Source organism: Maribacter corallii (assembly GCF_047345415.1).
GTDB lineage: Bacteria > Bacteroidota > Bacteroidia > Flavobacteriales > Flavobacteriaceae > Maribacter_C.
The window spans coordinates 57,672-115,342 of sequence record NZ_JBLFEP010000006.1 but is presented as its reverse complement, the minus strand read 5'-3'; the positions used below and the strand labels follow the sequence as shown (position 1 = coordinate 115,342).

Below are 57,671 nucleotides of genomic sequence, written 5' to 3'. Positions count from 1 at the left end.
AGCATCTTTAAACTTCTCGAGATCGTTATTTGAGTCTGGCTTGGAAATTCTATTTAAAAGACTCATTACATCCTTTAATTCATCCACCATATCATAGGACAATCGGCAATTCAGCATACTTAACTCCATATCGGTCTGAAAAAGATATTTTAATTGAAAGTCTGTATTTTCAGTTTCAATATGATTGCTAATAGATAAATAATCGGAAGGTTGATTTCCCAAATTATTATCTAAATCATTTAAATAAGATTTTAAACTCTTTAAAAAAACAACTTCTTTTTCGCAGTCTTTTTTATATTCAATAGTTTTCAAAATTTGATCAAGTGGCGGAGGACCTGAGACGGAGGGTTCCAACTCGCTTGTTAAAACTTGGCTATCTATGAGTTGTTCTATAAAACTTATAATCTCTTCGATAATGTGGTATTCATCTAAAATTTCATTAGCCAACTCATTTATTTTAGCTCCACTTTTTGCCCTATTCAATATTTTGCGTAGGTAATTTGAATTATCAATTTCTACAATTCGATGTCGTCTTTTATTTTCTTCATAGAAATACTCTACATATCTTACTTTGTCCCCAGAAATATAAAGACTAGAGTTGGGGAAAAACTTAAGTTGAGCTTTAATATGACTTCTTCGGGCGAAAGATTGAGAAAGGGAAACAAGATAATTCATATCCGGTCTGGTAAATCGGGTATGGTTGATATACTTATCCACCGCTACAGTAGTTTCATTTGCAAAAGTTCCAATTCCACATCCGGCAAAGAGTCCAAAAGGCGTACATCTTGACGACATACGGCTAAGGTATTTTAATAGAGAAAGTTTAACCTTCTCTTCTTTCTTATGATCCAAATCATTTTTAATCCATTTTTCAACTTCAAAATAAAGTGTAGGAGAAGCTAAAAAAATTGCCTCTTTAACCACTGGGTCTTTGTATTTTTCAATGATACATTCTTTGGTAATTAAGCATCCTTCTGTTAATGTTTTAAAAAAATTCAACTCTAAGAGAGGAGTTCTGATTACAAAATCTGAAAGCGGTTCATATGGGTTTATATTCATTGATTTTGGTATTAGCAGAGCAACAAGCATTCACTCCAATTATTTTTTTCATCTGACAAATAATCTATAATACATAGACCAATACCGCTAACACCTTCTAAAACATTTAATTCGAATCGCCATTCCAAATCCTTGCCTTGCCATTGAAGGTAGGGTTCTTTAGGGTTATCTGTACATTTCGACAATCCGTCGTTAATCCAAAAATCCATGGCCTCTCGAAATTTAGATGATGGATGTTGATTATTAATTTCATTAAAAAACAGAAAATTCCCAAAGGAGCCATGACATATTCCGGCATCGATTACCCTTGTATTAGATGCATCTACTCTTTTTGCACTTTCTTCAAGAATTTCCAGTGCTTGTTTTTCCAATTCGTTATTTTCAATTTCCATCGCTGCTAATTCCAATGATTTACCAATTCCCAAATCACCATAACACCAAGCTAATCGGCTATCATATTCGGGAATAGAGTCTTCTTCTATCCAGCTTGGAAATAATGAAACACATTCTTTGTTTGATTTGTTATAAAAGTCAACAATGAAATTACTGGCTCCTCGTAGCAAAATGTTGCAATCATTTTTTAATGAGGGAATAGTAGCCATGCGAACTAAAAAATTGATGATTCCAGCCATACCATGAGCTAGGCTCAAATTGCAACCTTTATTACCAACTCTTGCATCTAAAGTTGACTTCCAAAAAATTGTGTTGTTTTCAAAAAGGGCATTCTCCTTAATACCATTAATTAATTCTGTGAGACAACTAACATATTGATTTTTTAATCTGTCGTTCTTAGTTCCTTTATATCTTTTTAAAAAATAAAAACCGTATCCGATTGCCCCATGTAAAAAATCTAAGTACTTATTTGACAACTCCTTTCTCATCTGCTGTAGTAAAAGGGTATCCATTGAAGAGAGGATTTCATCAGCCGGCAAATCAAGGAACTCTTGATCATGCAAATGTTGTATTACCCATCCAAAACCTGCCAAACCTCCGCAGTATGGTGAGTTTATGTAACCCTTGTTTATGTTTTCAATACAATCTTCAAGTATTTTCAATCCGTTGTCTGCATAAATGTCTTGATTAAAATACTTTGAGCAATAAAATTGGAAGAGAGCAATTCCAGATTTCCCACCCAACACCCCTATATGGGGTACTTCTTTATATCTATTTGCTGTAATAGTGGCAATTTCATGCAATTGCACTTCTAATCGAATATTCATGCTGTAGAACTAATTATATAATCTAGTTTTTTTCTTATTAAATTCTTTCTCGAAAACGAAATCAAGAAGCCGCTGAATTAATTCAAATTTTAATGGAGAAAAGCTCATACTTTCTAAAATCAGATTTTTCGAAATGGAATATTTTAATCTGAGGAGAGGACTTTATGAAAGTATTCCAGTTGTCATATATCGTTACCCTCAAGTAAGTATGACTATCAAAATCGTCTTTAATGGTTAAATTAAACTGCCAATTACCTTTAATTGCGTCATCTAAAAAGAATTCACTAATATGAGATGGTCTTACAGTTTCATCGCCAAGGTTTGATTGAAAAACTAGATTTTTTGGGTTGACAACTTCTAAATTCAATTGTTTATTGGGATTTACCCATTCAAATACAATGCGAACTGTTCCCTTACCAGTTTTTATAAATTCATTTTCTGGAACGAAAGAATCACTTAACTCGTTTCGTATATCATTCTTATAGTAAAGACTCTCCATTTCATGAAACATTATTTTGCCAATTCCATCATCAAAATCACCTTCACTTTCACTCAAATAAGCACGATACATATTCCATGCTTTGGTTGGTTTTCCAAATTTCAAGAATGCATTTGCCAAATCCCTGTACGAATGAGGATCAGTTGGTGAAAGAACTAGTACTTGGCGATAAAGCTGAATTGCCAGTTCAATATCACTTAACTCTTCATATTCGTAAGCGAGTCGTCTAAGAGCAACAATATCTTTCCCAACACTTTTGACTAATGATCCAACATCTTCCTTTGAACCTAACATGCCATATTTTTTAAGGGTTTTTGGTGTCTCATATGGTATGGCATCTTCTGAAAAAACTTGATTATTCAAATAAACATTTTTTAAAATTTTAGAAGAATTTGATCTGCCGGAAGTCAAATTCGTTTTAACAACAATAACTCCGCCAACACCCCGAGAACCATAAGAATTAGTTCCTGCCAATCCCCTTACTATAAAAACTTCTTTAACATTTTTAATATCTATAGGTGGCGGAAAACCGTCGTAAGTAATTCCATCAACCTCCCATAAAGCATATGTTGCATTACCAATACTACCCGACCCCCTTAATACAACTCCCTCACTAGTTGGTCTAAATCCCGGAGTTTTTCCAGTAAGTGCAGCGACTAAATCTAGGGATGCGGAATTCCTTATTTCAGCACCATCAATATAACTGACCGCAGAACCCATTCCTTCTAGTTTTTTATTACCAAATAAAGAATTAATCTCCTTTGGCTTGGATCTCTTTTTGGATGCATCATTACGTTTTGCCTTAACAACAACCTCCTTTAACTCATTGGGCGACGCTACCAAATTAACCTGAATAGTCTTGTAATTATTGATTTGAATTCTCTTTGTTTTCATCCCCAAATAAGACAAAAGAATTACATCGCCTAGTTTTGCTTCTATATCAAACTTTCCTTTAGAATCACTCTGCGTTCCTCGTTCAGTACCATCAATCAAAACATTAACCTCTGCGAGCGGATAGCCTTGATGCATTACCCTCCCTCTTATGACCTGACATGTGACAACAAAAGGCATCAGTATAAGGAAGTTTATCAATAGAATATTCGTTTTCATTATTCTTTATATAATTGAAATAAGAATTAGATTACAAAAAAATACTAATTCATTTAGTATTACACAATTATTCTCTTAAAGTAAAGTTTTCTTTTTTCATAAATTGAAAGCAACTTTAATCAGAAGTTCTCAATGAGGCCCGGAGTTTAAACTCCGGGCCAAAATAAACCGGTCCCTATTTACACTTACATTGAGATCCTTCATCTTGAGTAGATGTTCCGTTACACTGTCTTTGCAACGAGGCACCTGAACAATCCCACGAGTAACAACCACCTGTTCCTCCGTAAACTTCACCCATGTTTAGGTTTGAAACGCTTTTTTTATTAAGCGTCAACTTACCTGTTAAACTCCTTTTTTTCATAAAACAAATATTTAAATACCAGAAATATTAAATACTTTTATCATCATTCTAAAATTATCATTTAAGACTCAAGCGAATTTTATTAAGTAGCTTAAATGGTGTTTTTTAGTTTAAACTTGACAAAGGGAATTAATAGCCTGCTATAAATGATCCTACTCTATTGAAAGGCTTTTCGGATTCCACCTGTCATTTCGCGATATAGACATTGTGAATTTCATATTGTTTAGTTGCAAATGCAATTAAATGATATCTGTATTCATGAATCAATATTCTTTATTCATGAATTCCGTGCTACGGTTTTTTCATGTTTTTTCCTTTGTTCTTGGGTATTTGATAGGGTTTTACCGATTTTTTTTGCTTTTTTTGACATTCCTCCTCATCTTGAAGACTCACGAAAAAAATCCATGAATATTGGCCTTAGATTTTTGTTGGGAGTTATGCTCCTGTACTGTTTTCCTACTTCAGGACAACAAAGCAAGTCGCAAACCGATTTGGAGTACGCAAAAAGCCTCACTTTTAGAGAAATCACAACTATTATTGGACAAGTATCAGAAGACACCACAATGGTCAAAGCTTATATTGGAGTTTATGTCGATAAGGCCATTAGAGAGAAAGAAGTATTTGAGGAAGCTCATGGGTATACTTTGCTATCCTCTTATGAAAAGGATGAACAATCCAAATTAAATCTTCTAGATAAGGCCATTTCCCTTACGCTCAAACAAGACTCTAAATTTTTTCCGATGCTTCCCTACTTTTATAAGGGAAATTATTATTTAGAAAAAGAGCAATACACCAAGTCGTTAGAAAATTTTATTGAAGCACTTAAACATTCTAGAACAAAGAACAATCTTTCCTATCAATATGCAGCAAAACACAATATTGCAATCATTAAAGGTGAAATTGGTTATTACCAAGAAGCTTTAGAAATTTTCAAGGAATGCTTGGATTTTGAAAAGAATAGGGAAAACTTCAATCCGTATGCATATTCAGAGATACTTTATTTTCTATCAAAGAATTCTATACGTTTAGGATTAATCGATTCTGCGAAAGCACATATTACCGAGGGCCTTTCAAGAACCAAATCTATTTATCCGATGTTGTACAATAAAATTAGTTTAGAGGAAGCTAATTTTTATTTGCACAAGAAAGATTTTGAAAGAGCGAGAAATTCTGTCAAAAGAGTGCTGAAAAACTTAGAGACTTCATCTGCCTCCAAAGATGATAGAACCAAGATACTGGCTCTATATTATCTCGGAAGAATAGAGGAGAAATCGGGTAATCTAAGCCAAGCCGCTAAAGAGTATTTGGCTATGGACTCAATATCTAACGATACAGGATTAAAACCGGCAGAAATAAGAAATGGATATGTATTTCTGATAAATTCTCTTACTGATGAAAATAAAAAATATCAAATTGTCAACAAGACACTTTTGTTTGATAGTATTATATCACAAAACGGAATGGATGTTTCTGCTCGAATATTTAAGGTATTCGACACCCCTGAATTGTTAAATAAAAAGGAGGAATTAATTAATAGTTTGAACGCAGACAAAAAAAGAAATAAAAAGACAATTATCGCGATTTTAAGCCTTCTACTGGTCCTAGGTATAGTTTTGTATTTCCAAATAAGCAATAAATTAAAACTCAAGCAGAAATTTGAAGCATTAATTGTTGAAGATGAAATTAACTCTATTTCTTCATCGAAAAGTGATGAGAAAAAAAGTAACGTTAGAGCGGAGAAAATCCCCGAAACAATTGTGAATCATATTATGGAGGGTTTAAAAAAATTTGAAATCGAAAAAGGTTTTCTCAATAATAATATCACTTCTAAAAGCCTTGCAATTCTTTTGGATACGAATGTTAAGTACCTATCAATTGTAATTAATGATTACAAATCAAAAAGCTTCTCTAATTATTTGAAAGACCTCAGAATTAATTATGCCATTAAGGAATTAAGAGTTAACAAGAAATTGAGAAACCAGTACTCAGTTGAAGGGATTGCTAAAGAAATGGGATTTAATACTTCGGAATCCTTCTCAAAGGCATTTAAAAATAAAACAGGATTAAATCCCTCCTATTATATTAAACAACTGACAAAAAAGGAGGAATGAAGTCCGAATTCATGAATATCGACATTCTTTTTTTCAAGGAAATCAGGAGAAGCCCTATTTTGATAAGAAATTTATAAACCTATAAATGAACAAAATGAAAAAAGATTCAGAACTCGTATTCCAAAAATTTAAGATTGCTAAGCTTCAAAAACCAGGTTTCATATTCGGCGGTTCTAATAGAACCAATGTTGAAGACCCCGAATGTGGAGAACAGGCAACCAAGGATAATTCCTGCGATCCCTGATTAAAATTCCAAGTCTGTGTTGAAAAGCTGTCTATTAAATAGGCAGCTTTACTCTTGAAAATATAAATTATCTTAGTAATATGACTTTCAAATTGAAAACAGTAATTTTTCTCTTTATTCTAATTAATTCCTGCACCAATTTGACGAGTTTCAAAATCAAATATCCGTCTATAGAAAAAAAAGAAAAGACCGAGAACTTTCATGGTCTGACGGTAAGAGACCCCTATAGCAATATTGAGCAGCTAAATGATACGCTGATTCAAACTTGGTTCAAAAATCAAGGGATACTCACTGATTCCATCCTTTCACGAATTAAATCTAAAGATACTTTACTAGAAAAAATGCTATTTCTGGATCGTAGAAGCGAAGAGAAGTTACAGCTTTATCGCCTCAATGGAAATGGATCCTATTTCTATATCAAGCCTAATAAAGAAACTAATTCAAATTCTTTTTATTACCGAGAGCATAAAGACGGTAAAGAAATACTCATTCTTGACCCAGAAAAGTATAAGTCGGATTGGATTATTCAATATTTCAAGGTTAGCTGGGACTTTTCAAAAATAGCATTTTCTTTATCTCCTAAAGGAGAAAAAAAATCTGACCTAATTATTTATGACTTTGAGACCGAAACATTCCTTCCTGAGGTATTAACTGGTCTTAACGCCTCCTTTCTGGGAGGAATTGAATGGTTACCTGATAGTTCTGGTTTTCTATATCTAAATATTCCACACTTCGATTATAGTGACCCAACCTATCTTCTAGAAACCAAAACAAAACTTCACTTTCTAGGAGCTGATCAAAAGGAAGACAAAATCATTTTCTCTGGACAAACCCAACCTAATCTACCTTTTAAAAAAGGAGATTTTCCGATAGTTAAACTAATTAATCCAGACAATCCCCTTTTGATTGGAAAAATAAGTAGCGTAGCCGAGTTTAATAACACGTATTATAAACCTTTTCAAATTGAAAACATTGAAGATACGGAGTGGAAACTTTTATTTTCCGATAAAGAGAAAATAGATCAATTTTTTATCGCGGGTAATAATTTGATTTATCAGACGGCGAAAAACTCTGCCAATTTTAAAATCTGCAAAACTTCACTGGACTCTTTGAACTTTCAAAGTCCAGAAGTTGTTGTCAAAGAAAATGAAAATGAGGTCATCAGTGACTTCGAAGTATTTGATGAAAAGATAATTTATTCGACAATCACAAATGGAGTCAATGCCAATTTATATCTAATTGATAATGGTCAAACAAAGAAAATTAAACTTCCCGAACCGGTAGGAAGTATTCGTATAAGTAAAAGAGGGGAGTTCTTATTGATATCCACTACTGGCTGGCTATCACCTCGGATAACTTATAATTATGACATAAATACCGGCAAATTTACTGACATGGGGCTTGAAGAAATATCCTTTCCCGAATTTAAAGACTTCGTGGTAGAAGAGGTTGAAGTAGAGTCACACGATGGAGTGATGATACCGCTGTCACTTATTTACAAAAATGGAATCGAAAAAAAAGGTAAGAACAATACACTCTTGATTTCATATGGGGCTTACGGTGCCTCCTATAGTCCCAAATTTAGTATTCAAAGGCAAGCTTGGGTTTTGGAAGGAGGAATAGTTGCCATCGCTCATGTTCGAGGTGGAGGAGAAAAAGGAAATGATTGGCATGCCTCCGGTTTCAAAACTACCAAATCAAATACATGGAAAGATGTAATTTCATGTTCAGAATATTTAATAGACCATAATTACACCTCCCCTGAATATCTAGTAAATAGAGGAGTTAGCGCCGGAGGAATTGCTGTTGGCAGATCAATAACAGAAAGACCAGATTTATACGCGGTGGCCATTATGGAATCCCCTTCGTTGAATTTGGTAAGAAGCGAATTTCAGCCAAATGGACCTGCCAATGTTGACGAATTTGGCACAGTAAATGATTCTTTAGAATTTAATGCACTTTTGGAAATGGACTCATATCATCATTTGAAAGAAGATGGCTCTTATCCTTCCGTTATGATAAATGTTGGAATGAAAGATGGTCAAGTAACCCCATGGGATCCCGGTAAATTTATTGCACGCCTTCAAAATATGACGGATACAAAAAATCCAGTACTCATGTCCGTTCAATTTGAGTCTGGTCACGTTGGTGACGGTTCAAGAAGAGGCTTTTTTAGGAATGTCTCGATGCTCTACTCTTTTGCACTTTGGCAACTAGGTCATCCGGACTATCAGTTAGAATAACATACTAGGAATTGTTTTGAAACGCGACGAGAGAGAAAAACTAACTGGTAAGTTAGATTTGATTTATCAGGCTTTGGCAAAACCAAGTCAGGCAAAATCCGATATAGGGCTATTGTCCGGAAATATGGGTAGTATTATTTTCCTATATTATTATTCAAGATTTATCGATAGTGCCGGCATAGAAAATTTGGCGCAAAATCAACTTAACCTTTTATTAACCCAAATTGACAATGGCTTTAACCTTCCAACCTACTGCTCTGGCATTTTTGGTGTAGCATGGGGGCTTAGTTTGTTGGAAGAAGAGAGATTCATAGATTTAAGTAACAATGATTTTTTCAAAGAGTTCGATAATTTTTATATTGAAACACATCAAGTCTACTTGGATAACCAAAACTTTGATTTTTTGCATGGATATGTGGGTTTGGGAATGTATTTGATTAAAAGATTGGAAAACTGCAAATCGATTAAATCAAAAGAATTTTATTCTCAAAAACTCCTTGAAATAATACTTCAACTTAGGGCATCAGCTATTAAACAAGGAAAATCTTATTGCTGGTCAGCGAATGTGGTCAATGAAAAAGAGGAATATAATGTAGACCTAGGTCTAGCGCATGGTATGTCTAGTATCATCAATTTTTTATCCAGACTGTTTGTTTTTCTTGCTTTTAGGGAAGAGGTTCGCCCCCTATTGAACGGAGCCATAAGTTTCGTACGAAGTGTAAGCATGAATTACACTAACCAGTTTTCCCTTTTTCCAAAAGAGGTAACGACCAACCCAATTAACGAAAATCCACCTTCTCGCCTTGCTTGGTGCCGTGGCGATTTAGGTATCGGGCTCTCACTTTGGCATGCTGGAAAAATACTCCGGGATAAATCACTTTCGTCTCAAGCGGTGTCAATCCTATTACATACTTCTAAAAGAAGAAATCTGAATACGAATTTGGTCAAAGATGCTTGTCTCTGTCATGGGTCCAGTGGATTGATGTTAATCTTTAACTACTTGTACAAAATGACAACAGTCGAAGAATTTAAGGAAGCTGCAACATTTTGGTTCGAAAAGAGTATGGCAATGTCAAATCATCCAGATTCCGAAACTGGTTTCCTTTTTCTGAAATACCGAAATAATAAATGGGAATGGAAAGAAGAAACTGACATACTGAGTGGTGTATCGGGAGTAGGGTTATCTCTCCTATCTCGTTTGTCTTCCAAACCACTAAAATGGAGCCAAAGTCTTATGGTTTCGTAAATGAGGTAAATGAGTAATATGGAATACCAATTCTTCAAAAAATACGTTCTACGCTCACCTCTACTTCCAACGGATGTTGTTTTCAAACTATTGGACAAAAAGATAATTTCAGATGAAGAAGTTATTCGTCTCATTGACAATAAACTTGTAATGGAAGCTCTTTATTTAGCCTCTCCATCGCTATTTAATGAAATTGAGAAATGGCAAGAAGGTCATATCAGCAATCCTAAATATGCTAATAAATTAAAACTATCAATTTTAAAGTATTTGATTCGAATGAGTTCTAGATGTACTCCTTTTGGTTTATTTGCTGGTGTTTCCCTTGGTAACTTTGCCAAGTCTACCAACATATGGTTGTGTGCACCCGAAAATAATTTAAGATCCACACGATTGGACATGGGGATTGCCATTACATTGGCGCAAAAACTATCGCAAGACAAAACAATTCGAGGGCAACTGCTTTTTTTTCCGAATTCTAGTATTTATCGAGTTGGACAACAAATCAGGTACATTGAATACTCATACGAAGAAGGCAATAGAACGCATGATATAAATGAAGTAACCTCTGGTAAATATCTAAATGCAGTTTTAAAAATTGCCGCAAAGGGCTGTACTCTTTCTAATATAGCAAGAGAATTAGTAAAAATTAATGTTTCATTAGACAAAGCTATAGCCTTTACAGAGCAACTTGTTGAAAATCAAATTCTTATTAGCGAATTAGAACCACCTGTCTGCGGACCAGAATTTCACGAACATATCCAGGCAATCTTACAAAACTTATCTGATTCAAGCCGAATGCTTTCCTCTTGGAAAGAAATATTACTGATGCTTGACGAATTAGATTCAAATTTTGGCAACAGAAAGAAAGCCTACGCTCAAATAATTCGACAACTTAAACTCTTTCAAATAAATCACAAAGAGCAATATTTTTTTCAAACTGACATGCTCCAAAATACGCATGCAAATACCCTAGACTCCAAATGGTTACCCAAAATCAGAAAAGTCCTTATTCTTTTCAACAAGATTACCCTTCCGTATCGCAAGGACAAACTTCAAATTTTTCAAAATGAATTTGAAAAGCGATATGAATATCGCGAGATGTCACTTCCAAAGGTAATGGATGTTGAGATGGGCTTAGGATTCGAAAGAGATCGAAGCCACGGAGATATTAACTATTTCTTACAAGATTTAAGCATTCCTGAAAAGAAAGAAATAAATACAGACAAACCATGGAATGTATTTCATGAATTGTTAAATAGAAAAATACAAGAGTGTCTAAATAATAGTGAATATACCATCAAGCTCATTACAAAAGATTTTGACGAATTTCAACTAAATTGGAATGACCTACCCGACACAATAAGTGGAACAATTGAGATTAATAAAGAAAATGGTAGTGAGAAACTTTTTGTTTCCGGTTTTGGAGGGTCATCGGCCGTAAACTTGTTGGGTAGATTTTGTTTTTTAAATCAAGAAATTCATGAATTTGTTAAAGAAATAGTCTCCAAGGAGAAGGGGATGAATGCCAATAATATTATTGCAGAAATTGTTCATATGCCGCAAGATAGGGTTGGGAATGTTCTAATACGACCTTCTTTCAGATCTTTTGAAATTCCTTTCCTATCGAATTCTACCTTACCCAAACAAAATCAAATCGATATTGAGGATCTTTTTTTATCCATTGATTCAAAAAGTCGATTACGATTAAAATCTAAACGACTGAATAAAGAAGTTCTTACAAGACTTGGGAATGCACACAACTATTCTCTAGGTCAACTACCGTTATACCAGTTTTTAGCTCATTTTCAAACAGAGGGCAAAAGGAATTGGGTAGGTTTCAATTGGGGGCCATTAAAAAAGTTATTCAACTTTTTGCCGAGAGTAGAATTCGAGGGAATTATAATTTCCAAAGCTATGTGGCAAATAGAAAGGAAAGATATTCAGCCGTTAATAGAATGTTATGATAAGATAGATGAACTCTTTCTACTAACTAAAGAATTTATGCTAAAGAGAAAAATTCCCAAATATGTTTGTCTTATTGAAGGTGACAATAGCCTTTTAATTCACACAACAAATATGACCTGCTTACAAATGTTACTAGATCAAATAAAAGGTAAGAAGAGTTTTATTTTGGAAGAGTTTTTAGGCAAAGAAAAAGGACCGGTTTTTTCAAACGAAGGAAGCTATTGTAACCAATTTGTCGTTTCGCTCTATAATGCCAGAAAAACTGTTGTTAAATGAATGAGGTTAAAAGAACATTCGTTATAGGGGAAGAATGGTTGTACTACAAGATTTATGCAGGACCAAAAACCTGTGAGCGAATTATTTTAGAAACCATCGGACCAATAACTCGTATTTTTATGGATGATAAAAGTATAGAGAAATGGTTTTTTATTCGTTATAGTGATCCTGATTATCATCTCCGAGTACGATTTAAATGCACTAAACTTGAAGACACCTTTGGTCTTATTCGCGAATTAAGCAGATCAATGAGTACAATGGTCAATGAAGATCTTATTCACAGAATTCAAATAGATACCTACCATAGAGAAATAGAACGATATGGAAAAGATACAATTCATCTTTTTGAGCAACTGTTTTTTTTTGATAGTCAAATGGTTATTCAATTCTTTTCGAATAGTCCCAATATTGAAATTCACGATGATAGATGGTTATTTGGCGCCAAAAGTATTAACTGCATCTTGCAACTATTTGGATATAGTTTAAAGGAAAAGCTATCTTTCACTAAAGGGGTATTGAGGTCATTCGGCGAGGAGTTTCGTTTTGATAAACGTTTTAAAAAACAATTAAGGAATAAATATCAAAGAAATAGACTAATACTTGAAGAATTTTTGACGTTTCAGGAAGAGCAGAACAACAGAAACAGGTCTTTTAGGAATATTATTGATATTTATAGCCAGGATGCTGATAACATTATTTTGTCAATCACCTCAATTACCGATGCTTCTCTCTTAGATAGCCGAATTCAGAGTTATTTACATATGTTCTTGAATAGGTTGTTCCGTTCTAAAAATAGGCTACAGGAATTTGTTCTCTACTTTATGATGGAGAGACATTACCAAGCTCTCAATGGAAAATACAAATCAAAATTGTGACCCGTATCTCTCTGAACTTATTATTTCGAATTTTCTCAAGGCCTTGTAGATTTATTCATGAATTCAGAGTCAAACATTCATGAATAACGGATTCAACACTTTGATAAACTGATGCTTATGATTTAAGTTTATCATCCCCACTGCTTCTCAAGGCTACTCCACTACTCTTGACCTTTCTTGCTATTTACAATAAACAATAAGTATGAATTTAGTCCTTATGCGGATTATGAAACATATCTGTTTCCTCCGGTTTAGTCTGGATAATTATTAAAACAATTGAAGTTTAACTTTTTTTAAAGCAGAAAAATTATGGCAGCAAACATTATTACTACCGAAGATTTAGCCGAATTCAGAACGGAACTGCTAAATGAAATCAAACAATTATTAATTAATCATGGAACAATAGGTATCGACCATTGGATAAAATCCAGTGAGGTCATGCAAAAATTGGAAATCAGTCCGGGTACCTTGCAAAACTTTAGATTAAATGGAACCATACCTTTTACCAAACTTGGTGGAATTATCTTTTACGATGAAGAAAAGATCAATGAGATTCTTCGGGATAATGAAGTGGAACTTAAAAGAAAAGCGGCATGAAAATAGCGACCTTCAATATCCAGAACATATTTCATCGTCATATCGACCTGATAAATGATAACTATGAGCAAAAAATAACTGAGTGGACTAGAGAACTTGACAGCTTGTTCAAAAAGGGCGAGAAAACAGAAACTGATTTTTTGAGAATGCGTGAACTGACCGGGCATATCGATTTTAATGGTCTAAGGTCTTTTAAAACGAACATTTCAAGACAATTAGAACTTGAAAGTTACAAAAATCGGGAGGACACTCATCTCTATTTTCAATACTCGAAATTTGTAAATGAAGAGTCCAAATGGCATACCGTTCCTATTCCTTTTGGTGCGCTCTATAATAAACTAAAAGTGGTCGGTAAATGCGATGCGGACATCCTGATTCTTCAAGAAGTAGAGAGCCGCTATGCCCTATTAAAAATGAATGAAATGCTATACCAAAATAGTCTTGAATCCTCCTACAAGGATATAATACACCTTGATGGCAATAATAAGTGCGGACTTGGTATGGGCATAATGGTCAAGAACGGATTCCGAATTAAAACGATAAAATCGCATTCGAGTGAACGTGATGTTGATGGATCATTACTATTTCAAAATGACTTACAGGTTTACAAGGTTGAAACACCGAAAGGAGAGATGATCCATATTCTATGTGTACACATCGATTCGTCTTTGCAGGATAAGGCCAATGCATCAAAAAGGGCAAGACAGGCATCGATGGTTTCCAAAGTTTATAACGAGCTTCGCTCCGTAGGTAATGAAACCATTGTAATCTTGGGGACTTTAAATGCGCCTATTTTTTCAAAATGCCTTGCGCCGATAACCGACATGGATGTAACCGACATCGCGGATTATACTAATTTCGACGTGGAACCCGACTTTGGTACCGATTCCGGTTATTATAGATTGGGGGGCTTTCGTAAGGGCGTAAATATGGAGCAACTGGATTATTTACTTGCTTCTCCACAGATTGGGGAAAGAATTCAAAATTGTGGAATGGACAGAAAAGCGATATGGCCAATCCGGCAACCACAATGGGATATTTATAAAACCCTGAAAAAAGAACAGGATGCTGCCAGTGAGCACCCATTACTTTGGGTGAATATAGAGATGAATCCAGATGCTTTGGAATTGAAAAATAGTGCTTAAAATGAAACATTTTTCCATGGGATTGGTTTCAATATAATTCTTAGGCAAAGAAAAGAGAGGTTTTTAGTTTTTCAATGAACGAAAAACCCAGTAAATATGGGGTTTTCATATGCTCAAGTTATTGCAAAACCTCCTATATTTATTTTTTATCAAAACATGGATGTCGTACATCGAAAGTTCTAACAATCAAACAATTTTAAGGAAGCATAAATAGTTAAGATAGGATATTAATCTTCAAATCCTAAAACTATGAGCCCTAGAAGAACCTTATTGGTTGTCGCCCTTTTGTTAACGGTGTCCTTAATCTATTCTTGTGACCAAGAAAGTACATCAACAACAGATGAAATCTACAGTATCGACAAAAAGGAAATCAAAGATCAGGATACTTGATCATTTTTTAAAAGCGATGGCAATAATAGCTTTGTCATCGCTTCCCTACATCCATGATACCATTACTGTTCGTGGTGAAGGGATAAAGGGTTGGGTACCGGATTTCGGGCTTCAATCCCTTCTAATGGACCAAGATGGGTATGTTCTTGGTTTTTCTTCCTATCGTGTGTTCATTTATACGTTCCTAATTCATTTGTTCGCGCATCTGGGTTGGGTGGGATGGTTTTTCGAAGCGATTCATAAATTATACCGTCCATTTCTGCTAGTTCCCGTAACCCTTAGTCTATATCAGATCATTATCATACTAAGCAATTCACGTACCACCGTTTTCAACGAACCGGATATTAAATTTTTACTAACCATGGGTTTAAGTATTGCGGCTGCTCTAAATTTTTATTTCAATAATAGAGAAACCCTAAATCGTCACTTCCTAAATAAATAACAAAGAAAAATGAAAGAAACTTATCCTTAAAACCGATAGAATTGAACGATAACGAAACGCCATTTAAGTTCATCCGAAACCTTGGGATGACAAGAAAGACATTGGGCCAGACCCTACAGAAATTGAACAATATCCTCTATGGAGTTGTCGAGGCCAAACCTTATGAACTGAATTGGGATGAAATAATTCCGCTATATAATAAGTTATGTGGTCCAAAAGGGGACCTTGATGAATTCTGCCATTCGCATGTAACCGGGTACGCCCTTTTGAAAGGGTTTGCAATTGATGATGCTCTTAAAGAGGCCATGTACCTTCATTTGCGTGCTGAACTAAAAACAAAAAGACTTAACGGGGAGCTTTAGTCAAAGAGAATCCTTCATCCTTTTAAACGATTCTAAAATAGCCAATGCCAAAGCTTTCCGATTCCCTTGATGTTCTAAATAATGGGACTCGTCCAAATTGGACAAATATCCCAATTCCAAGAGTATTGATGGGCAATATTCACTACCCTTCCGCAAAACATGAAAATTACCTGTTTTCACGGAACCGTACCTCAGACCTAAATTTTGATTGAGGTTGTGGATAATCGATTCTGCAAGTCCGATCACTTTTTTATTATTTCCATGGACATAGGCCTCAACACCGTTCGTTTTTGGACTGGGGCTGTGGTTACAATGTAAAGAAATGAATAGGTCCGGTCTTAGGTATTGAACAAGCCGTGACCTATCTTCCAAATCGATCAGGGTATCACCTACCCTAGTCAAATATATCTCATATTTGGAGTCCAGTATATCTTGGTTCAACTTGACCATATTCATGGCTACATCCAAAACGACATCTTTTTTCGTGGTACCGTCCTCTGCAGTCGTGCCTGAGTCGATACCTCCATGTCCAGGGTCTAGAAGAATGACCTTCTTTCGATTCGAATCTTGTTGTGCATATGCAACACCGAGTATCAATAGTAGTACTACTAAAACATATGGTCTTTTGGTCTTCATGTTGAATGAACCATAATAATAGGATCGTTAAACAATTTTTAAAGATTACTTACAAAAACTGCGTTTTCATCAAAAATTAACGGCCAATTCAGTTAATTTTTAAGAATTCCTCTTCAAAAATGGTATTCAACTCTACATTTCACAATAAATCCTAGCGGACAAAAAAATAAGCAAACAGGTGCCCTTATCAGCGCACCACAAATTTTAGAATTATGAGAAAAGTGAAGAGTCTTACGTTGGCCATGCTGTTAATGAGCCTTGCCAGTTATGCACAGATCGGTGGAATTGAGGATTCCGTCAATGAAGTGTCCGATACTATACGAAGCATTTTCCCTATCATCCTTGGGGTAATCTTTTTGATTGGTTTCTTATTCAATGCGGGACACTTTTTTGGGGAGAACGCAGATCTTAAAAAAGGGATTACACGGGTACTCGTATTCGTTCTGATTGCCGGAGCAGTGGTAGGCATCTTCACCTATCTAATTTCAATAGTAGTGTAATGAGAAGCTACGAGGTATACCGCAACATCCGTAAAGGGGCGTTGATATGGGGTCTCCCCATATCACTCTTTGCTCTTTTGATGGTGTCCGTCGTCGCCTCGTTGTTGGTCATTATTTTCTCTTTCAGCTTGATCATGGTGCTCTCACTTTTCATTTGGAACGCTGGTCTTTTTGTGGCCTTAAACAAGATGAGCAGCAGCACTCAGCTTTTCAATATCAGAAAAGTATTCCCTAAAAGTATCAGTAATAAAAAAGACAATATCCTGAACCATGTCGAAAATCAATATCTCTAAATATCAACCCATCGTGGACATCAAGGACCACTTGTTATTCTGTAACAACGGAAATGTGGTGGCCTGCTATAAGGCAGGGCTTCCTGAGATCTATTCCCTTTCGGAAAAAGATTTCGAGGACATGCATAGCAATTGGTTCCAGGCAATGAAATCCTTACCCGTCGGAACCGTAGTGCATAAACAAGATGTTTATTTCAAAAAATCTTTCACTTCGGAAAACTTACCCAATAACACCTTTCTATCGAGGGCCACGCACGACTACTTTAAAGGAAGGGAGCATATGGAACACCATGGGTATCTCTTCTTTACACTTACCAAGAACAAACAGCTCAACAACTCAAAATATGTCAACCCCCTTCGCAAAGCGGATGCAAAGATTCCCGAAGTGCTACAAGAAAATCTGCAGCGTTTCAAAGCGGCCGTCAACGACTCGGTTTCATTTATCAATAATGGACGAAAGGTGTTAATGACACCCCTTAACGCGGATGAAATAATAGGCATCAGCGATGCTTATTTCAATGGCTATAATGATGGTTTCGATACAGCTATCGAATTGGGAAGAAAAGACATCCAAATAGGAGAGAATCATTTCGATGTTCTTGCCGTGAACAGCGAAAGCTGTTTTGGGGAGAAAGTCCAGACGAGCAAAATAAACGAACGCTTCACCTCGGATGATTTCAGTTTCCATCAAGGTTTTATAGATGGACTTGGGCTTTCCCTAAACGAAAACCATGTGGTCAACCAAATCATTTATTTGGACGACAAACAAAAATGGCGCAAGCTGTTGGACAAGAAAATCGAGGAACTGAACAAGAGTTCCAACTTCGGCTCTCAAAATAAGGTCATCCTTAAGAAAATCCAACACATCCAAGACCAGATTAATACCGATGATAGTTCTCGGATCATACGCGGACACTTGAACGTCATCTATTGGCATCGCGAGGCGCGAAGCCTAAAAAAAATCTCATCTCAAATAAAAATGGAGTTTAAAGAGCTGGATATCGTTCCCTACTATCCCAGTAGCGAAGAACGGAAAAATTACTTTCTCAATAGTTATTGCTGTTTCGCTTCCAACTTTTCAAATGAAGATCTCTATGTGACCGATCTGAAGCATGCCCTTTGCTTGCTGATAAACAACACAAATTATAAATCCGATAAAACAGGTATCATCTTTAATGATCGCGAACATAACATTCCCGTACTCAAAGATGTTTGGGACGAAAAGAAGAAACGGATCAAGGCACGAAACTTTGCCATTTTCGCACCGACGGGCGAAGGAAAATCATTTCTGGCGAATAACATCCTGCGTCAATATTTTGAAATGGATCTCCGTCTGGTCATTATCGACTTAGGGGGTTCGTATACCAAGTTCGCACAGTTATACCCTGAGCAGTATACTGTTCTGCGTTATGAGAGCGGAAAGAACTTAGGTATCAACCCCTTTTATATCTCGGATGTAAACGATATCAGTCCGGAGCGCTTAGAAGACCTATCCGTCTTTCTGTTTGAACTACTTGCGTCGGATTTAAAAGTGACCAAGGCACAATCGGTATCGCTGAAGAAAATCCTTCAACATTACTACAAAACTGTTTCCGCTGCCCATTCCTTGGAGAGCTTTTACAGGTTTGTTCGCAAGGATAGAGATACCCTTTTACAAAAATTGGGCATTGATGCCCCTTATTTCAACATTACCAGTTTCCTCCATATCCTTTCGGAATATGTGGAGGGCGGATTGTACAGTTTCCTCTTTGAGATGAGCGAGGACCAATCCTATAAAATCGAGGACAAGCGATTGATCGTCTTCGAACTCGATGAGGTCAAGGACAACAAGGAAATCCTATCCGTAATGCTAAAACTCATCAAAACGGCCATCCAAAGAACGATTTGGAGGAATAAAGAAGAAAAGGGAATCATCCTATTCGATGAGTTTGCCAAACAGTTGAAGTTCCCCAATGTACTGGAAAGTGTGGAATTCTATTATCAGGCCATCCGGAAACAGGAAGGGGCCATCGGAATCATTTTACAATCGATCAATCAACTTCCCGATAACTCCACCTCTGCAAGTATCCTTGAAAATACACAGGTCATTTATAGCCTGAACAATGAAAAAGGGTATGATGAATTGATCAAAAGGCTCAACCTTTCGAGCCACGACCTGAACCAATTGAAATCCATCAAGAACGATTTGACGGGAGAACGGAAGTATACTGAAATGTTCATCAAGATCGGTAAGGAGAGCAACATCTTCCGATTGGAAGTGCCGCCCGAAGTATTCGCAGCCTACCTAACCGACGGCTCCGACAACGAGGCCATAATGGCACTTTATAAGGAAGAAGACAATATGGAAATAGCTATCAGACGGTTCTTGGAACGTAAAGCTGCATAGCATGAATAATGAGTCTTAAATCAGATGACGAAAGCCAAAAGTTTCGGCATCACAAAACCAAGAAATCATGAAAATAAAGATTAGAAAAAAAATCAGAAAAATGACCATAGTACCGGCTCTAACTTTGGCCCTTTTAATGCCTGCAGGCGCTGCCTGCCAGGGGTTTCCGGTCTATGACAATGTGAACTTCATCTCCTTTGTCAAACAACTGTTGGAAGCTGGAAAGCAGACCGCCAATATCATCAAGACGGTCAAATTCCTGAAAAAGCAAAAAGAGAACATAGAAAAGGTCAGTGCCGCCATTGAAAAACTAAAGGCGGTGCAAGAGCTCATCCGCAATAACAAACGCCTTTATGATACGGTGCAGGGAGATTTAAGGGATATTCTTAATTCACCGCATATAAGGGCGGATGAAGTGGAACGGATATCGACCTCGTTCAATGCCATCTTAGATCAAGCCACAGAGGATTTGGAATTCATAAACGAAATCCTCTCCAGCGACCATTTGAAATTGACGGATGGGGAACGCATGCGGGCCATCCGTGCACACCAACAGGAGTCCAAGGAAATGGTGACCGAAATCGAGCGTAAGACTGAGCGGTATCGTGATATCATCGCCTTTCGTGAAATGCAGGACAAGATCAATAACCGAAAAACAAATTACTAATAATGGAACTCATGATTTCCTTAAGCATTGGACTTGAATATGTGGACGCTGTCTTTGAGACGATCAAGGGCACCGACTTCTCTACCTATACTATTAGAGGTATTAAGGTCTTGGCCGTGTTGTTCTTTTTGGTCAATATCCTCAAAAAATACAATGAGGGAGTTGCCGATAAGGAAGGATATTCATGGGGACTATCCCCAAGGGATCTCGCCAAGAATTTTGTAATCGTCCTATTGGTCATATTCTCAACCCAGATCCTGGGCTTTTTCGATGGTATTTTAGTTGCCATAGAAGGTCAGTATCGTGATACTGCTCCGGCCTTGATTCCTTTGCAATTGCAGGAAATACCAATTGAAGAGGATGTCGGTGCTTTCGATGCAGCCAAAAAAGCTTGGGCCTTGTTGTACGAAGCTTTGGTCACCCCCGTATTCGGGATAAAGATGTTCAGCTTTTTTATTGGACTCATCCTATGGATGATAGACCTGTTCATCTATCCCTTGTTCCTAGCGGAGCGGTATTTCTTGCTCGGGATCATGCAGGCCTTTTTTCCCTTGGTCATCAGTTTGGCGGTTTTTGAGAAATTTAGGACTATGGCCTATACCTTTTTCAAATTGTATGCTGCGGTCTATATGCTCGTACCGGCCTTCTTTTTGGTGAACATTTTCGTGAACCAATTGTATTCGGAGATCAACGCCAATTTCTGGACGAACCTCTGGGGAGGACCAACGGACAATACCACCATAAAGATTTTAGTGGAAGCTGCGACCATTGGGTTTATCGTCTTCCTAAAATTCAAACTTTACAAGAGGGCGACTTCCTTTACGCTAAAACTCTTCAGCGGGTAGCACCCGCAGGTAAATTATTCATGAGATTATTAAAGTATATATGAAAACATAAAAAAATGAAACTACCGTATAAGAACATTTATGATGTGCTCAAATTGAACCGCTATGTAACGATTGTAGTAACTGTTACAGCACTTTTATCAAGCGTATTTTCAGGGGTGATGGTATTCAATATGTACAAGAGAGCGATGGGAAGCGCCTTTGCCGTGAATACCGACGGTTCCGTTATTCCCCTGAAGCTGGTATCCCAAAAGGAAAACCTTCAGGTCGAGGCATTGTCCCACTTGCAACTGTTCCATGAATACTTCTATGGTATCGATGACAGTAACTATGAAAGCAATTTGGAGAAAGCCCTTTGGCTGGGAAACAGCACGGTGGACAATGTCTATCGGCAGAAAAAGGCCGATGGGGTCTACAACCGGATATTGCAATATTCCCTGGTCCAAAAAGTATTGAGTGTCGAATCACAAGTGGATTTAAGGGCCGAACCCTATCGCTTTAAAACTATAACCGTTTTCGAGATCAACAGAGGTTCTGTAATCGACCGCTATGAAATGGTCTCAACGGGAGGACTTATTACGGTAGACCGAAACTATCCCAAGAACACGCATGGTCTGCTGATTACCAATTATTTCGAGAATTCCCTGAAGAAGGTAAAAGAGCAGGAGTGAATTGAACTTAAAAAACGAGCTATGAAAATGGACAAAAAGAAAATAGTGTTTGCTGCCGTCATCGGAGTGGTCATCCTATTCATCATCGGTTATTCGGTTTTTGTTTTGGGTGCGGATGATGAAAGTGCCAATGAACTCCAACAGACTTTGGTTCCCGAGCTGGAAGAGGGGGAGGATATGTACTCCTCAAAAAAGGTGGCGGTGGATGCCATAAAAGATGAAAGGGAACGGATTGCCCCAAGCATATATGATGAACGATTCTTGGATGAATCAGGAATATACGATGAAGATCTTTTGGACAAAAAGAAACAGCGTATCGTGGATAGCATATACCGAATCGGTCGTATAGATTACTCTCAAGATTCCTCAGCTTCGGGAACCAGAAAACCATTACGCAAAAAGCGGAGAAAGAAAAGCGAGGTAATCGATACAAAGGACACTATTTCGCCATTGAAGGCCATGGGTCTGGAACATCAGTTGTTCTTTGCGGTCAGTCCCCAAGTTTTGGCCGATGGCACTGGCGAATCTTTGGTAGTCGAAATCGATGGCGAACAGACGATAAAGGTCAATGACAGGTTGCAGATGCGGGTAACCGAAAACACTACTTTACAAGGTTTGGAAATCAAAAAAAATACCCTGCTCTACGGAATTGTAAAGTTCCGGCCGAACCGGGTCTTCTTAAATGTGGAAAATATTGAGGGAATTCCGATGAGGCTAAAGGCCTATGATAATGCCGACGGACTGGAAGGCATATACATACGAAACAGTTTTCGTGGCGATGTCTTCAACGAGGTCTTGGGCGATGCGATTGCAGAATTCAATATTCCTGGGGTTCCCGATGTTTCAGGGGTGGTCAATACCGGGGTAAGTGGAGTGAAAAAAGTATTCCAACGTAACAACAGAAACATAAAAGTTACCGTCAACAATAATTACAAACTCATTTTAAGACCAAAACTATGAAAGCCCATAATGGGCATTAATTTTAAAAATGTAATCATGAAAACTGGAATATTAACGATTATAGTTCTTTTGACATTTCTTTCAAGTATTGGTCAAGAGACAAAGAAACCGGATACTATTTATGCCAATGAAAAAATGAACTTGGCGCTATTCTTTCCGACCAACATCCGGCAGGGAATCGTCGGGGCAAATAACTTTGTCTTTAGCTATAATCGAGAGCGCGCACAACCTTTGGGGCTGTTAAAGGCAACCAAAGGAAAAGAAAGTAATCTTCTTGTGGTCACTACGGATGGTAAGGTATATTCATACATCATCAAGTATGCTGATTCATTGAAGGAGATGAACCGTTTTGTTTTCTTTTCGGAAAGTATCGGGCATGAACATCAAAGGGAGTCTCTTGTAATTCGTGATACCATAAAACTGGATTCCAGTTTGGTAGTACATAAACAGTACTCAAAAGCGTTTTTGGAAAAATCATCAAAAGCAATCCTCAAACGACCGGAGCGTAAGAATATTATCAAGCGAAAAGAAGGTATGTCATTGGCCATAAAGAATATGGTCTATTTTGAGGATCTGGTCTTTATGCAGTTCGAGATCAAGAACGAATCTGGTATTGATTTTGACATTGATTATCTGAAAGTAGCATTAGCCATAGGCAATGAGAAACGCAGAGCCTCTTATCAATCCGTACCGCTAAAGCCTCAATATGTCCATGAAATGCCGAAGACAATAAAGCATGGGCAGACTTCTAGATTTGTTTATGTGATTACAAAGTTCACTTTGGGCGATAATGAGAAATTGGAGTTAAGATTAAAGGAATTGAAAGGGAATCGGGAGTTGGTACTTAGAAGAAAACTTTGAAGATTTAATACTCTTTACAAAAAGCGGATTTTGTAAAGAGTGATGCTTTTCTGAAGTACAATTTGTTGAATGCAAGAACAATCTTAAAAAGATTGCCAAAAGGCGTAATGTAAAGAGTTTAAATAAAGGTGGCGATAATTACACAATGTTTTGAAAGGAAAGTTGTGCCAAAAAAGGTTCTTTTAACAAGATCGGATTTTACCCCGAACCTCTTAAAATTTGTTTTAAAATTCAACAACAATGAAGTGCCAATTTTGCACGGCTCTCTTTATTCTTCCGAAGGTTATGTTCAAAGTATTTTTGTGCAATTACATACATAGCCGTTCCTAATTCAAAAATTACTTCTATTTGCAAGTGAATCTCATTATTTTTGATAGGTCTTAATAAATACAGTATTACTATCAAAAGCTTTGCAAACCCTTCGTGGAGAACAGCACATGGAAAAAAGTGATAAAAATCGGTCCTTTTATTATCCCGATGTTTCCCTATTCCTTGTTACGATACCTTTTATAAGTGCTATCAATTATTACCTTACTTACGCGAACGTTAAGTTCAATGGGTTTCTACTCCTAACGTATACCATAGATACCGTTACTGGTTACATTGCTTGGTATTTTGTAAGAAAACTGATTTTATACCTAGACATAAAACTCCCTTACAGGAAAGGCTTGACAAAACGTTTGGTTACACAATTGCCAACGACCATGTTCCTTGGACTTGCCATTATCAGTTTTTTAACCGAGCTATCAAGTTTTATTGCAAAAGGTGAAAGAGCGCCATTGCATTTCTACACCGTTGACCTCATAATTATCGGAATTTGGTTTTTCTTTATAAATGCTATATATCTCGGACTCTATTATTACAATCAATGGAAAAAAACAGAGAAAAAAATAGCTGATGAGAAAAAATTAAAAGCGGATGGATTTATCGTAAAACTTGGTAAAAAAGACTTGAAATTAGACTTTGAAAGCCTGGCGGGGTTTTTTGTTGATGAAGAATATACGATAGCACAAGATATTGGCGGAAAGAGGTTTTATTTGGATGATTCACTAGAAAGAATTGAAAATAGTGTGCCAGCTGACGCTTTCTTCAGATTGAATAGGAAATACATTATAAATCGCAATATGATTTCCGGGTTTCAACGAATAGAAAACGGGAAAATTCTTGTGCTACTCCATGAAAATGAATTCTTTCCTATCAAAATTTCAGTTAGCCGTTTAAAAGCTCCTTCATTTAAAAGGTGGTTTCGGTCAATACCTTGACATCTCAGGGGAATAAACACTACACTTCAACATAAAAGAGGAGGTTTACCACGATTTCCATTCTGGGTGGCCCCTATTTTTGAATCGTCAATTACTTAAATTATGAAACAGAGATTTTTGTTTTTTCTGATAATTTGTTGGTTTACACATTCCATAAGGGGTCAGAGCGAACCTGCTATGGATTATAGGAACTTTCCTTTGGTCATAACCTTGCAATTTCATTCGTTATCTATGCCTTTTAAAAACCTGAAAGCCAATTTATCAAACATAGGTATCGGCATAGGTACCGAAGTAAGTCATAATGGCAATCACAATTGGGTGCAACAATTTAATTTGATGTGGTACAGAAATAAAAATGTTGGAAACGGTTTGTTCCTATATTCCCAAGCAGTGTGGCGACCAACAATAACCAATAATTTTTATACTGAACTGAAATTGGGTGCAGGCTATATGTTGACATCCAGACCCACACAATCATTCAAGCAGGAAAACGATGAGTGGATTTGAGTTGGAAGAAAGGGCAAAGGACTTTTTGCTCTTCCGGTTGGAGTTTCCCTGGGACATAACGAGTATTCAGAAAAAACCTATATATCACCTTTCGTAAGCTATCAATTCGTACCGCTGAAAGGGTATAACGAGAGTATTCCCTTGGTGCCAGAAACTTTAATACAAGTTGGGTCACGAATTCACTTTAACAACTAAAAAAATGAAAACGATTCTTTCTTTTATATACATAATTGGGATTGCTATTGTCTTAAACAGTGTCAATGCTCAGGAATTTAAAGTAGCCGCTTGCAAATCTTCAGAGTCTATGGAAAGCTTTGCAAAATCAAAGGTTTTGGATGAAGCCATGGAAAAACTTGTTAAAAGCGGGGTCCCCGGAGCTTCAATCGCCATATTTTCGGAAGGTGGTTGGTGGTATTCTACCAAAGGGTATTCCAGAATCGAAGACAAGACCCCCATGCAAATTTGTAATCTTCAATATTTGCAAAGCGTCGCCAAAACATACCATGCGGTTGCAATTTTGAAATTATATGAAACGGGTAAAATTGATTTGGAAAGTCCTATCACCAGTTATCTCCCTGAAAAAATCAGCAACTACGTTTTAGAAGCAGAAAGAATCAGTGTAAAAATGCTCTTGAACCACACTTCGGGCATTCCTGAGTACAATTTTGATCCAAACTATGTGACCAAACTTTTGCAAAGTCCTGAATATCCCTTTAAAGGAGAGGACTATCTGCGCTACGTAAAGAAAAAACCTCTTGATTTTGAACCTGGGAGCCGCTATAGTTATCGCAATACAAATTACGTTTTATTGGCCTTGATACTAGATGAGTTGACGGGAGACCACGCGAAATTTATTGATGACACTATTTTTAAGCCATTAGGTCTTACCCGTACTTTTTATAAAAATGATGACAATTTTCTAAACTATCCTGAATTGGTGAATAGTTATTGGGATCGAAACAGTACTGGAATAGTGGAAAACGCTACTTACCTGCAGCGCAAAAATGTCGAACATATGATTGGCGATGATGGTATAGTGACCACCCCTATTGAAGCGGTTAAGTTTTTGAAAGGCCTAATTGAAGGAAAGTTGTTGTCTGATAAAACCGTTGACCTCATGAAACAATGGGTGGCAAAGGAGGATGGTGAATATGCTTATGGTCTGGGGTTGGATTATGTGCAAATCGGTGGGATGGAAGCATATGGACATTCAGGTGGTGGGATTGGCGCAGGTTGTGAACTTTATTACATTCCAGAGAAAAACCTTTATTATTTTATTGCGATCAATTTAGGGACCGTGACATATAGCCCACTTCATGAGGAAATTGAAAAAGTACGCTCAGAAATATATGCCACATTATTGCAATAATTAAAAACTCTATTTAAAGATTCCAAAGACAGCAAGCACTTGACCAGGCAAGAGTGGATTCCCTTTCAATTAAGAGACCTAAATCAATTTGTTCCTATCATTTTAATAAAATCAATCATATTATGTTCAGATATTTCATAATTGCTCTTGCTCAGATAGTAACTATAAACGTACTGGCTCAGACAAATGGAAAAATTGTTTCGAAAACTCGAATACAAAATTTTGATGAGTTCATCGGCTATATTTTAAAAACTGAAACACTAGACCCAAAAACTTATGACCCTTTAAGACACACAAAACTTGATTCTACTAGATATACACTACTAGAAGATATTGAGTTATTTGGAATTACCTATTTAAGCGATGGACTTAAAGTAAAAGGATTTCTTTTACTGCCAAGTGAAAATGGAAAATTCCCCTGCATTATATACAATAGAGGGGGTAGTTTGGAACATGGATCCCTAACACATTATGTCAGTTCAATCGGCATTGGTGAACTGGCTAGACTGGCTAAAGCCGGATTTGTGGTTGTCGCTAGTCAGTATCGAGGCAATGGGGGTAGTGAAGGGAAAGAAGAATATGGTGGGGCCGATATAAATGATGTGACAAACCTATTTCCCCTGTTAAAAAGTGAACCTAAGGCCGATCTTGGAAGATTAGGTATGTTTGGCTGGAGCCGCGGGGGTATGACGACATTCCTGACTTTAAAGGGTAAAAAATTGCCAATAAAAGCTGTAGTGGTCGGCGGTTCATCGGTAAATCTAGTAAGAGCTATTAAAGATCGTCCACCTCTTGATGAATGGTGGGGTACATTTATTCCTGAATATAAAACGCCGAAAAGGCAAGAAGTATTAAGGAAGAGATCCGCAATATTTTGGGTAGATAAATTACCGAAAGATATCCCTTTCTTGATTCTTCAAGGTTCTGATGATAAAAGTGCGTCTACCGAAGAAAATTTGAAGTTCGTATCTAAACTTCAAAGTAATAAAATTCCTTACAGATACATTGTTTACGAAAATGGAAATCATGGTTTAAGTGATTACAGAGATGAGGTTTTTCAACAAGTGACTTCATGGTTTAGAAAATTCCTGTAAAAGGTTTGATTTATTATATCAGCCCTCGATTGCCAAATCAGAAGATAAACGGACAATTATTTGAGTAATGATAGAGGCCGATTTCATAGAATATTAACTAAGTACGACCACAAACCATAGATGATACTATGGGATTACATTCAATGTGCTACAATGATGGTTAAAGAAGAACATAAAAAGAAGATACTTAAAAGTGACGGGGACCAAATCGATAAGTCAAAGGCAGAAGAGTTATATGAACCAAAAAGCAAATTGGAAAAATGGCTGGTAGCTATTGCCTGTGCCATTTTTTTTCCACTCGTTTACCTAATTGGTCGAACAGTCATTTATTTATTGAGCTAAACCCAACTCAAAAAAATACGTTTTCATAACACGATAATATTGAGTACAATGAAATCAATAATCTGTCCAATTTCAAAAGAGAAAGTCGATAACAATCAGAGTAGGGCCACGGTTTTTATATCTGTAATCTTTATGATGGTCTTCATCTACACCAAGAATCCTGCTTTATTGGTAATTGCAACCGCAGATACGTTTATACGAGCTGTTTTTCACCCAAGGTATAGCCCAATGGGAATGATCGCGTCGGGGATTCTAAATGTCCTTAATCGGCAGGTCAAAAAAATAGATCTGTCAAAAAAACAATTCGCTTCCAGGCTGGGAATGTTATGCGGCGTAACATCCATACTGCTATTCTATTTGGATTTAGAACTGGCTTCACTTACCATTGCCGTTTTTTGGATGTCTTTGGCGATTTTAGATTCAGTATTTGACTTTTGTCTAGGCTGTATCATTTACACCTATGTGGTTTTCCCTTTTTATATGAAGAAATAAAATATATATGTTATGAACCCAAATATGGAGATTATGGCCACAAATGATGATTTTGACCTTTTAGAAATGGAACGTTATTTTTCAAAATACCGAACAGGAATTATAGGTCAAAATCACAAAATTAAAACACCGGTGCACCAAGCAATTAAATTAATTTATGCGGATTGGACGGCGAGCGGAAGAATGTACTGGCCCATTGAAAGACAAATGATGGAAGAAATGTATCCTTTTGTGGCGAATACCCATACCGATACCAACTATACCGGTTCTAAAATGACTCATGCTTATGGCAAAGCCCGGGAAATAATCAAGGCGCATGTTGGGGCCACCAAAAATGACATATTGATTTCTTCCGGCGCGGGTATGACTGGCGTAGTCAATAAATTACAAAGAATATTGGGACTTAGAGTACATGAAGCGTTCAAAGATTCCATTCGTTTAACTGAGGAGGCAAGACCAATAGTGTTTGTTACCCATATGGAGCACCATTCGAACCAAACCAGTTGGAATGAAACGATTGCCGACGTGGTGATTATACCACCAGACGAAAAGGGGTTGGTCACCATTGATAATTTCCGAAAAATTGTTCAGCAATTCGCCAATAGAAAAATAAAGATAGCTGCGATAACCGCATGCTCTAACGTTACAGGGATTATTACTCCTTATATGGACATTGCGGAAATTATGCATAAGTATGGTGGATGGTGCTTTGTTGATTTTGCCTGTTCAGCGCCTTACGTATCTATTAATATGCATGTTGATGATAGCAAGGGACGATTTCTGGATGCTATATATTTTTCGCCCCACAAATTCCTTGGGGGACCTGGTACAACTGGAATCTTGGTTTTCAACAAAAGACTATACCGCAATTCGGTGCCGGACAATCCTGGGGGAGGTACTGTTCGCTGGACAAATCCATGGGGAGAACAGAAATACAATGAAGATATAGAATTGCGAGAAGATGGCGGAACCCCCGCTTTTCTTCAAACAATCAAGGTTGCATTGTGCATAAGGTTAAAGGAAGAAATGGGTGTGGAAAATATTCAAAAACGTGAAAAGGAGATTCTGAAGATACTGTGGGATGCATTGAATAGGATGCCGAGGCTTCATATTTTAGGAAATGAGCATAATGAGAGACTGGGGGTTATTTCTTTTTATATTGAAAATCTACATCATTTCATGGGAGTTAAGTTGTTGAACGATAGGTTTGGTATCCAGACAAGAGGAGGATGTTCTTGTGCAGGAACATATGGTCATTATTTGCTTAATGTAGATCGGGAAAATTCTAAAAAGATTACCGATCGGATAAGTCATGGGGATTATTCAACCAAACCAGGTTGGATACGACTATCAATTCACCCGACCCATACTAATGCAGAAATTTATTATATAATTGATGCCATAAAGCAGCTTACAGAAAATCATCAAGATTGGAGTACGGATTATGAGATGGACCTAAGGTGCGGAAGTATCAAGTCTAAGAATATGGACATATCCTTTGCAATGAGTATTTAAGTAAGGACATGTTCGGAATTACCAAACTTTGAGATTTTTATAATAGCGAGCTTAATATTGGTTTTAACGCCTGGAGAAGACACTATGTGCACCCTAAGTAAAAGTATTTCACATGGGAAGAGAGCTGGATTTCATTTTTAATGTTAGGAATCACATTTCTTCTTATTGGGCACTATGGTGTTTGACTATTGTATGGATTTCATCAAGATTAACGGTTAAAATCAGGAGGAACAATAGGATTAAATTTTGGTTGGATAGATTTGCTGGCAATGTTTATTTAATTTTAGGAGTCAAGATCGCCCTATCCAATAGACAAATCAAAGTGTTGAAATCTGTGAAAATCATAGTTTGTCCAATCTCAATAAAAAATCAGTTTATATCACGATGATGAATGAATAATGACAGCAACAAGAAATGAACGAATACGAAACACGATATTTTACCGATAGAAAGGAATGGAGAAATTGGCTTGAAACCCATTTTGAAACAAAAGATGATATTTGGTTGGAATATCCACTAAAAAAACCGGAAAGAAAAGAATCCTATACAATGACGCCGTTGAAGAAGCTCTTTGTTTTGGTTGGATTGACAGTACGGTTAAATCACTGAACGATGAAACTACCATCCAAAGGTTTTGCAAAAGAAGGAAGAACTCGGCATTCTCCCAACCCAACAAAGAAAGGCTAAAATGGTTGTTGGATAAACCTATGATTCACAAATCAATTGAGAAAGGAATAAGGTTAATTGTGAACGAGGAGTTTATTTATGCTGAAGATATAATTAACCAATTAAAAAAAGATGAGTCGGTTTGGCACAATTATTTATAGCTATCTGAATCATATAAACGTATCCGGGTCGCATATGTCAATAGTGCCCGAAAAAGGCCAGAAGAATTTAAAAAAAGGTTAGGTAACTTTATTGGCATGACGAAAGAGAATAAGCTAATAAAAGGTTTTGGCGGAATTGAGAAATACTATTGATTAAATGATAAATTTGCGCCTTTTAATGAAAAACGTCAGACTAAATGGATGAAACCACATGGCAATTTGAACATTCGGTCGAATGTGATGCTGACAGGTCCTTTGCATGGTCATTTTGGACGGATGTATCTAATTGGGAACGACTTGAGGGAAAAGCAGTTGAATGGATAGAGCTCAAGGGAGCTTTTGCTGTAGGTACCAAAGGTATCACAAAAACTGCAGGGCAAAATCCACATTATTGGGAGATAACACAGCTTGACCCAGAACGGTCCGCTACCATTGAAATCCCCTTGGACGGTGCTACGTTTTATAATGTAATGAGAATGGAATCTATCGATTCGGGTCGTACGCGGATTATCCAATGTTTGGGTTTAAGCGGGATAAAAGCTCAGGATTTTGGTGAGAGTATGCAAATGTTCGAAAACAGTGCTCCACAAGGTTTAGAAAAACTAGCAAAAACCATAGAATCAGCCTATAAGGAAATCTAACTCCAAAAAGCTATCGCTTAGAGCACATGTAAGCATAACAAGGGCTAAAATTCTTTTTTAGTTGATAAAAAAATGATAATTAGAATATTCAAGGCAATAATTCCAGAAGAACTTCATGGAGAATTTGAAATGAAGTTCAAGGAAATTTCGGTTCCTGCTGTTGAGAACTACAATGGTCTGATTTCATTGGAAATTGCTAAACCAACAAAGTGGTATCCTAATGAGTTTATTATGATTTCCCGTTGGGACAAAGAGGAAGATTTAATAGAGTTTGCCGGCCACAATTGGAATAAAGCACATATTCCTACAGGAATGGGTATATATATTGATAGTTGCTCGGTTGACCATTACCACGAAATAGAATTACCAAAGTTCTAAGTCGAGGCCTAAATCCAAAAACTTCATAGAGTACGCAACATAAAAGCTTGAGATTAATTGCGTCATGTCTTTTATGTAGTTAACTCCATAAAACAGTAAATTTAAAGAACAGTATGCTGATATGAGTATGTCCTAAAAAACCGCCGTTTTTAGGGACAATTTGTGCTAAGCGACTTTTCTTTTATGAAAGTGTCCCATTCTTGGTCTTTTTTAGTGGTTTCGGTAATTAACCTTTTATGGGACACTAAGAGTTTACAAAACCCACCGTTTATGTGGACTTTCTTTGGTTTCAATGTTCATTACCTCCGCAAAGTTCATTTTACCGTATCAATTTAGTAGACTACATTTTGACCTTTAATTAAACTTTAAGGTCATGATATTTGGATATGCAAGAGTAAGTACGAACGAACAGAATTTGAATCTACAAATTGATGCCTTTCTAAGAGAAGGCATCAAAGAAAATAACATTTATACGGATAGAATTTCAAGTGCTAGAGAAGAGCGAAAAAGCTTGAATAGGCTTTTTACTTATGTTCGTGAAGGTGATACAATAGTAGTTTGGAAGTTGGACCGCTTGGCAAGGTGCTTAATTCATTTCACCAAGTTAATGAATGAACTCGAAGAGAAAGGCGTAAAGTTCAAAAGCATTACCGAGCCCTTTATCGACACTACTAAAAAATCTTCTCATTCGAAATTTCTAATAAATATGTTTGCGGCACTTGCCCAGTTAGAAAGGGATATCATAATCGAACGTACAAAAGCCGGCTTGGAATCGGCCAGACGACGTGGAAAGGTTTTTGGGGCTCCAAAAGGGATTAGTAAGAAAATTCAACAAAAAGCTATACTTTGTGAGGAGTATTTCAATGAGGGCAGAATAGCTGTTACAGAAATTTGTGAGCGATTGGATATTTCAAGAGCAACTTATTATAAGTATTTAAGATATCGAGGGCTTGATGGGAAATTGAGACTTTATAAAAAATGAATGGTCATATTCCTTTCTTTTTAATACTCAAATCGCAAAAACCATGACCAATGCTTAGGAAATGAGCAAAGTAGTTGACAAACAGAGAAAATTCTACAAGTTTTTATCTAAACATGAACTTGCTGGAACATCTTTCACTCAGAAGCAGATTGCAGATTCTACTGGATACAGTCTACAGGGAACTGTGAGGGCGAAATTAAGTAGAAACGATTGGCATCGAGTAATAAGTAAAAAAAGTGAAAAGCGCTACATTGCTAAGCCTGTGAGCCACCTTAGTCTTGAACAATTTATTACTCGTCTTAGTACTAAAAAGGGTATAGCAGCAAATAACGCTGGCCCGATGAGTCAATCCGAGAGATTACTTAAACAGGCAAAGGATAACTATATTCTCTCATTAGAAATATACAATCGACCTAGCCTAGAAAATCGATTTCAGGCTTTTACGCTCCTTCACTGTGCAGCTTGGGAACATCTGCTTAAAGGACTGATATCAGCAAAAAAAGGTAAAGATGCCATCTTCAGCTCTAAAAAAAGTGGTAAAACAAAAGGTTTTGATGAGTGTGCTAAAGAAATTCTCGGTGTTGGGAGCAACGTATATGGCAACTTAAACAAGCTAATTGATCTCAGAAATACTTCGACACATCATATTTTGCCTGAACTTGGTGGTGTTTACTCCCCAATATTTCAAGCAGCGGTAATTAATTTCATTAAACTATGGAAAAAGGAAATTGAAGAACCTTTACTCCCGGACTCGGCGGTTGGTTTAATGACCCTTATTACTGGGGACACGGCCATTCAGTGGGACGCTATGAAGATGAAATACGGTAAAGATTTGAGCAACGAGATTCGTCCTATCATTACTTCAGTCCTCGAAGAGATTGAAGAAAAACAAGACAATGAATTTGCTATACATATCAAGCACAAATTACGGTTTGCAAAGCCAGGTGAAGAGGACTTTAATTTGAATCAACTGATTGAAGGCAAACAACTAAAAGTTAGCAAAGATGCGCCGGACCACTCTGACGAATTATTATCAAAAATGGTAATAGCAGCTGTAAATAAGCGTTTGACCACCGAACTAAGTACAGGAGACCTAGATATACTTTTCCCAAATTCAAAGACCGCTCCTCGTACAATGAATATGAATGACTGGACTGCTATTTGCAAGGACCAAAAATGGAAATCTGGAAATAATAAATATCACAGAGATCATGGCGTAGTAAATCGCAGCACTTATAATATTGAATGTGTACACTGGATTGTAAAGAAACTCAAAGATGATTCGAAGTACTTAGGAAGAGTAAAGAAAAAATATAATAGTGACTTAAGGCGAAAGAAATCGTGATAAAAGACTATGACGCGACTAGAACATGGGTCCATATTAAATAAGTACCCTGATAAAAAACTGAGTTAAACAAAAGTTCAATAAAAGGATTGTTAAATCTAGATAATTAGAAGTTCCCCAAAACAAAAGTATAGTAACTTGGAACTATATCTATACAGTATTGGCACTATATAATATGAGTAAATTCACACTTCTACTATGCGTCATTATTTTTGCTTCGTGCGAAGCAAAGAAAAAATATACTACAACTAAGATTACCCAATCCGAGCAACCAGCTAATTCCGCTTTTGAGCAACTAGTAGATTCTTTGCGAATAGCATATAGGATTCCAGGAATTAGTATCGGAATTTCTATTAACGATTCCATACACTTAATTAGAGGTTTTGGAATGGCGAACATCGAGGAAGAAATTCCAATGACGGGATATACACCCTTGCGAATTGCTTCATTGACCAAACCTATTTTTTCAACAATTTTAATGCAGTTGGTAGAAGAAAAAAAAATCGATTTGAATTGGAAAATTAAGGAATATTATCCCGACTATGTTCGAAGCTGCGAACGAACACTAGAGTATTTCAATGATGAAATGCCAGAATATTCAGTTCTCTTGGATCAGTATCGTCCTGAACGCGACGACATCTTATTAAAACATCATTTTTCGCACACCGCTGATAATATTCCCGGTTCAGATTATAAGTACAATGGCTTCCTCTTCGGAATGCTATCTGATGTTGTGGAGAATGTAACAAAACTGACTTTTGATAAATGGGTTGATAGTTTGGTAATTAAAAAACTGAACTTAAAACATTCAGCTTCTTCGCAATTAGATAAATCAAAAAAATTGGTGTTGGACAAAATTGCCTTGCCATATGCCATTGATGCTGATGGATATATTGAAAGAAGTGAATTTCCCTACCTCCCCTTAAATGCTGGTGCTGGCCTAGTTTTTTCTGCAAAAGATATATTAATATTTGACCAGGCTTTTAACAATAATATGGTAATTTCAAGTGAAAGTAAAGAGAAGGTTCTAAAACCTTTTGAATTGGCTGATAACAACCTTTCTCCTTACGGTTATGGCTGGTTCATTCAGAAGTATAAGGGACTTACTTTAGTCTGGCATTATGGGTTATAACCAAACGCCTATTCAGGACTATACCTCAAAGTTCTTGAAAAGGACTTGACTCTAGTGATTTTGGGAAACAGTCAAAACTTAAGTTACCCATTTGATTTAGGCAAGGGGAATGTTTTGAACTCAAAGTTTGCAATGGTATTTTTAAACGAATTCTTGAATAAATAATAGAACAGCATATTGTAGGGAAAAGGGTTTCCTATGAAATGCCCTTGTCCAGTTCTCTAAAGTTCAAATAAAAGATGAAAAAAATAATAAGATATAGTATAAACAGTTCGTGTTCTTTTTTGATTGCATTTTTTTGTCACCTTTCTGTAAGTGCACAAATCCCTGAGGGACATTTCATAGACATTGATGATACGGCTGAAAAAGGTATAAAGTTGAAACCCTATATCCAGAAAAAAAAGGGAATTTATCATTGTGCGGTATTGGATTCCATTCCATTTGAAAATGAATGTAATGGATTCAAAAAAGGAAAACCAAAATCCAAATGCCTGGAGGAAACATTTAGTCAAATTATTTCCGCACAAATCATGGGTAAACCAGATAATTATGAAGGTTATGCCTTGGTTTTCTGTACCGTGGATATAAATGGTAAAATAGTAGATATAGGCTGTAAATCCTATCCCAACTCCGTAGAGGTAAATGAAATCGTGAAATCAACGGTTGCGAAGTTGGATGTTGTCAAAGGATATTATAAAAGGAAAATTGTAAAATCAAGATTGTTCGCAAGAGTTGATTTTGAAAGATAATGAAAGTTCAAATAAAGGATTGTTTTTAATGGTTACTAAAGCTCTCTTCTAATATTTATTAACTTAGACATATAAGAAGGATAGCATCAATGATGCTATCCGATTGTTACCTGCAAGCTGAAAAAAACCGAATGTTAAGAATACTAACCCAGAAATATCCAGCACCAAACCCGGTTTTAAAAAATTTGATTACTGCGACATTATTCGGGTTATTTATAGCTCTATTTTTGTTGTTTTTCGAGCCTTTTGACATCAATTTATCTAACAATGAAAATAAGGTATTCCAATTACTTTTCTTTGGCTGTATTTCGACCATTGTTTTAGTGTTGTTTTTATATATTTTGCCTTTATTGCTTCCTGAAGTATTTTCTGATAAGAACTGGAAAGTAAGACATCAAATGATATTTTATTTAGTAATTCTATTTGTAATTGCAACCTTTAATGGCATTTATACAAATTATATAAACTCATTACCTTTTAGTTGGTATAACTATTGGTGGATAATAAGTCGGACATTTGTACTTGGCGGTATACCATTAGCATTCATTACAGTTCTTGATTATAACCAAAAAGTAAAATTTAATACTAACCAAGCATCTAATATTCTAAAAAAGAAAAAAGAACTTTTAGAAGATTCAAAAGAAACTACACACCAAATTTCAACAGATTTAAAAAATGAAATTTTCTCTTTGAACGAGAATGATTTTCATTATGCAATAGCAGTCGGCAACTATATTGATATTTGCTCTTTAGATGAAAATACATTGAAAAAAATAACTTATCGACTTACACTTTCTTCATTTGAAACGCAACTAGCTGTAACTTCAAATTTAATAAGATGCCATCGCTCGTATATTCTAAACCTTAAAAAGCTAGAGAATATATCAGGAAATGCGCAAGGATTAAAGCTTAAGCTTAAAAATCAAACAGAAATCGTTCCAGTATCTAGAAAATACATTCCCATTGTTAAGCAGTTTTTTATAGAAAACCCATAATTCTTGTCTATTTGACACTTTCAAAACTACCAGAACTAATGATTAGTTTGTCATTCAAATCATTGCTTTGACATTCAGCACATTCTACAATTAAGGGCAAAAGACTCTATTACATTTGGAGAATGAGAAGAACGGCATTTACATTATTTTTATTTATTGGTGCAATTAGTATGATTGTAATGTCGCTACATTACTTTCAATCAGATGGTGCCGGTATACTTGAACGAAAAGAAATTGCCGAAAGCTCTTGGTATTTATTGACTTTTAGAACACATATATTTTTAGGATTAGTGGCCATTAGCATAGGTCCTTTTCAGTTTTCAAAAAGAATATGGTTCAATTATAAAACTGTCCATAAAGTTATCGGATACATTTATACGATAAGTGTGTTCTTAAGTGGCTTATCAGGTCTTATTGTAGCCCAGTTCGCTATGGGTGGGTGGATAACTACAATTGGTTTTTCCATACTATCTCTAATGTGGATTTATACTATAGTAAAGGCAATAACATTCATAAAAGCTGGAGATGTATTGCAACATAAAAAATGGATGTATTTAAGTTACGGGTTGACTTTTGCTGCCATTACCCAAAGAACACTATTATTGATTCCTCTTTTAACATAAATTCCGTTTATTCCTATTTATCAACTCTCTGCTTGGCTACCATCACTAATTAATTTAAGTATCGCATATTTTTTATTTAAACGTTCTAATGTAGATTATTGAGCATATAAATTAATGCTGTCAAATCAGAACTGTAAAAGCCAGCAGGTAGCAATGCCTATAATTAATATGGGGTTGGATTTTTATGCCAAGGTCTGTGTATATTTATAATGTCGCAAAATCTTTAGGATTTTGCTTTGAACAAGAAAATAAAAAACAAGACACAAAGACTTGGCTACGAGCTGTGGCACAATCGTAATTGTAAATCAACGCCCCACACTAATCATAACCGAACCGTTAACAAAGTTCGAATAAATGATACTCTTTACAAATTGCGCCTTCTGTAAAGAGTATGCCGATTCAAGTGAAACCCAAGTATCTCCACATTTAGAAGTGCATAATAAGTAAGTCCAGATGCTCGCTATTCCGATTCCCAATAACCCCTAGTATTTCAACTTTAAAGGGTTTTGAGTTTTTTTAGATATGTGGGTCGCTCTATGAAAAAGAAGCACAACGTCCCTAAAAAATACATAGCAATATCAAACCCGTCACCGGTGTATCTCGGGTTGTATTTAGGAAGCAGATATTCAAAGTAGGCACTGAACACCAAGGTTAAAACTAGTTGAAGTGCTAAGGGAATATAAAGCTCCGCATTGGATTTCACATAGCGAACTACATATTGGCAAATCTTAAGGACAATTGGCATACAAACCAAATCATTGAAATAATTATTCAACAGTTTGGAAACATTAAAATCAGAAAGCTGACAAAAATATAGGGTAACCGCTAGCATACAGCAAATCGGAAAGTAAAAGCTTTTGATCCACTGAAAGGCTATTGAACGGTATTTGAGAAAGGTGATGATGGTGTTCCTTTTTTGAAGTTTCAGGCAGCAATGTATCCAAATAATAGGGCAAAAAACGAGCCTATCGCCAATACGATAACCCAAGTTGAATAGAAGAAGAGAGCAAGGCTTCTTACGATTATATTAGGGTGGGTTTTGGCCCTTTCAAAAAACACGGTCACTTTATTCGGTTCCTTTTGTTTTTCTATTCGTTCCCTTTCAAGCGCCTTGTTTTCACGCTCAATTTTTCGTTTCAATATGATGTTGACAATCTCACCGCATTCTTGGCAGTAATCCCTGTTGAGATTAACGGTACCGCAGTTTTGGCATTTTCTATAGGTTTTGTTTTCCATTGGACAAAAAGCTTACCGGAAATTAAGGATTTAAACCTAAGCCTCATATCGAATACAGTTTTAAAAATAGCCCTATCGATTTTTTTTAACTGCATAGGTTTTGACCGTTTAAAACTAAAGGAATTTTAATATCTTCCCTAAAAGTTTACTAAGAGGATTTCAATGTCTGAGAACATACTACAACTAATTCGGGAGAATCAAAACAATGCACAAGAAATTGCAGGTCTAAACGAAAGTGAATCGAGCGTTAAAAAGGCCAAAGAAATCATTGGTTCCGCTTATATCCTGGAAAATGAGATTTTGGAAGTGTTCAAATAAGGACATGTTTTATTTAACTAAAATCGTCTTTGCCTCCCAATGAACTTTCTCAAAATTCTCCTGGAGCTTTTCCTTTAGATTCCGCTCCGGTAAAGGCAACTGTCTGATAATCTTAGGTATTTCGAATTGCACTTTCTTGTCCTTACCATCCGCCAGCACGACAAAAGCCCCCTGTTGCAGTCCATAGAACACATCGGCACGGTTTTTTGCTACTTCCCGTTCCCCTTTGGTGACCCGGGTATCAAAGTTGAGGTTATAGCCCTTGTTCACGCTTTTGGTCTCCTTCTTTACGATTTCAAAAAAGCGTTCATAGTATTTGGCGGTATCCGGGTCATTGGCCTTCCCAAAGAACTGATAGGACAGATTGGCCAAAATTGCCCTGCTGGCCATAGGTCCGTATATCATATCGTTCTGAATCTTGTCCTGTAAAACGTAGACCGTGGCAATATCGTAGCTTCGTAAGGTAGCGGGAATGCGGTGCATGTTCAACAACCTTAGGGTTGCTGCTTCCTCCATCAACAAAAAAGAAGGGTTTTGGTTACGGACACTCATCTGTTTGGTCATGGTATGGATGATGGTCGCGATAACGGGGGAGAGGGAAGTTTCGATTTTCGGGTTATTGACTACCGAAACAACCGCCAAATTATCCTTGTGATTGATATTCAAATCGACTTCATCCGCCGAGAGCGCCATAAAGATCCGTTGGGTACTGATCTTTTTAAAGGCATTGGCCAAGGTGCTCTTGACCCCTGCCGTCTGCCGTTCGGAATCCACTCCGTTAATAAATGCATCCGCCATTGCTTTTGAGGTAACGTTGTCCGATAGGAACTCGATAAGTTGGGCCGTGTCCAAATATTGATACAGGGCAATCAAATGGGGCAAGGTACAGAATTTTTCAAAATCCGTTTTCAGACGCCATATCATTCCCGCGACCAGTCCCTCGACCACATCATTAAAAAACCGGGTAGTAGAGTTCATGTTATTGTCCTTCTGTTCCAATAGATTTTCCACCAGTACACGTGAAAGCTCGTTGACACTTTCTTCGTCGGGCAGATATCTGGGTGCAATGGGATTGACCCTTGAATGTATGGTATCGAACGAAATGATAAAGAAGGGAATGTCACATTGACTGAATAAGGGGTATGCCATTTCGGTAATCTCAAAGTCCTTGTAATCATAGATGACCCCACTAAAGTTCCATTGGCTAAAATGATGCAAAAGCGGATAGACAACACTTTCCGTTTTACCGCTTCCTGCTGCCCCGATAATGGCGATTCCCCTGCGGATGTTTTCCAAGAGCAGTTTCCCTTTTGAGACTTGAAGTCTGACCCGATACCTGTTATTCATATTCGATTCGCCCCCCTTTGGAAAGAACACGTAAAAGAGGATATTGACAAACAACAGGGGCAAACCAATGAGTAGTAGCATCAAAAGGAACTGTTTTTGATCTGGGGCATTTGACCAAACCCAAAAAAGACCACAACCGATCCAAAAAATATTAATAAAGAATCCCTCTTTGATGAAACGCACCAAAAGAAAGCAAAGACCACTTCCGAGGAGAAGGATCAAGACAACAATACTTAGATTCAATTCTTCCATGGTTTTAACTTAAATTCCAATTGATCCTGATTCGATGGCCCGTTGCATTCCCCGTCTTAATCTGTGAAACACTTTTAAGGCCAATTGCACTTTGTTCGTGGGTATGGAGGGAATGCGCATTTCCGATTTGGAGAGTAGTTTAAGGGCAAGGGCTTTTTCGTTGGTAGGCAGGTTTCCCAAGAGCATCCGAAACAAAGCGGGATTTTTAATCAACGCTTTTTTTGCCGTATAGGTCTCTACAAAGTTGCGGTCATAGCCAAAGAGCTTATCAAAGACCTGTTCCGCCTTCTCATAAAACTGGTCCCGATGAAAACCCCGTTGTACTTTTTTACCGTTCATTTCTACTTCCGAAGCCTTGTATTTCGATCCAGGGGAAAGGCTAAAAGTGTTGGTCACATCCTTACGGCTTACGAGAATATGGATGTGGGATTGGTTGCCCTCTTTTTTCATTCCGGCCACAACCATTTTGCCATTGATCTGGTGGGGTGCGGCTTGTCTTAAAGCTGTGATTTCCCGCTCCAGTTTTTTGATATTTCCCTTCAATTCCCCACGGGCCACTTTTCGGATATCGTTCTCCAATTTGGCGATCCGTTTTCGGCTTGGGGCGTTTTCCAACACTTCTTTTTCAAAGCCGCGACAGGTGCGTTCTTGTTCTATTTTGGCGAAGTATTTTATCTGATTGATCGTAATTGGTTTCTCTCGGTAAAAGGAGTTGGCATACTCCTTCATCAACTCTCGGGTGTAGGTCTTTAAAGGTTCTGGATTGTTCGCGATTTTTTGAAGCTCCCTTTGGCTTGGACTGACCACAATGGAGTAAAATTTGGGTTCGGTTTTTTTAAGTTTTGCGGTATTGGCATCGATTTCAGAAATGACCCTGCAAGGCGCAATTCGGTCTTCGGTCTGGTTGAAAAAATACTCTTGATTCTCTGGTTCCAGACCCTCGTTTTCCTTTTCGAGATAGGCGACATAATCCGCCGCACTGTTCGAATAACTTTGCCCTAATTTCTGTGCTGTGATCGCTATATACATTTCATGAATTTTTTAGGCCCCTTTTGAATCGGGCGAGTTCTTCCCGAGTGATTTCCAATTTTAAAAAGTCCTTCCCGAAACGGGTGCTGACCAATTCTACCCGTTCCAAAACATACTTCAATCGGTCCCTAGCTTCAGATAGTTTTTCTTGGGTTCGGTCATAGTCGATTTTTGAAACGAGGGTCTTTTCCGCTTTGGGTTTTTGTTCTGATTTAGGAACCTTTTTCGGTTCCAATAATTTAGGAGCGTACTTTTTTATCTCCTCTTTAAAGAGTGATTTCAGCATAGCTTCAATGTTCATTATAGGAATGTTCTGGGATTTCTCGACGGACTTGATAATCGCAATAACGGCATCGATTCGTTTGCGGTTTTTCTTCTGTCCGGCGATTACGTCCTTGCCGAAACGTTGGTGTGGTGAGTAGTTGTGCCACTCGAAAAAGTCCATCATTCCCGTTAAGGTATCCGCATGGGAACGGGCTGTTTTTTTAGAGAAAACACGAAAGCGTATCACTACTTCCGCCCTCAAGTTCAAAGCCAGATAGTCATACTTATATTTGTTTTTCACCTTCATTTTGCAACAAACTTTTTCAATGTTTTAGGGGCTTTTCGAATGTTTTGCAACAAACTTTTGACATAGTCCTAGGCCATATTACAGTCTAAAACAGAGATAATCTATTCATTTTCAAGGCATTGAAAAAGAAATCAAACTTCATAACATCGCTTTAGCGTGTTATCCTCTTGCTATTCCTTTTTCCCCCGCAGGGGTCAAAAAAAAATACCTATCCCTCAAGGTAAAGGCTCTTATCACCAATAAGACTGAAACACTATTTTTTAAGAAATAGAAAGACCCTTTTTTAAGGAATCCGTACGGAATTACGGAAAGGGTTGTATTTCCTTAAAAAGAAAAGGGCAACTTTTCAAGTCGCCCAGTTCCGCATTTGTTTTCTTTTTTCAGACCTTGAAAACAAATTTGTACGTGTACAGGTTTCGAATGGCTTCCTCTTCCAAAATTTCGGAATAGTCCAATTCGTTCTCGATGGCATAAGCTCTCAAATCTTTTCCAAAACGCTGTTCGATCTCCAGTTTGGATTTGGTCAATAACCGTTCTTGGGTCTGCCTATCCAAGTTCGAATAATTTAGTTTTTCCATAGCTCCGATTTTTGTGATTACAGGATGCCGTTATCCGCAAAACTGTAGTAGTCGCCATTGGGCACGATCAGGATATGATCTAACAATCGAATATCAAGAAGCTCGGCGGCCCTTTTGATTTTGTATGTGATTTCCTTATCGGCCCGACTGGCCTTCAATGTTCCGCTCGGATGGTTGTGTGTAAGGATAATGGCCACGGATAAGGACTTTAAGACCACGGCGAACAGGATGCGAAGATCGATGATCGTTGAGGTGATTCCACCTTTGGAAAGTTGGTAGATGCCCTTTACCTTATTGTTGTTGTTCAATAGTACGACCTTAAAAGATTCATGAACTTGAATGGTCTGTTTGTCCCAATGCTCGAAGAGGAGATCAGCAGCATCTTTTGAGGAATTTATCTTTTTCCAAAAAGGGGAGGGAAGACGTTCTTTATAACTTATCCGTATTTCGTTAACTTTGTCTTTCATTGCTTTTAATTTTAGAGTTATTGGTAATGAAAAAGAGGGCAGAACTTTCGATGGTGATGCCCTCTTTAATTTTAACTGTTCAGTATATTAAGCCGCCTTGTTTTCGTTCTTGGCACCTAAGAGTAGAACCTCGCTAACGATCACTTCCGTGATATAGCGTTTTTCGCCATTCTTGGTCTCATAGCTTCGAGAGGTCAATTTGCCCTCGATGGCAATTTGTTTGCCTTTTACGGCATACTTTTCCACGATCTCCGCGGTCTTGCCCCAAGCCACCATAGTATGCCAGTCCGTACTTTGTACTTTCTCGCCTTTGGCGTTCTTGTAATTCTCATTGGTAGCCAATAAGAAACGGATCATTTTTTTTCCGCTTTCCAAAACGGTCATTTCGGGATCGTTCCCCACGTTGCCGATTAACTGTACTTTGTTTCTTAGATTACTCATAATTTAAATATTTAAAGGATTTATAATTGAACCCCCCGAACCCTTCGAGTGGTTTTTGAATGATTTACTTATTATATCCGGAGCGTTTTCCCTTTTTTTGATCTTTAACTTTTGTTCCGCTTCCTTTTTGTTGATTCTGTACGATTTCATCTTTTTTGTTTTTGATTTACTTCCCATAGTGCCGTATGCTGTTACCCTTTTTTGATGCTGTACTTCTTACAATATCCGAGCTTGGTAAGGCGTATAAATAGCAAAGCGGCTTTATGCCGCTGTCCAAGATAGGATGTTGTTTTTTTGCTTTCTAAAAAAGGGTAATGGTGGGGATGCGGAAAGTGGATTAAAAACCTATGAAGTAGAGTGCCGACCTAACTGGATGAGGGACCAAATTAAAATAGTGCTTCAAAGAAATTGTAGCGTATCCTCGATGCACTTTTCTTCACACCTTTCAATAATAAAGTAAACAGATTCAACTGCGACCTAAGCATGTTGACTATGGTCGGGTTAGAGGTTTGAGATTTTCAAAAAGTCATGCTCAAAACGGAAAATCAAAGCGATCTTTGTAAATCCGGTTAGCTGGAAAAAGAAATGAATCAAAACGAATGTTGGTGCCTCTTAGAATAAAACACCCAAGCTACTTGAGGGCTCAAAACAATTAACCAATTCGATATAATAGTTTTCTAGAACGGTGCGCAGAGATTCTGGATCAAGTTAAACATCCCAATAAGTGTCAACTTTCAATCAAAAATACTTCAATTAGGATACCATTTCTAAGTATCCAACAAAAACCTGCTTCTACTAGTGTATTTCTTTTGCTTGTTAAAATGACCTGTGTAATTTCAATACTACTACTTAATAAGATACTTTTGATTTATTCTTCTATAACAATAAAATCAGACCTTCTATTAAGTTCATTTTCTCTATCATCGCATTTTGACCAGTCGTTACAACTGTTTGACAAAAGGGATTCGCCAAATCCTTTTTGCTCTAAGCGGTCAATGTTGATTCCATTCACTACCAAGAAGGCAACTGTTGCTTTGGCCCTTCTTTCTGATAGTCGTTGGTTGTATCCGTTACTGGCCTTCGAGTCCGTATGGGACTGAACTTCTATCTTAACACTGGGGTTAGCTTTTAAATAAGCTACCGCCTTCAGCAAGGATTCTTTGGCATCACTTCGGATATTGGATTTATCCAAACCAAAATATACTGGATTTAAATTCAGATATTCAAGCAGGTTGGTTCCTGCAACAGGTGTTTTTGGCTGTTCTTTGGCAAGTTCCAGAACCAAGTCTGTTGTAGATGTTTTTTCCAACAGCAGTGTTTGTTTTGTTCCTATGTACCCTTCCTTGTCCGCGGCTATTGTGTACTGTGCAATATTACAGTCTAAATTGATTTCAAATTTCCCAGCATTATCCGAAATGGTCTCACCGACAATCGCGTCACCATCCATAAACAGTATTCTAACATTGGCAAGTACATCATCTGAGTCTAGTGTTTTTGTCACACCTGCCAACTTTGAAATACACGTAAATTTGATAGGTTCCGTTTCCACAAAAGCATAAATATCATCACTCCCTTGTCCTCCTTCCCTATTGGAAGCAAAATATCCTTTTCCTTCAATATCCATAATGAAGGAGAAGTCATCTTGCATGCTGTTCAAGGGTTTTCCCAAATTGATAACCTCATTGCTTGAACCATCCAATTTAACTGCGAAGACATCCAATCCACCCAAACCCGGATGTCCATCCGAGCTGAAGTACAGTACATCATCCAAAACGTAAGGGAATGTTTCCCTTGATTCTGTATTGACCAGTGGTCCGAGATTCTGAGGTTCTCCAAAAGAACCATCAGCGTTGATGCTAACCTTGAATATATCTGAAGCTCCCAAGCTACTGGGCATATCGGATGAGAAATACAGGGTTTTACCATCAGAGCTCAAGGTCGGGTGTGCAACAGAATAGTCATCATTATTAAAGTGCAGTTCCGTAGCTTTTTCCCATTGTTCGTTCTGAAAAATTGCTTTGTATACCTTTAATCTGCTGACCCCTTTGCCATCCCTGGAGAACTTGCCATTTTGGGAATTGTTTCGGGTAAAGTAAATCGTATTTCCATCTTCAGAAAAAGTTGAGGAAGATTCATGTGTCTTGGTATTCAGTACTTTTGAGAACCTTTTTGGTTCCTCCAAGTCCCCAGTTTCTGAAATTTTAGCGCTGTGCAAGTTCAAAAACGACCCTTCATCCCATTCGTGGATATTCCGAGAGGTTATCCCGGTGTCACGAGCAGTTGAGAATATCAGCTCATTTCCCCTAAAGGAAGGTGCAAAGTCAGAAACAGGTGAATTAATGGATAGGTTTTGTAATTGATAACGTCCCGAGTTTCGCTTGATACGCTCAAGATAATCCTCTTTATTACCGAAATTCTTGGCCCTTTGATCAGTTGACTTTGAAGTACTGAAACGCTGCATCCACTGGTTGGACTTTTCATAATCCCCAATCGATTTCAATGATTGTGCGTACCTGTAATAATAGTCGGATTCGATTTCAGCTTCTTCTAGTTCCACGAGTTTTCCGTACCATTGTGAAGCCTCTTCGTACCTTGCATTCACATAGTTGGCATTGCCCAATTTTTTGAAAATCTGTTCATCCGAATAGCCATCTTCAACCAATTTTTCATAAGACGCGATAGCATCCATAAAGGCGTAGTCGTTGAAGTTGTTGTTGGCCTGTTTTACCTTACCATTTTGCGAAAAAACGGTTCCTAGAGTAAAAAGAAAAACCAGTATCGTTATATTTTTTTGTGTCACTTGTTTCATGTTAGAAGAATCTTGGAGTCAATACTTTTTTGTAACGTGTTCTAAATTCATAACGAAGGAAAACCTCAAAAGATCCATCATTGAATGCGGTATTACCCAATTTAGTGGTCTCTCGGTCATAGGCAAGTCCCAACATGAACTGTTCATTCAATTGAATACCTGCAAGGGCACTGATAGCTGCGCTCCACCGGTAGGCTGCTCCAAAAGAAAAACGCTCATTATAAAGAAAGCTTGCCGATAGGTCAGCCTGTAAGGGGGCCCCTTTGACCGCTTTAAAAAGCACGGCAGGTTTGAATTTCCAATCGGGATTCAAATTGAAAACATATCCCGATATCAAGTACCAGTTGATACGCTCTTGTGCCAAGAAAGTATTGGAACCTCCATCACCTGAACGATCAAAATGTTCGGTCTTTAAAAAATTGGGAGCGGAAAGTCCGGCATAAAATGAATCCGTATGATAGTATACCCCGGCACCAAAGTTTGGTGAAAACTTACGATCGATATTTGGAGGAGCCAAGGCAGAGCCTTGTGCTTGGTAATTCCTAAGATTGTTGAAATCAACACTCAAAAAATGCCCCCCGGCCTTCAGTCCAAAAGAGAGTTTGCCTCTATCCGAAGTTGGGATGGTATAAGAAAAAACACCATCGAAGTAGGTATCCTGATTGGTTCCGTTCCCGATTTCGTCATTCACTACCGAAAGGCCAATACCTACCCGTTCCGAGATCGGGGTATTGAAATTGACTGTTTGGGTAGTTGGTGCCCCATCCAATCCTACCCATTGTGAACGGTGCAATGCGTTGATGCTGAATACCCCTCTTGAACCGGCATATGCCGGATTCACTGCCAAGGTATTGAACATGTACTGGGTATACTGTGCATCTTGTTGGGCATACATCCCTATCCCCATTATCAAGAAAAGTACAAAAGTTATAGTTCTGAATTTCATGTTTTTCACTGTTGTCATTTATCGATTGATGTATAGGTAACCCGCTCTAGACTTGCCTTGCCCGTTAAGGGTGTATTTGATTACGTAGTAGTAAACACCGACCGGTAGTTGTTCGTTTTCTTGAATCGTAGCCCTTCCGTTCGAAATCCCTCTAAAGGCATTCCCCTGGTTGTCATAGCCCTGGGTCTCGAATACTTTTACACCCCATCGGTTGTAGATTTCAACCGTATTGTTTGGGAAATTCTCAATATTGCGGATGATAAAGGCGCCATTATTGAGATTTGGGTCAACCAAATCATTTTCAATATCAATGTCACATCCTGCCGATTCGGGCGGGGTTCCTCCAATAGAACTGCAAGGGTCAAGAGGGTCTGTTCCGCCCAAGACTTCTTGTCCGTCAGATATACCATCACCATCCGTGTCAGGTAGGTTCGGGTCTGTACCTAGCTGCTCTTCCTCAGCATTGGACAGCCCATCCTCATCACAATCGGAAGTATCCAAAGGTGTTCCACCAGAAGAATCACAATCGTCCAACGGGTTGGTTGCATCCAAGACTTCCTGACCATCATCAATTCCATCACCATCGGTATCCGGATTGTTTGGATCGGTACCCAAGTCAGCTTCCTCGCCGTCAGTTAGTCCATCACCATCCGAATCACAAAGTGCATTGTTCGGATTAGGGTCGCATGGGTCAAGGGGATCACTGATACCTTCGGGAGTCTCTGTAGTACTTGGGTCGTCAATATTATTGACTTCCTCGCCATCCGTCAAACCATCACCATCTGTATCTGGATTATCGAGGTCAGTTCCCAATACTTCCTCTTCTCCATCGGGAATACCATCTCCATCGCTATCGCAAAGTGCGTCACTAGGATTGGGATCACATGGGTCCAAAGGATTACTGGTGCCGTTTGGCGTTTCGCCAGTAGTCGGGTCATCCACTCCGTTTATTTCTTCACCATCAGTAAGTCCATCACCATCACTATCCGGGTTATCTGGGTCGGTGCCTGCCGTGGTTTCTTCATCATTGGTCAAACCATCCTCATCACAGTCGGCATCTCCTGTCGGTGTGCCACCTACTGAATCACAGGAGTCATTGGGGTCCGTACCATCCAAGGCTTCTTGTCCATCATCGATACCATCTCCATCGGTGTCGGCTTCATCAGGATCGGTTGTATTGCCCACAGGATTTGCAGGGGTAGATGGGTCATCGACCCCTGTAATTTCTTCATCATTGGTCAAGCCATCATTATCGCAATCGCTTGAACCCAATGGCATCCCTCCAACGGAATCGCAATCATCGAGTGGGTCGGTATTATCGGTGTTGACCTCCTGACCATCAGGAATGCCATCCCCATCCGAATCGGGATTGTTGGGGTCGGTTCCTTCGATTGCCTCGTCCGCATTGGACAACCCATCGTTATCACAATCACTCGTCCCCAAAGGTGTTCCTCCGTTAGAATCGCAATCATCCAATGGATCACTTCCATCAATATTAACTTCTTGGCCATCATCAATACCGTCACCATCAGTATCCGGATTATCTGGGTCCGTGCCAAGGATGTTCTCCTCATCATTGGTCAAACTATCATTGTCACAGTCGCTTGTTCCGAGAGGTGTTCCCCCTGTGGATGAACAGTCATTATTAGGATTAGTGTTGTCCAAGGCCTCTTGACCGTCGTCTATTCCATCACCGTCCGAATCCGCATTTTCAGGGTCTGTGATGTTCCCATTTGGATTTGCTGGGGTTGCAGGATCATCTATTCCCGTAGTCTCCTCGGCATAGGTCAATCCATCGTTATCACAATCGCTGGTACCCTCAGGTTGCCAATCAGGATTTGACCTAGGTATACATGGGTCTGCGGGAGCGGGATCATCCACGTCACAGATATTGTCACCATCGGTATCTACACAGGAAGGAATACTGATAAATACCGTCGCCGTGTCACACACACTACCATTACAGACTTCATAAGCGATGCTCACCGTCGAATTATCTTCCGCTGCAATTGCAGTATAGGTCAAGTTACCGGTAGCCTGATCCACGGAAATTGTTCCTGCAGCGGTACCTCCTGTTATGGTGATGACGCTCCCGGGAAGGAAATCATCATTGAATATGATATTGACCGTTTTGGGTATGCCCACATCAGCCGTCGTATTATCATCAACAGCAGTTGCAACAGTCGGGTTTGGATCATTTGCATTTGGATTACCGTCCCCATCGCAATCGCTTGTGCCCAGTGGAGTGCCTCCAACGGAATCACAGTCATCATTGGGATCTGTTCCATCTAAAGCTTCTTGTCCATCACTAATGCCATCTCCATCCGTATCTGGGTCATTCGGGTCTGTCGTATTTCCATTTGGATTCGCAGGAGTAGAAGGGTCATCCGTTCCTGTGGTCTCCTCATCATTGGTCAGGCCATCATTATCACAATCACTTAAGCCCAGAGGTGTCCCTCCAAACGAATCACAATCGTCATTTGGGTCTGTATTGTCATTCGCCTCTTGACCGTCTGAGATACCATCTCCATCTGTATCCGAGTCATCGGGGTCCGTTGTATTTCCATTCGGATTTGCTGGAGTAGAAGGGTCATCCGTTCCTGTTGTCTCTTCATCATTGGTCAAACCGTCATTGTCACAATCACTTGAACCAAGCGGAGTGCCACCAAGGGAATCACAATCATCGTTTGGGTCTGTACCATCTAACGCTTCCTGTCCGTCACTGATACCATCTCCATCGGTATCAGCAATATTTGGATTCGTTGCATTTCCATTTGGATTGGCAGGGGTCGAGGGGTCATCAATACCCGTAGTCTCTTCACTGGTCGTTAACCCATCACCATCGCAATCATCTGTTGGTAATGGATTGCCACCAATTGAATCACAAGAATCATTTGGGTCGGTATTATCAAGTGCTTCCTGACCATCAGAGATACCATCTCCATCCGAATCAGGATTATCGGGGTCGGTTGTATTTCCATCTGGATTTGCAGGAGTTGAAGGGTCATCCACACCTGTGGTTTCCTCATCGTTCGTTAGGGCATCACCATCACAATCACTGTCACCTAAAGGTATACCTCCATTGGAATCACAATCATTGTTTGGATTGGTATTGTCATTTGCTTCTTGACCATCATTGATACCATCACCATCCGAATCAGCATTATTGGGGTCGGTAACGTTTCCATTTGGATCTATTGGTGTTGAAGGGTCGTCAACCCCGGTGGTTTCTTCTGCGTAAGTAAGTCCATCGCCGTCACAATCACTGTCGGCGACAGGTTGCCAGTTCGAGTCTGACATCGGTACGCATGGGTCATTTGGTGCCGGGTCGTCAATGTCGCAAACATTATCCCCATCTGCATCCGCACAAGCCGGAATGGTAATCGACACAGTAGCCGTATCACAGATACTTCCATTGCATACTTCATATACTATGGTTACCGTATTGTTATCTTCTGAAGCTACCGCTGTATAGGTCAGTTCGCCCGTAGCTTGGTTAAATGTAATCGTACCCGTGGCTGTTCCAGCACCTAAATCGGTAATGGTGCTACCAGCTGGGAAATCATCATTGAACAAGATGTCGATTGTTTTGGGCACACCGACATCAGCCGTAGTAGCATCATCTTGCGCTACCGGAGTATCAGGATTCGGGTCTGTGATGGTAGGATTTCCATCACCATCACAATCGCTTGCAGGAAGCGGTGTTCCACCATTGGAATCACAGTCATCGTTCGGGTCAGTGTTATCCAATGCCTCTTGTCCATCATTTATGGTATCCCCATCACTGTCCGGATTGTTAGGATCGGTCGTAATACCGTTTGGATTCGCAGGAGTGGATGGATCATCCGTACCTGTGGTCTCCTCATCATTGGTCAATCCATCATTATCACAGTCGCTCGTGCCCAATGGTGTACCTCCAATTGAACTACAATCGTCATTTGGGTCGGTATTGTCAAGTGCTTCCTGTCCATCTGAGATACCATCACCATCTGTATCCTGGTTATTGGGGTCTGTTGTATTGCCATCAGGGTCTGCTGGAGTGGTCGGGTCATCAATACCCGTAAGTTCCTCGTTATTGGTCAGGCCATCATTATCACAATCCGAATTGGCCAAAGGCGTACCGCCATTGGAATCACAATCATCATTAGGGTCGGTATTGTCAAGTGCCTCCTGGCCATCATCTATGCCGTCACCGTCGGTGTCGGCTAGGTTGGGATTAGTACTATTTCCATTCGGGTTTGCTGGAGTGGATGGGTCATCCACGCCTGTGGTTTCTTCGTCATTGGTCAAACCATCACTATCGCAATCACTTGTACCCAAAGGGGTTCCCCCATTGGAGTCACAGTCGTCGTTTGGGTCGGTATTATCTATTGCTTCTTGGCCATCCGTAATCGTATCCCCATCAGAATCAGGATCATTGGGATTGGTTATTTCTCCGTTTGGATTGGCAGGAGTAGACGGGTCATCCACACCTGTGGTCTCTTCATCGTTGGTCAAGCCATCATTGTCACAATCACTCGTACCCAAAGGTGTACCACGATTGGAGTCGCAATCATCCAGGGGATCTGTACCATCCACATTTACTTCATCCCCGTCGTTGATACTATCCCCGTCGCTATCTGGATTGTTGGGGTCTGTACCTTGAATGAACTCATCGTCATTGGTCAATCCATCATTATCACAGTCTCCCGTAGCTAAAGGCGTACCACCCATTGAAGAACAATCATCATTGGGGTCTGTGCCATCCAAAGCTTCTTGACCATCTGAAATACCATCTCCATCCGTGTCCTGATCATCAGGATCTGTTGTATTACCATTGGGGTCGACAGGAGTAGTGGGGTCATCTAGACCAGTAGTCTCTTCATCATTGGTCAACCCATCGTTATCACAATCGTTGGTACCTTGGGGTTGCCAATCGGGGTTTGAACGAGGTTCGCAGGGGTCATTTATCGTCGCTGGGGTTTCGTCAAAATCGCAAATATTGTCTCCATCAGTATCCACACAAGCGGGAACGGTAACGAAAAGGGTTGCATTGGCACATACGGTTCCGTTACAAACCTCATAATTCAATTCAACTGTTGTGTTGTTATCCGCTGGGTCTGGGGTGTAGGTAATCTCACCTGTCACTTGATTTACCGAAAAGGTTCCATTTGCTCCTACGTTGCCTGTAATGGTAATAGTACTTCCCACCAGGAAATCATCATTCACCAGCACATTAATGGTTCTGGGAACACCAATATCAGCGGTAGTATTGTCATCGACCGCTGTTGGGGTCAATAGGTTTGGGTCTGTAATGTCTGGGTTGCCATCGTCATCAGAGTCCACATCCAAGAAATCAGGTGCGGTGTCGGTGTCGGTATCAATCGGGTCAAAGCTAACGCCGGCACCATCCACTCCACCATCTTCAGCAGCATCCGGAATACCATTGGTTCCTGTGTTTCCATCGACAACACCATCATTATCAACATCCGGCAAGCCAGCACCACTTTCAATAACATCATATATGCCATCTCCATCACTTTCCAAATCCAAATGGTTGGGTATGCCGTCTTGGTCAAAATCGTAGGCATCGGGAACACCATCGTTGTTGGCATCGGTGTAATCAGTGGTAGAGCCGTCACCTGGGGTGTTGTTATCTGTGGTATCAGAAAAGTTTGGGATACCATCGCCGTCTTCATCACCAAATGGGTCTAATCCCTCCTGCTCAACAACATCCAAAATACCGTCGTTATCGTCATCAGGGTCATCCACGTCAGGAACACCATCGCCATCGGTATCTTTTACATCACGGTAGTCAACATCCCCTCCGCTGTTCAGGTCATTATTTGCATCTGGCAATCCCGATGGATTAATTCCATTTTGTGCGGCACCTTCAGTGAAAACACCATCTGGCACGTTGTCAAAATTATCATCTATACCATCAAAATCAGAATCATTGTTGGAGGCTGTTGTTGAACCAAAAGCTTCCTGGGTATCACTTTCACCATCATTGTCGCTATCCGAGTCAAGATAATCCGGAATGGTATCACTATTGACCAAGGCACCGTCGGAATTGATTACCTCGGTATTATCGATACCATCGCCGTAGGCCAAGTCCACCCCATTTGCGTCTACGTCGCCTGTAGGAGGAACATATCCTAGGGTGCTTTGTGCCTCTATATTATCTGGAATACCGTCATTATCGGAATCAAGGTCAAAGGCATTGGGAATATTATCCCCATCGGCATCAAACTCCGGTTGTACGTTTCCGTCATCATTCCCTATCAAGTTATCGTTGTCGTTATCGTCTATGGATGCCGGAATACCATCATTATCATTATCCGCATTGGGATTCAGACCATTTTGTTCGGCAGTATCGAGAATACCATCGTTATCGTCATCAAGATCTACGCTATTGTCTATTCCATCACCGTCCCAATCCAATGGATTAGCCTGTATTTCGCACCCGAATCCGTCATTCTGTCCAGATGGGTCGGCTACAAAAACCTTCGTAAAATCAGTCCCATCAGTAGCATTGGCCACATCGCTTATTCGGTAGATATCACCATTCCCGTTGTTGAAAGCATAGAGGTTTCCGTCACGGTCTTGCCATACAGCTCCAAAAGAATTACTGGTAATTGGATCATTATTTACCGTTGTATTAGCTTCGTTAAGGTCGAAACGTTCAGATACACCTGAAGTGAGGTTTACCTTGGTCAAGCGAATCTGCCCAGCACCAGTTCGAGATATACCGTAAACAAAACCATCCAATAAGGCAAAATCGGCAGCACCAGAAAAAGTCCCGGTGACCGGTTGGTTTGAAGCGGCTATCGTTGCTGGATAACTCGAGATTCCGGTCACATCTATGGTCACTATGTTTCCTCCATTGATGTAACCCACTTTGTCCTCAAAAGCAAACAAGGTAAACGTACCTCCTGCAGCCGCTCCGGTTATGTTGATTTGCCCAACAAAATTGAAGTTTGCCGCGGGGTCATAAACCCTAAGGGTATTGCTGCCACTCGAAGGAAATGAATAAACCAATTGGGTAACTGCATTATAAGCAGAGTTTGTTGCGGAACTATTGGTCACCCCTTGAAGTGTTCCAATCAGCACGTACTCTCGAATAAAAGGATTGAACCTGTAAACCTCTGCAGTACTGTTCGTCCCATTGCCACGTGTTTGATATAATGTGTTGATTATTCCGCAATCTATCGAACCGGTAAAGCTATCCCGGTGGTCTACATCACCTCCGGCGAATATGTCCCCATCGGAATCCGGAAAGTTATCGGTCTGTGTGTCGTCAAAACTTCCATTGACATCGCTGTAGTCATCGGAAGCATTATCTACTGCACTATCCAAACCATTCTTGCCCACATCACCGTTTAAGGTCAAGTTGGCTTCGGTGGTATCATTTCCACCCTCGTTGTCCGAATCTGCATCCAGAAAATCTGGGTTATCCGTGCCGTCCGTATTTATGGGATCTAAACCTCCAGCATACGCGGAATCGATCCCGTTATTACCGGGACCCGCGTCTCCATTTGGAGGAATGTAACCTGCCGTTGTCTGTGCTTCAATATTGTCGGGTATACCATCACCATCGGAATCCAAATCTTGTGAATTGGGTATTCCATCCAAATCAATATCCGCAGTACCTTCTACGGAATCCAATATCCCATCGTTATCATCATCTAAATCGATTGTATCCTCGACACCGTCGAGGTCAGTATCAAATGTTGTTAGATTCCCATCAGATGTGAATACCGCACCTCCGGGCAATAGGTCCATACCACCGTTTGCAGCATTGGTATTGGTAGGGTTTAGGGTAAAATCTGTAGAAATTGCATCATTGGGAAGGATTACATATCCATAAAAAGGCTGCCCAGCACTAATACCTAAGTCTTGCAGTGAAACATACACACCCTGTACTTGCTGGGTCCCACCATTTTGTGAAGGTCTAAAGTTGGCATCCCCTGGCTCTTTTGTAAAGATTGTATAGTTTACGGCTTTCAAGTTCGAACCAAACTGACCACTACTGATGTTCACTATACTCCCAAAAGAGGTCGGGTTTCCCGCAGCATCAATTGTAGTTACAGCAGCTATTTTAAAATTGTCGTTTCCATTACGTTCAAACACTGCAAAACCAGAGTTAGCAGGAGCCGAACTGGTAAACCCACTCAGAAAAACAAAATCTATACGCTCAATATTGTTGAAATGTACTCCGGAATTCGTATTGACGAAAAACTCATCGGACCCAATATTGATGCTGAGAGAATTGAATGATTCTTCAACACTCGGAATGTAGGAGGGCCTATGTGTCCTATTGTTCCCATTCGAGGATTCAATCTCGGCCCAGATAATATCCTTTATGCCGGTAACGGTTGCATTATCAACTCTCCTCACAAAAACCAGGTCGGCCCTTGTTGCGAAATCAAAAGTCGACGCGGAAGTAGATATACTATTGGAGCTTTCGATAATGTAGTCGTTCTCCGTGGTAGAACTAGATGAAAAAAATATGTTATAATTTGAATTTGATGGGTAGTTTCCTGTGTTACCGGCACCATTGATACTATAGTCATTGGACGAATCGTTAACATCTAAATAACTTGCCGTGATTGAAGTTATTGGAGTGCCTTGGGCATAGGCCGGATGAAATATACACATCTGCAAAAACAAAAAAAATGCACAGGTATATCTGAATTCCTTAGGGACGGGGACGGAGATATCGAAGTTCATCAAGTATGTGGTTAGGGAATATTCTTTTTTTAATTAACAATTGTTCACTTTTAATTAATGTTTTGAAATTACATTTTAAATGATTGTTAACACAAGTATTGTTGCCTAGCCCTGTTTTTTGTATGCTATATACCGTATATCTGTGGTATCACGTGAATATTTATATGATATTTCCTGTTAATTTATGAATGACGATAAGTTGATTCGGTCCCCGCTTTTATAATTGACAATAAAAAAATAAGACCATTCGTTAAAGAATTACCGAAACTCCTTGATGCTTATGGAATATTCTGCTAAACAGATCGACTTTATGTTGAAAACCTTGAAATTGATTTATGAAAAGGGTTTTATGGCTACATCCATGCGTGATATTGCCAAACATTTTAATTTTGAGGTTGCCAATGTTTATAACTACATAGATTCCAAAGATTCAATATTGGAGTATTTCATCTTCCATATTCTTGATGAATTCGAAGGTTACATGTCCAACGTCATGGACTCTAGTTATTCATCTGAAGACAAACTAAAATTTTTAATCTCAAAGCACATCCGTTTTACTTTTAATGAACCCTACCAAGTAGCGCTTTTTGTCTATGATTGGAGGAATTTCAAAGAACCAAGATTGAGTGAATTCAAGGAGCGAAGAAAAGCATATTTGGAAAAATTTGGAGCTATTATCGAGGATGGTATTGAACAAGGTGTATTCCGTAAAATGGATATTCAGATGAGCACTTTTTTAGTTTTTTCT

Annotated in this window: 50 protein-coding genes (2 of these 50 cut by a window edge); 35 read left to right on the top strand and 15 right to left on the bottom strand. The window is 38.6% G+C overall.

What is annotated here, in order from left to right:
• The 4 genes from ACKWCA_RS20340 to ACKWCA_RS20325 all read right to left on the bottom strand — a co-directional run.
• Positions 1-1,089, bottom strand: partial view of a lantibiotic dehydratase family protein gene (locus tag ACKWCA_RS20340; protein ID WP_413980082.1) — the 5' portion only. It extends 1,185 nt beyond the left edge of the window; the window shows 1,089 of its 2,274 coding nt (coding positions 1-1,089); it begins with the start codon at positions 1,087-1,089; its stop codon lies off the left edge, out of view.
• Positions 1,071-2,279: a lanthionine synthetase C family protein gene (locus ACKWCA_RS20335; RefSeq protein ID WP_413980081.1), complete on the bottom strand. Its 1,209-nt coding sequence runs from the start codon at positions 2,277-2,279 to the stop codon at positions 1,071-1,073. Before ACKWCA_RS20335 ends, ACKWCA_RS20340 begins: the two co-directional genes overlap by 19 nt.
• 82 nt (positions 2,280-2,361) lie before the next feature.
• On the bottom strand, positions 2,362-3,888 hold the full coding sequence (locus tag ACKWCA_RS20330) for a carboxypeptidase-like regulatory domain-containing protein (RefSeq protein ID WP_413980080.1): 1,527 nt from the start codon (positions 3,886-3,888) through the stop codon (positions 2,362-2,364).
• A 175-nt stretch (positions 3,889-4,063) separates the two neighbouring features.
• The gene (locus tag ACKWCA_RS20325) at positions 4,064-4,249 is read right to left on the bottom strand and encodes a class I lanthipeptide (RefSeq protein WP_413980079.1); all 186 of its coding nucleotides are present in this window, start codon (positions 4,247-4,249) and stop codon (positions 4,064-4,066) included.
• Positions 4,250-4,482: 233 nt separating this feature from the next.
• On the opposite strand from ACKWCA_RS20325, the gene ACKWCA_RS20320 reads away from it, so the two are divergent.
• The 11 genes from ACKWCA_RS20320 to ACKWCA_RS20270 all read left to right on the top strand — a co-directional run bounded on the left by ACKWCA_RS20320 (position 4,483) and on the right by ACKWCA_RS20270 (position 16,145).
• On the top strand, positions 4,483-6,360 hold the full coding sequence (locus tag ACKWCA_RS20320; RefSeq protein WP_413980078.1) for a helix-turn-helix domain-containing protein: 1,878 nt from the start codon (positions 4,483-4,485) through the stop codon (positions 6,358-6,360).
• Between the two features lie 94 nt (positions 6,361-6,454).
• Positions 6,455-6,604: a hypothetical protein gene (locus tag ACKWCA_RS20315; protein WP_413980077.1), complete on the top strand. Its 150-nt coding sequence runs from the start codon at positions 6,455-6,457 to the stop codon at positions 6,602-6,604.
• Positions 6,605-6,696: 92 nt separating this feature from the next.
• A complete protein-coding gene (locus ACKWCA_RS20310) occupies positions 6,697-8,847 on the top strand; it encodes a prolyl oligopeptidase family serine peptidase (RefSeq protein ID WP_413980076.1) in 2,151 nt (716 codons plus the stop codon).
• 73 nt (positions 8,848-8,920) lie between these two features.
• Complete coding sequence (locus ACKWCA_RS20305; protein ID WP_413980075.1) at positions 8,921-10,093, top strand: lanthionine synthetase LanC family protein; 1,173 nt, start codon at positions 8,921-8,923, stop codon at positions 10,091-10,093.
• 18 nt (positions 10,094-10,111) lie between these two features.
• Positions 10,112-12,334 (top strand): lantibiotic dehydratase family protein, encoded by a 2,223-nt coding sequence (locus tag ACKWCA_RS20300; protein WP_413980074.1) that lies wholly within the window; start codon positions 10,112-10,114, stop codon positions 12,332-12,334.
• Positions 12,331-13,209 carry a thiopeptide-type bacteriocin biosynthesis protein gene (locus ACKWCA_RS20295; protein ID WP_413980073.1) on the top strand — a complete coding sequence of 293 codons (879 nt, stop codon included), beginning with the start codon at positions 12,331-12,333 and terminating at the stop codon, positions 13,207-13,209. The genes ACKWCA_RS20300 and ACKWCA_RS20295 overlap by 4 nt, the downstream gene beginning before the upstream one ends.
• 309 nt (positions 13,210-13,518) lie before the next feature.
• On the top strand, positions 13,519-13,806 hold the full coding sequence (locus ACKWCA_RS20290; protein WP_413980072.1) for a helix-turn-helix domain-containing protein: 288 nt from the start codon (positions 13,519-13,521) through the stop codon (positions 13,804-13,806).
• Positions 13,803-14,951, top strand: a complete 1,149-nt coding sequence (locus tag ACKWCA_RS20285; protein ID WP_413980071.1) for a hypothetical protein — start codon at positions 13,803-13,805, stop codon at positions 14,949-14,951. Before ACKWCA_RS20290 ends, ACKWCA_RS20285 begins: the two co-directional genes overlap by 4 nt.
• 249 nt (positions 14,952-15,200) lie before the next feature.
• Complete coding sequence (locus tag ACKWCA_RS20280) at positions 15,201-15,341, top strand: hypothetical protein (protein ID WP_413980070.1); 141 nt, start codon at positions 15,201-15,203, stop codon at positions 15,339-15,341.
• Positions 15,342-15,357: 16 nt separating this feature from the next.
• The gene (locus tag ACKWCA_RS20275; protein WP_413980069.1) at positions 15,358-15,783 is read left to right on the top strand and encodes a hypothetical protein; all 426 of its coding nucleotides are present in this window, start codon (positions 15,358-15,360) and stop codon (positions 15,781-15,783) included.
• A 41-nt stretch (positions 15,784-15,824) separates the two neighbouring features.
• Complete coding sequence (locus ACKWCA_RS20270) at positions 15,825-16,145, top strand: hypothetical protein (protein WP_413980068.1); 321 nt, start codon at positions 15,825-15,827, stop codon at positions 16,143-16,145.
• Here the strand turns inward: ACKWCA_RS20270 and ACKWCA_RS20265 are convergent, their stop codons facing one another.
• Positions 16,146-16,781, bottom strand: a complete 636-nt coding sequence (locus ACKWCA_RS20265) for an N-acetylmuramoyl-L-alanine amidase family protein (protein WP_413980067.1) — start codon at positions 16,779-16,781, stop codon at positions 16,146-16,148.
• A 212-nt stretch (positions 16,782-16,993) separates the two neighbouring features.
• Between ACKWCA_RS20265 and ACKWCA_RS20260 the strand changes: the two genes are divergently transcribed.
• The 22 genes from ACKWCA_RS20260 (at position 16,994) to ACKWCA_RS20155 (ending at position 38,217) form a co-directional block, all read left to right on the top strand.
• Entirely contained in the window at positions 16,994-17,281 is a 288-nt protein-coding gene (locus ACKWCA_RS20260) for a hypothetical protein (RefSeq protein WP_413980066.1), read from the top strand.
• Complete coding sequence (locus tag ACKWCA_RS20255; protein ID WP_413980065.1) at positions 17,281-17,574, top strand: hypothetical protein; 294 nt, start codon at positions 17,281-17,283, stop codon at positions 17,572-17,574. Before ACKWCA_RS20260 ends, ACKWCA_RS20255 begins: the two co-directional genes overlap by 1 nt.
• Positions 17,552-19,960: a TraG family conjugative transposon ATPase gene (locus ACKWCA_RS20250; protein WP_413980064.1), complete on the top strand. Its 2,409-nt coding sequence runs from the start codon at positions 17,552-17,554 to the stop codon at positions 19,958-19,960. The genes ACKWCA_RS20255 and ACKWCA_RS20250 overlap by 23 nt, the downstream gene beginning before the upstream one ends.
• A 67-nt stretch (positions 19,961-20,027) precedes the next feature.
• Positions 20,028-20,627, top strand: coding sequence for a conjugal transfer protein (locus tag ACKWCA_RS20245; RefSeq protein ID WP_413980063.1), 600 nt, complete (start codon positions 20,028-20,030; stop codon positions 20,625-20,627).
• 2 nt (positions 20,628-20,629) lie between these two features.
• On the top strand, positions 20,630-21,472 hold the full coding sequence (locus ACKWCA_RS20240; RefSeq protein ID WP_413980062.1) for a hypothetical protein: 843 nt from the start codon (positions 20,630-20,632) through the stop codon (positions 21,470-21,472).
• Between the two features lie 56 nt (positions 21,473-21,528).
• Positions 21,529-22,143, top strand: coding sequence for a conjugal transfer protein TraK (locus ACKWCA_RS20235; protein ID WP_413980061.1), 615 nt, complete (start codon positions 21,529-21,531; stop codon positions 22,141-22,143).
• 21 nt (positions 22,144-22,164) lie between these two features.
• Complete coding sequence (gene traM, locus ACKWCA_RS20230; protein ID WP_413980060.1) at positions 22,165-23,103, top strand: conjugative transposon protein TraM; 939 nt, start codon at positions 22,165-22,167, stop codon at positions 23,101-23,103.
• Positions 23,104-23,139: 36 nt separating this feature from the next.
• Positions 23,140-23,964, top strand: coding sequence for a DUF4138 domain-containing protein (locus tag ACKWCA_RS20225; protein ID WP_413980059.1), 825 nt, complete (start codon positions 23,140-23,142; stop codon positions 23,962-23,964).
• A gap of 668 nt (positions 23,965-24,632) precedes the next feature.
• A complete protein-coding gene (locus tag ACKWCA_RS20220) occupies positions 24,633-25,226 on the top strand; it encodes a LytTR family transcriptional regulator DNA-binding domain-containing protein (protein WP_413980058.1) in 594 nt (197 codons plus the stop codon).
• 102 nt (positions 25,227-25,328) lie between these two features.
• Positions 25,329-25,733, top strand: a complete 405-nt coding sequence (locus ACKWCA_RS20215) for a hypothetical protein (protein ID WP_413980057.1) — start codon at positions 25,329-25,331, stop codon at positions 25,731-25,733.
• Between the two features lie 199 nt (positions 25,734-25,932).
• Entirely contained in the window at positions 25,933-27,102 is a 1,170-nt protein-coding gene (locus ACKWCA_RS20210) for a serine hydrolase domain-containing protein (RefSeq protein WP_413980056.1), read from the top strand.
• Positions 27,103-27,224: 122 nt separating this feature from the next.
• Positions 27,225-28,196 (top strand): alpha/beta hydrolase family protein, encoded by a 972-nt coding sequence (locus tag ACKWCA_RS20205; protein WP_413980055.1) that lies wholly within the window; start codon positions 27,225-27,227, stop codon positions 28,194-28,196.
• Between the two features lie 390 nt (positions 28,197-28,586).
• A complete protein-coding gene (locus ACKWCA_RS20200; RefSeq protein WP_413980054.1) occupies positions 28,587-29,030 on the top strand; it encodes a DUF4395 domain-containing protein in 444 nt (147 codons plus the stop codon).
• Between the two features lie 12 nt (positions 29,031-29,042).
• Entirely contained in the window at positions 29,043-30,545 is a 1,503-nt protein-coding gene (locus ACKWCA_RS20195; RefSeq protein WP_413980053.1) for an aminotransferase class V-fold PLP-dependent enzyme, read from the top strand.
• 1,024 nt (positions 30,546-31,569) lie between these two features.
• Positions 31,570-32,013 (top strand): SRPBCC family protein, encoded by a 444-nt coding sequence (locus tag ACKWCA_RS20190; protein ID WP_413980052.1) that lies wholly within the window; start codon positions 31,570-31,572, stop codon positions 32,011-32,013.
• A 72-nt stretch (positions 32,014-32,085) separates the two neighbouring features.
• Complete coding sequence (locus ACKWCA_RS20185; RefSeq protein ID WP_413980051.1) at positions 32,086-32,391, top strand: antibiotic biosynthesis monooxygenase family protein; 306 nt, start codon at positions 32,086-32,088, stop codon at positions 32,389-32,391.
• Positions 32,392-32,764: 373 nt separating this feature from the next.
• The gene (locus tag ACKWCA_RS20180; RefSeq protein ID WP_413980050.1) at positions 32,765-33,373 is read left to right on the top strand and encodes a recombinase family protein; all 609 of its coding nucleotides are present in this window, start codon (positions 32,765-32,767) and stop codon (positions 33,371-33,373) included.
• Positions 33,374-33,434: 61 nt separating this feature from the next.
• Entirely contained in the window at positions 33,435-34,718 is a 1,284-nt protein-coding gene (locus ACKWCA_RS20175) for a DUF3644 domain-containing protein (RefSeq protein ID WP_413980049.1), read from the top strand.
• 175 nt (positions 34,719-34,893) lie between these two features.
• Positions 34,894-35,850 carry a serine hydrolase domain-containing protein gene (locus tag ACKWCA_RS20170; protein WP_413980048.1) on the top strand — a complete coding sequence of 319 codons (957 nt, stop codon included), beginning with the start codon at positions 34,894-34,896 and terminating at the stop codon, positions 35,848-35,850.
• 239 nt (positions 35,851-36,089) lie between these two features.
• Entirely contained in the window at positions 36,090-36,599 is a 510-nt protein-coding gene (locus tag ACKWCA_RS20165) for a hypothetical protein (protein WP_413980047.1), read from the top strand.
• Positions 36,600-36,730: 131 nt separating this feature from the next.
• The gene (locus ACKWCA_RS20160) at positions 36,731-37,594 is read left to right on the top strand and encodes a LytR/AlgR family response regulator transcription factor (RefSeq protein ID WP_413980046.1); all 864 of its coding nucleotides are present in this window, start codon (positions 36,731-36,733) and stop codon (positions 37,592-37,594) included.
• Positions 37,595-37,716: 122 nt separating this feature from the next.
• Positions 37,717-38,217 (top strand): DUF2306 domain-containing protein, encoded by a 501-nt coding sequence (locus ACKWCA_RS20155; RefSeq protein ID WP_413980045.1) that lies wholly within the window; start codon positions 37,717-37,719, stop codon positions 38,215-38,217.
• A 924-nt stretch (positions 38,218-39,141) separates the two neighbouring features.
• Here ACKWCA_RS20155 and ACKWCA_RS20150 read toward each other — a convergent pair.
• Positions 39,142-39,453: a hypothetical protein gene (locus tag ACKWCA_RS20150; protein WP_413980044.1), complete on the bottom strand. Its 312-nt coding sequence runs from the start codon at positions 39,451-39,453 to the stop codon at positions 39,142-39,144.
• A gap of 162 nt (positions 39,454-39,615) precedes the next feature.
• On the opposite strand from ACKWCA_RS20150, the gene ACKWCA_RS20145 reads away from it, so the two are divergent.
• Positions 39,616-39,771, top strand: a complete 156-nt coding sequence (locus tag ACKWCA_RS20145; RefSeq protein ID WP_413980043.1) for a hypothetical protein — start codon at positions 39,616-39,618, stop codon at positions 39,769-39,771.
• A gap of 9 nt (positions 39,772-39,780) precedes the next feature.
• Here the strand turns inward: ACKWCA_RS20145 and ACKWCA_RS20140 are convergent, their stop codons facing one another.
• From ACKWCA_RS20140 to ACKWCA_RS20100, 9 genes are all read right to left on the bottom strand, one after another.
• Entirely contained in the window at positions 39,781-41,370 is a 1,590-nt protein-coding gene (locus ACKWCA_RS20140) for a type IV secretory system conjugative DNA transfer family protein (RefSeq protein ID WP_413980042.1), read from the bottom strand.
• 9 nt (positions 41,371-41,379) lie between these two features.
• Positions 41,380-42,399: a MobB family relaxase gene (mobB, locus tag ACKWCA_RS20135; RefSeq protein WP_413980041.1), complete on the bottom strand. Its 1,020-nt coding sequence runs from the start codon at positions 42,397-42,399 to the stop codon at positions 41,380-41,382.
• 1 nt (position 42,400) lies between these two features.
• Positions 42,401-42,964: a BfmA/BtgA family mobilization protein gene (locus tag ACKWCA_RS20130; protein ID WP_413980040.1), complete on the bottom strand. Its 564-nt coding sequence runs from the start codon at positions 42,962-42,964 to the stop codon at positions 42,401-42,403.
• A gap of 386 nt (positions 42,965-43,350) precedes the next feature.
• Positions 43,351-43,548, bottom strand: coding sequence for a hypothetical protein (locus tag ACKWCA_RS20125; RefSeq protein WP_413980039.1), 198 nt, complete (start codon positions 43,546-43,548; stop codon positions 43,351-43,353).
• A gap of 17 nt (positions 43,549-43,565) precedes the next feature.
• A complete protein-coding gene (locus ACKWCA_RS20120) occupies positions 43,566-44,015 on the bottom strand; it encodes a JAB domain-containing protein (RefSeq protein WP_413980038.1) in 450 nt (149 codons plus the stop codon).
• Between the two features lie 87 nt (positions 44,016-44,102).
• Complete coding sequence (locus ACKWCA_RS20115; protein ID WP_413980037.1) at positions 44,103-44,456, bottom strand: single-stranded DNA-binding protein; 354 nt, start codon at positions 44,454-44,456, stop codon at positions 44,103-44,105.
• 868 nt (positions 44,457-45,324) lie between these two features.
• A complete protein-coding gene (locus ACKWCA_RS20110; RefSeq protein ID WP_413980036.1) occupies positions 45,325-47,265 on the bottom strand; it encodes an OmpA family protein in 1,941 nt (646 codons plus the stop codon).
• A gap of 1 nt (position 47,266) precedes the next feature.
• Positions 47,267-48,211, bottom strand: coding sequence for a PorP/SprF family type IX secretion system membrane protein (locus tag ACKWCA_RS20105; protein ID WP_413980035.1), 945 nt, complete (start codon positions 48,209-48,211; stop codon positions 47,267-47,269).
• 18 nt (positions 48,212-48,229) lie between these two features.
• Positions 48,230-56,923: a T9SS type B sorting domain-containing protein gene (locus tag ACKWCA_RS20100; protein ID WP_413980034.1), complete on the bottom strand. Its 8,694-nt coding sequence runs from the start codon at positions 56,921-56,923 to the stop codon at positions 48,230-48,232.
• Between the two features lie 280 nt (positions 56,924-57,203).
• On the opposite strand from ACKWCA_RS20100, the gene ACKWCA_RS20095 reads away from it, so the two are divergent.
• Positions 57,204-57,671: the 5' portion of a TetR/AcrR family transcriptional regulator gene (locus tag ACKWCA_RS20095; RefSeq protein ID WP_413980033.1), read on the top strand. Its footprint extends 111 nt past the window's final position; the window shows 468 of its 579 coding nt (coding positions 1-468); its start codon is at positions 57,204-57,206; its stop codon lies beyond the right edge, outside the window.

Excerpts from the sequence above, each read along its gene's own strand:
- ACKWCA_RS20315 (WP_413980077.1), top strand. The coding sequence starts at position 6,455 with ATGAAAAAAGATTCAGAACTCGTATTCCAAAAATTTAAGATTGCTAAG.
- ACKWCA_RS20150 (WP_413980044.1), bottom strand. The coding sequence starts at position 39,453 with ATGGAAAACAAAACCTATAGAAAATGCCAAAACTGCGGTACCGTTAAT.
- ACKWCA_RS20120 (WP_413980038.1), bottom strand. The coding sequence starts at position 44,015 with ATGAAAGACAAAGTTAACGAAATACGGATAAGTTATAAAGAACGTCTT.
- ACKWCA_RS20245 (WP_413980063.1), top strand. The coding sequence starts at position 20,028 with ATGAAAATAAAGATTAGAAAAAAAATCAGAAAAATGACCATAGTACCG.
- ACKWCA_RS20295 (WP_413980073.1), top strand. The coding sequence starts at position 12,331 with ATGAATGAGGTTAAAAGAACATTCGTTATAGGGGAAGAATGGTTGTAC.
- ACKWCA_RS20180 (WP_413980050.1), top strand. The coding sequence starts at position 32,765 with ATGATATTTGGATATGCAAGAGTAAGTACGAACGAACAGAATTTGAAT.
- ACKWCA_RS20165 (WP_413980047.1), top strand. The coding sequence starts at position 36,090 with ATGAAAAAAATAATAAGATATAGTATAAACAGTTCGTGTTCTTTTTTG.
- ACKWCA_RS20145 (WP_413980043.1), top strand. The coding sequence starts at position 39,616 with ATGTCTGAGAACATACTACAACTAATTCGGGAGAATCAAAACAATGCA.
- ACKWCA_RS20175 (WP_413980049.1), top strand. The coding sequence starts at position 33,435 with ATGAGCAAAGTAGTTGACAAACAGAGAAAATTCTACAAGTTTTTATCT.
- ACKWCA_RS20280 (WP_413980070.1), top strand. The coding sequence starts at position 15,201 with ATGAGCCCTAGAAGAACCTTATTGGTTGTCGCCCTTTTGTTAACGGTG.
- ACKWCA_RS20250 (WP_413980064.1), top strand. The coding sequence starts at position 17,552 with ATGTCGAAAATCAATATCTCTAAATATCAACCCATCGTGGACATCAAG.
- ACKWCA_RS20285 (WP_413980071.1), top strand. The coding sequence starts at position 13,803 with ATGAAAATAGCGACCTTCAATATCCAGAACATATTTCATCGTCATATC.
- ACKWCA_RS20115 (WP_413980037.1), bottom strand. The coding sequence starts at position 44,456 with ATGAGTAATCTAAGAAACAAAGTACAGTTAATCGGCAACGTGGGGAAC.
- ACKWCA_RS20335 (WP_413980081.1), bottom strand. The coding sequence starts at position 2,279 with ATGAATATTCGATTAGAAGTGCAATTGCATGAAATTGCCACTATTACA.
- ACKWCA_RS20275 (WP_413980069.1), top strand. The coding sequence starts at position 15,358 with ATGGCAATAATAGCTTTGTCATCGCTTCCCTACATCCATGATACCATT.
- ACKWCA_RS20155 (WP_413980045.1), top strand. The coding sequence starts at position 37,717 with ATGAGAAGAACGGCATTTACATTATTTTTATTTATTGGTGCAATTAGT.
- ACKWCA_RS20235 (WP_413980061.1), top strand. The coding sequence starts at position 21,529 with ATGAAACTACCGTATAAGAACATTTATGATGTGCTCAAATTGAACCGC.
- ACKWCA_RS20160 (WP_413980046.1), top strand. The coding sequence starts at position 36,731 with ATGTTAAGAATACTAACCCAGAAATATCCAGCACCAAACCCGGTTTTA.
- ACKWCA_RS20185 (WP_413980051.1), top strand. The coding sequence starts at position 32,086 with ATGATAATTAGAATATTCAAGGCAATAATTCCAGAAGAACTTCATGGA.
- ACKWCA_RS20215 (WP_413980057.1), top strand. The coding sequence starts at position 25,329 with ATGAAACAGAGATTTTTGTTTTTTCTGATAATTTGTTGGTTTACACAT.
- mobB (WP_413980041.1), bottom strand. The coding sequence starts at position 42,399 with ATGTATATAGCGATCACAGCACAGAAATTAGGGCAAAGTTATTCGAAC.
- ACKWCA_RS20325 (WP_413980079.1), bottom strand. The coding sequence starts at position 4,249 with ATGAAAAAAAGGAGTTTAACAGGTAAGTTGACGCTTAATAAAAAAAGC.
- ACKWCA_RS20190 (WP_413980052.1), top strand. The coding sequence starts at position 31,570 with ATGGATGAAACCACATGGCAATTTGAACATTCGGTCGAATGTGATGCT.
- traM (WP_413980060.1), top strand. The coding sequence starts at position 22,165 with ATGAAAATGGACAAAAAGAAAATAGTGTTTGCTGCCGTCATCGGAGTG.
- ACKWCA_RS20265 (WP_413980067.1), bottom strand. The coding sequence starts at position 16,781 with ATGAAGACCAAAAGACCATATGTTTTAGTAGTACTACTATTGATACTC.
- ACKWCA_RS20225 (WP_413980059.1), top strand. The coding sequence starts at position 23,140 with ATGAAAACTGGAATATTAACGATTATAGTTCTTTTGACATTTCTTTCA.
- ACKWCA_RS20240 (WP_413980062.1), top strand. The coding sequence starts at position 20,630 with ATGGAACTCATGATTTCCTTAAGCATTGGACTTGAATATGTGGACGCT.
- ACKWCA_RS20210 (WP_413980056.1), top strand. The coding sequence starts at position 25,933 with ATGAAAACGATTCTTTCTTTTATATACATAATTGGGATTGCTATTGTC.
- ACKWCA_RS20110 (WP_413980036.1), bottom strand. The coding sequence starts at position 47,265 with ATGAAACAAGTGACACAAAAAAATATAACGATACTGGTTTTTCTTTTT.
- ACKWCA_RS20140 (WP_413980042.1), bottom strand. The coding sequence starts at position 41,370 with ATGGAAGAATTGAATCTAAGTATTGTTGTCTTGATCCTTCTCCTCGGA.
- ACKWCA_RS20320 (WP_413980078.1), top strand. The coding sequence starts at position 4,483 with ATGCAATTAAATGATATCTGTATTCATGAATCAATATTCTTTATTCAT.
- ACKWCA_RS20125 (WP_413980039.1), bottom strand. The coding sequence starts at position 43,548 with ATGGAAAAACTAAATTATTCGAACTTGGATAGGCAGACCCAAGAACGG.
- ACKWCA_RS20100 (WP_413980034.1), bottom strand. The coding sequence starts at position 56,923 with ATGAACTTCGATATCTCCGTCCCCGTCCCTAAGGAATTCAGATATACC.
- ACKWCA_RS20260 (WP_413980066.1), top strand. The coding sequence starts at position 16,994 with ATGAGAAAAGTGAAGAGTCTTACGTTGGCCATGCTGTTAATGAGCCTT.
- ACKWCA_RS20200 (WP_413980054.1), top strand. The coding sequence starts at position 28,587 with ATGAAATCAATAATCTGTCCAATTTCAAAAGAGAAAGTCGATAACAAT.
- ACKWCA_RS20290 (WP_413980072.1), top strand. The coding sequence starts at position 13,519 with ATGGCAGCAAACATTATTACTACCGAAGATTTAGCCGAATTCAGAACG.
- ACKWCA_RS20105 (WP_413980035.1), bottom strand. The coding sequence starts at position 48,211 with ATGAAATTCAGAACTATAACTTTTGTACTTTTCTTGATAATGGGGATA.
- ACKWCA_RS20170 (WP_413980048.1), top strand. The coding sequence starts at position 34,894 with ATGAGTAAATTCACACTTCTACTATGCGTCATTATTTTTGCTTCGTGC.
- ACKWCA_RS20205 (WP_413980055.1), top strand. The coding sequence starts at position 27,225 with ATGTTCAGATATTTCATAATTGCTCTTGCTCAGATAGTAACTATAAAC.
- ACKWCA_RS20195 (WP_413980053.1), top strand. The coding sequence starts at position 29,043 with ATGAACCCAAATATGGAGATTATGGCCACAAATGATGATTTTGACCTT.
- ACKWCA_RS20330 (WP_413980080.1), bottom strand. The coding sequence starts at position 3,888 with ATGAAAACGAATATTCTATTGATAAACTTCCTTATACTGATGCCTTTT.
- ACKWCA_RS20300 (WP_413980074.1), top strand. The coding sequence starts at position 10,112 with ATGGAATACCAATTCTTCAAAAAATACGTTCTACGCTCACCTCTACTT.
- ACKWCA_RS20255 (WP_413980065.1), top strand. The coding sequence starts at position 17,281 with ATGAGAAGCTACGAGGTATACCGCAACATCCGTAAAGGGGCGTTGATA.